The sequence below is a fragment of the Pantoea sp. 9140 genome, from assembly GCF_000745295.1.
Lineage (GTDB): Bacteria > Pseudomonadota > Gammaproteobacteria > Enterobacterales > Enterobacteriaceae > Pantoea > Pantoea vagans.
Map to the genome: position 1 here is coordinate 57,672 of NZ_JQNO01000001.1, position 56,768 is coordinate 114,439.

At 53.9% G+C, this 56,768-nt stretch carries 55 protein-coding genes and 1 tRNA gene (2 of these 56 cut by a window edge); 23 read left to right on the forward strand and 33 right to left on the reverse strand.

The annotated features are described in order from the left end of the window. Window positions 1-293, forward strand: the 3' portion of a protein-coding gene (locus FA92_RS00245) for a hypothetical protein (protein WP_013359847.1). 22 nt of this gene lie to the left of the window's left edge; 293 of the gene's 315 nt are visible here — the last part of the coding sequence; the start codon falls outside the window, past its left edge; its stop codon occupies window positions 291-293. Window positions 294-678: 385 nt separating this feature from the next. Here FA92_RS00245 and FA92_RS00250 read toward each other — a convergent pair whose 3' ends face one another. The 4 genes from FA92_RS00250 to FA92_RS00265 all read right to left on the reverse strand — a co-directional run bounded on the left by FA92_RS00250 (window position 679) and on the right by FA92_RS00265 (window position 4,009). Beyond that, window positions 679-972 (reverse strand): DUF1330 domain-containing protein, encoded by a 294-nt coding sequence (locus FA92_RS00250; protein WP_013359848.1) that lies wholly within the window; start codon window positions 970-972, stop codon window positions 679-681. An 11-nt stretch (window positions 973-983) separates the two neighbouring features. Then, the gene (gene yghU, locus FA92_RS00255; protein ID WP_033781603.1) at window positions 984-1,850 is read right to left on the reverse strand and encodes a glutathione-dependent disulfide-bond oxidoreductase; all 867 of its coding nucleotides are present in this window, start codon (window positions 1,848-1,850) and stop codon (window positions 984-986) included. Between the two features lie 218 nt (window positions 1,851-2,068). Continuing rightward, window positions 2,069-2,947, reverse strand: coding sequence for a sugar phosphate isomerase/epimerase (locus tag FA92_RS00260; protein ID WP_003855643.1), 879 nt, complete (start codon window positions 2,945-2,947; stop codon window positions 2,069-2,071). 18 nt (window positions 2,948-2,965) lie between these two features. Beyond that, window positions 2,966-4,009, reverse strand: coding sequence for a Gfo/Idh/MocA family oxidoreductase (locus FA92_RS00265; RefSeq protein ID WP_033781604.1), 1,044 nt, complete (start codon window positions 4,007-4,009; stop codon window positions 2,966-2,968). Window positions 4,010-4,350: 341 nt separating this feature from the next. On the opposite strand from FA92_RS00265, the gene FA92_RS00270 reads away from it, so the two are divergent. The 3 genes from FA92_RS00270 to FA92_RS00280 all read left to right on the forward strand — a co-directional run bounded on the left by FA92_RS00270 (window position 4,351) and on the right by FA92_RS00280 (window position 7,624). Further along, complete coding sequence (locus tag FA92_RS00270) at window positions 4,351-5,376, forward strand: LacI family DNA-binding transcriptional regulator (protein ID WP_013359852.1); 1,026 nt, start codon at window positions 4,351-4,353, stop codon at window positions 5,374-5,376. A 150-nt stretch (window positions 5,377-5,526) separates the two neighbouring features. After that, window positions 5,527-6,444: a TIM barrel protein gene (locus FA92_RS00275; RefSeq protein WP_033781606.1), complete on the forward strand. Its 918-nt coding sequence runs from the start codon at window positions 5,527-5,529 to the stop codon at window positions 6,442-6,444. 10 nt (window positions 6,445-6,454) lie between these two features. Continuing rightward, window positions 6,455-7,624, forward strand: coding sequence for a Gfo/Idh/MocA family oxidoreductase (locus FA92_RS00280; RefSeq protein WP_033781608.1), 1,170 nt, complete (start codon window positions 6,455-6,457; stop codon window positions 7,622-7,624). Window positions 7,625-7,880: 256 nt separating this feature from the next. Here the strand turns inward: FA92_RS00280 and FA92_RS00285 are convergent, their stop codons facing one another. Genes FA92_RS00285 through FA92_RS00305 form a run of 5 tightly spaced genes read right to left on the reverse strand, consistent with a single transcriptional unit; the run spans window position 7,881 to window position 13,132 of the window. Beyond that, on the reverse strand, window positions 7,881-9,077 hold the full coding sequence (locus tag FA92_RS00285) for an ATP-grasp domain-containing protein (protein WP_033781610.1): 1,197 nt from the start codon (window positions 9,075-9,077) through the stop codon (window positions 7,881-7,883). After that, entirely contained in the window at window positions 9,074-10,339 is a 1,266-nt protein-coding gene (locus FA92_RS00290) for an ATP-grasp domain-containing protein (protein WP_051926428.1), read from the reverse strand. The genes FA92_RS00285 and FA92_RS00290 overlap by 4 nt, the downstream gene beginning before the upstream one ends. Continuing rightward, complete coding sequence (locus FA92_RS00295; RefSeq protein ID WP_072008939.1) at window positions 10,323-11,555, reverse strand: MFS transporter; 1,233 nt, start codon at window positions 11,553-11,555, stop codon at window positions 10,323-10,325. The genes FA92_RS00290 and FA92_RS00295 overlap by 17 nt, the downstream gene beginning before the upstream one ends. A 16-nt stretch (window positions 11,556-11,571) precedes the next feature. Further along, a complete protein-coding gene (locus tag FA92_RS22300; protein ID WP_051926430.1) occupies window positions 11,572-12,654 on the reverse strand; it encodes a thymidylate synthase in 1,083 nt (360 codons plus the stop codon). Then, window positions 12,644-13,132 (reverse strand): nucleoside 2-deoxyribosyltransferase, encoded by a 489-nt coding sequence (locus FA92_RS00305; protein ID WP_159053821.1) that lies wholly within the window; start codon window positions 13,130-13,132, stop codon window positions 12,644-12,646. Before FA92_RS00305 ends, FA92_RS22300 begins: the two co-directional genes overlap by 11 nt. Before the next feature lie 272 nt (window positions 13,133-13,404). Here FA92_RS00305 and FA92_RS00310 point away from each other — a divergent pair, with 272 nt between their 5' ends. Continuing rightward, window positions 13,405-14,343, forward strand: coding sequence for a LysR family transcriptional regulator (locus FA92_RS00310; protein WP_072008940.1), 939 nt, complete (start codon window positions 13,405-13,407; stop codon window positions 14,341-14,343). 73 nt (window positions 14,344-14,416) lie between these two features. Here the strand turns inward: FA92_RS00310 and FA92_RS00315 are convergent. The 6 genes from FA92_RS00315 to aspA form a co-directional block, all read right to left on the reverse strand. Next, a tRNA-Phe gene (locus FA92_RS00315) sits at window positions 14,417-14,492 on the reverse strand. Window positions 14,493-14,599: 107 nt separating this feature from the next. Then, window positions 14,600-15,178, reverse strand: coding sequence for a transcriptional regulator (locus tag FA92_RS00320; RefSeq protein ID WP_033731223.1), 579 nt, complete (start codon window positions 15,176-15,178; stop codon window positions 14,600-14,602). A 63-nt stretch (window positions 15,179-15,241) separates the two neighbouring features. Beyond that, the gene (locus FA92_RS00325; protein ID WP_033781614.1) at window positions 15,242-16,942 is read right to left on the reverse strand and encodes a protein-disulfide reductase DsbD; all 1,701 of its coding nucleotides are present in this window, start codon (window positions 16,940-16,942) and stop codon (window positions 15,242-15,244) included. After that, window positions 16,918-17,232: a divalent cation tolerance protein CutA gene (cutA, locus tag FA92_RS00330; RefSeq protein WP_013359862.1), complete on the reverse strand. Its 315-nt coding sequence runs from the start codon at window positions 17,230-17,232 to the stop codon at window positions 16,918-16,920. Before cutA ends, FA92_RS00325 begins: the two co-directional genes overlap by 25 nt. Window positions 17,233-17,296: 64 nt before the next feature. After that, window positions 17,297-18,598 (reverse strand): anaerobic C4-dicarboxylate transporter, encoded by a 1,302-nt coding sequence (locus FA92_RS00335; RefSeq protein WP_013359863.1) that lies wholly within the window; start codon window positions 18,596-18,598, stop codon window positions 17,297-17,299. 111 nt (window positions 18,599-18,709) lie between these two features. Beyond that, on the reverse strand, window positions 18,710-20,146 hold the full coding sequence (gene aspA, locus FA92_RS00340) for an aspartate ammonia-lyase (RefSeq protein ID WP_033784483.1): 1,437 nt from the start codon (window positions 20,144-20,146) through the stop codon (window positions 18,710-18,712). Window positions 20,147-20,473: 327 nt separating this feature from the next. Here aspA and FA92_RS00345 point away from each other — a divergent pair, with 327 nt between their 5' ends. From FA92_RS00345 to FA92_RS00360, 4 genes are all read left to right on the forward strand, one after another. Beyond that, the gene (locus FA92_RS00345) at window positions 20,474-20,935 is read left to right on the forward strand and encodes an FxsA family protein (RefSeq protein ID WP_013359865.1); all 462 of its coding nucleotides are present in this window, start codon (window positions 20,474-20,476) and stop codon (window positions 20,933-20,935) included. 228 nt (window positions 20,936-21,163) lie between these two features. Then, window positions 21,164-21,457: a co-chaperone GroES gene (locus tag FA92_RS00350; RefSeq protein WP_009092502.1), complete on the forward strand. Its 294-nt coding sequence runs from the start codon at window positions 21,164-21,166 to the stop codon at window positions 21,455-21,457. A 48-nt stretch (window positions 21,458-21,505) separates the two neighbouring features. Then, window positions 21,506-23,155 carry a chaperonin GroEL gene (gene groL / locus FA92_RS00355; RefSeq protein ID WP_003848314.1) on the forward strand — a complete coding sequence of 550 codons (1,650 nt, stop codon included), beginning with the start codon at window positions 21,506-21,508 and terminating at the stop codon, window positions 23,153-23,155. A gap of 324 nt (window positions 23,156-23,479) precedes the next feature. Continuing rightward, window positions 23,480-23,827 carry a DUF4156 domain-containing protein gene (locus FA92_RS00360; RefSeq protein ID WP_008925394.1) on the forward strand — a complete coding sequence of 116 codons (348 nt, stop codon included), beginning with the start codon at window positions 23,480-23,482 and terminating at the stop codon, window positions 23,825-23,827. 52 nt (window positions 23,828-23,879) lie between these two features. Here the strand turns inward: FA92_RS00360 and epmB are convergent, their stop codons facing one another. Next, window positions 23,880-24,908 (reverse strand): EF-P beta-lysylation protein EpmB, encoded by a 1,029-nt coding sequence (gene epmB, locus FA92_RS00365; protein WP_013359866.1) that lies wholly within the window; start codon window positions 24,906-24,908, stop codon window positions 23,880-23,882. Window positions 24,909-24,951: 43 nt separating this feature from the next. Between epmB and efp the strand changes: the two genes are divergently transcribed. The 3 genes from efp to FA92_RS00380 all read left to right on the forward strand — a co-directional run bounded on the left by efp (window position 24,952) and on the right by FA92_RS00380 (window position 25,938). Next, complete coding sequence (gene efp / locus FA92_RS00370; RefSeq protein ID WP_010251979.1) at window positions 24,952-25,518, forward strand: elongation factor P; 567 nt, start codon at window positions 24,952-24,954, stop codon at window positions 25,516-25,518. 51 nt (window positions 25,519-25,569) lie between these two features. Next, window positions 25,570-25,701, forward strand: a complete 132-nt coding sequence (locus FA92_RS00375; protein ID WP_003848306.1) for an entericidin A/B family lipoprotein — start codon at window positions 25,570-25,572, stop codon at window positions 25,699-25,701. Window positions 25,702-25,803: 102 nt separating this feature from the next. After that, on the forward strand, window positions 25,804-25,938 hold the full coding sequence (locus FA92_RS00380; protein WP_003848302.1) for an entericidin A/B family lipoprotein: 135 nt from the start codon (window positions 25,804-25,806) through the stop codon (window positions 25,936-25,938). 55 nt (window positions 25,939-25,993) lie between these two features. Here FA92_RS00380 and FA92_RS00385 read toward each other — a convergent pair whose 3' ends face one another. Next, window positions 25,994-26,518: a lipocalin family protein gene (locus FA92_RS00385; protein ID WP_033781615.1), complete on the reverse strand. Its 525-nt coding sequence runs from the start codon at window positions 26,516-26,518 to the stop codon at window positions 25,994-25,996. A 135-nt stretch (window positions 26,519-26,653) separates the two neighbouring features. Here FA92_RS00385 and epmA point away from each other — a divergent pair, with 135 nt between their 5' ends. After that, complete coding sequence (epmA, locus tag FA92_RS00390) at window positions 26,654-27,631, forward strand: elongation factor P--(R)-beta-lysine ligase (RefSeq protein ID WP_013359868.1); 978 nt, start codon at window positions 26,654-26,656, stop codon at window positions 27,629-27,631. A gap of 160 nt (window positions 27,632-27,791) precedes the next feature. On the opposite strand, the gene degS is transcribed toward epmA, so the two are convergent. From degS to zapG, 3 genes are all read right to left on the reverse strand, one after another. Next, entirely contained in the window at window positions 27,792-28,853 is a 1,062-nt protein-coding gene (degS, locus tag FA92_RS00395; RefSeq protein ID WP_033781618.1) for an outer membrane-stress sensor serine endopeptidase DegS, read from the reverse strand. Between the two features lie 89 nt (window positions 28,854-28,942). After that, window positions 28,943-30,316, reverse strand: a complete 1,374-nt coding sequence (gene degQ, locus FA92_RS00400) for a serine endoprotease DegQ (protein WP_010251960.1) — start codon at window positions 30,314-30,316, stop codon at window positions 28,943-28,945. Window positions 30,317-30,426: 110 nt separating this feature from the next. After that, window positions 30,427-30,828 carry a Z-ring associated protein ZapG gene (gene zapG / locus FA92_RS00405; protein ID WP_003848291.1) on the reverse strand — a complete coding sequence of 134 codons (402 nt, stop codon included), beginning with the start codon at window positions 30,826-30,828 and terminating at the stop codon, window positions 30,427-30,429. A 179-nt stretch (window positions 30,829-31,007) separates the two neighbouring features. Between zapG and zapE the strand changes: the two genes are divergently transcribed. From zapE to sspB, 5 genes are all read left to right on the forward strand, one after another. Further along, on the forward strand, window positions 31,008-32,135 hold the full coding sequence (gene zapE, locus FA92_RS00410; protein WP_013359870.1) for a cell division protein ZapE: 1,128 nt from the start codon (window positions 31,008-31,010) through the stop codon (window positions 32,133-32,135). Window positions 32,136-32,362: 227 nt separating this feature from the next. Next, window positions 32,363-32,791, forward strand: coding sequence for a 50S ribosomal protein L13 (rplM, locus tag FA92_RS00415; RefSeq protein WP_008925400.1), 429 nt, complete (start codon window positions 32,363-32,365; stop codon window positions 32,789-32,791). Window positions 32,792-32,806: 15 nt separating this feature from the next. Further along, window positions 32,807-33,199, forward strand: a complete 393-nt coding sequence (rpsI, locus tag FA92_RS00420; RefSeq protein ID WP_008925401.1) for a 30S ribosomal protein S9 — start codon at window positions 32,807-32,809, stop codon at window positions 33,197-33,199. Between the two features lie 330 nt (window positions 33,200-33,529). Next, window positions 33,530-34,171: a stringent starvation protein SspA gene (gene sspA / locus FA92_RS00425; RefSeq protein WP_003851135.1), complete on the forward strand. Its 642-nt coding sequence runs from the start codon at window positions 33,530-33,532 to the stop codon at window positions 34,169-34,171. Between the two features lie 3 nt (window positions 34,172-34,174). Beyond that, a complete protein-coding gene (gene sspB, locus FA92_RS00430; protein WP_013359871.1) occupies window positions 34,175-34,660 on the forward strand; it encodes a ClpXP protease specificity-enhancing factor in 486 nt (161 codons plus the stop codon). 111 nt (window positions 34,661-34,771) lie between these two features. On the opposite strand, the gene FA92_RS00435 is transcribed toward sspB, so the two are convergent. Both FA92_RS00435 and FA92_RS00440 read right to left on the reverse strand, forming a co-directional pair. Further along, window positions 34,772-36,529 carry a sulfite reductase subunit alpha gene (locus FA92_RS00435; RefSeq protein WP_013359872.1) on the reverse strand — a complete coding sequence of 586 codons (1,758 nt, stop codon included), beginning with the start codon at window positions 36,527-36,529 and terminating at the stop codon, window positions 34,772-34,774. A gap of 185 nt (window positions 36,530-36,714) precedes the next feature. After that, window positions 36,715-42,246, reverse strand: a complete 5,532-nt coding sequence (locus FA92_RS00440; RefSeq protein ID WP_033781620.1) for a glutamate synthase-related protein — start codon at window positions 42,244-42,246, stop codon at window positions 36,715-36,717. An 890-nt stretch (window positions 42,247-43,136) separates the two neighbouring features. On the opposite strand from FA92_RS00440, the gene arcB reads away from it, so the two are divergent. Both arcB and mtgA read left to right on the forward strand, forming a co-directional pair. Beyond that, entirely contained in the window at window positions 43,137-45,488 is a 2,352-nt protein-coding gene (arcB, locus tag FA92_RS00445; RefSeq protein ID WP_033781622.1) for an aerobic respiration two-component sensor histidine kinase ArcB, read from the forward strand. 869 nt (window positions 45,489-46,357) lie between these two features. After that, a complete protein-coding gene (mtgA, locus tag FA92_RS00450) occupies window positions 46,358-47,077 on the forward strand; it encodes a monofunctional biosynthetic peptidoglycan transglycosylase (protein ID WP_013359875.1) in 720 nt (239 codons plus the stop codon). A 3-nt stretch (window positions 47,078-47,080) separates the two neighbouring features. Here mtgA and npr read toward each other — a convergent pair whose 3' ends face one another. The 11 genes from npr to FA92_RS00505 form a co-directional block, all read right to left on the reverse strand. After that, complete coding sequence (gene npr / locus FA92_RS00455; protein ID WP_010251923.1) at window positions 47,081-47,353, reverse strand: PTS phosphocarrier protein NPr; 273 nt, start codon at window positions 47,351-47,353, stop codon at window positions 47,081-47,083. Next, on the reverse strand, window positions 47,350-48,204 hold the full coding sequence (gene rapZ / locus FA92_RS00460; protein ID WP_010251920.1) for an RNase adapter RapZ: 855 nt from the start codon (window positions 48,202-48,204) through the stop codon (window positions 47,350-47,352). The genes npr and rapZ overlap by 4 nt, the downstream gene beginning before the upstream one ends. A gap of 47 nt (window positions 48,205-48,251) precedes the next feature. After that, window positions 48,252-48,731, reverse strand: coding sequence for a PTS IIA-like nitrogen regulatory protein PtsN (ptsN, locus tag FA92_RS00465; protein WP_013359876.1), 480 nt, complete (start codon window positions 48,729-48,731; stop codon window positions 48,252-48,254). Between the two features lie 150 nt (window positions 48,732-48,881). Further along, entirely contained in the window at window positions 48,882-49,169 is a 288-nt protein-coding gene (hpf, locus tag FA92_RS00470) for a ribosome hibernation promoting factor (protein WP_013359877.1), read from the reverse strand. 21 nt (window positions 49,170-49,190) lie between these two features. Then, the gene (rpoN, locus tag FA92_RS00475) at window positions 49,191-50,624 is read right to left on the reverse strand and encodes an RNA polymerase factor sigma-54 (protein WP_033781624.1); all 1,434 of its coding nucleotides are present in this window, start codon (window positions 50,622-50,624) and stop codon (window positions 49,191-49,193) included. A 48-nt stretch (window positions 50,625-50,672) separates the two neighbouring features. Then, window positions 50,673-51,398: an LPS export ABC transporter ATP-binding protein gene (gene lptB / locus FA92_RS00480; RefSeq protein ID WP_009092467.1), complete on the reverse strand. Its 726-nt coding sequence runs from the start codon at window positions 51,396-51,398 to the stop codon at window positions 50,673-50,675. Between the two features lie 5 nt (window positions 51,399-51,403). Continuing rightward, the gene (gene lptA / locus FA92_RS00485; protein WP_013359879.1) at window positions 51,404-51,955 is read right to left on the reverse strand and encodes a lipopolysaccharide ABC transporter substrate-binding protein LptA; all 552 of its coding nucleotides are present in this window, start codon (window positions 51,953-51,955) and stop codon (window positions 51,404-51,406) included. After that, window positions 51,930-52,502, reverse strand: coding sequence for an LPS export ABC transporter periplasmic protein LptC (gene lptC, locus FA92_RS00490; protein ID WP_013359880.1), 573 nt, complete (start codon window positions 52,500-52,502; stop codon window positions 51,930-51,932). Before lptC ends, lptA begins: the two co-directional genes overlap by 26 nt. Continuing rightward, window positions 52,499-53,065, reverse strand: a complete 567-nt coding sequence (gene kdsC / locus FA92_RS00495; protein ID WP_013359881.1) for a 3-deoxy-manno-octulosonate-8-phosphatase KdsC — start codon at window positions 53,063-53,065, stop codon at window positions 52,499-52,501. Before kdsC ends, lptC begins: the two co-directional genes overlap by 4 nt. 13 nt (window positions 53,066-53,078) lie before the next feature. Continuing rightward, window positions 53,079-54,062 (reverse strand): arabinose-5-phosphate isomerase KdsD, encoded by a 984-nt coding sequence (gene kdsD, locus FA92_RS00500; protein WP_033781625.1) that lies wholly within the window; start codon window positions 54,060-54,062, stop codon window positions 53,079-53,081. A gap of 16 nt (window positions 54,063-54,078) precedes the next feature. Continuing rightward, complete coding sequence (locus FA92_RS00505) at window positions 54,079-55,059, reverse strand: calcium/sodium antiporter (RefSeq protein ID WP_033731280.1); 981 nt, start codon at window positions 55,057-55,059, stop codon at window positions 54,079-54,081. Between FA92_RS00505 and FA92_RS23170 the strand changes: the two genes are divergently transcribed. The 3 genes in view from FA92_RS23170 to mlaE are tightly spaced (at most 4 nt apart) and all read left to right on the forward strand, a layout consistent with a single transcriptional unit that may run on beyond the window. Next, window positions 55,058-55,315 (forward strand): hypothetical protein, encoded by a 258-nt coding sequence (locus FA92_RS23170; protein ID WP_148707093.1) that lies wholly within the window; start codon window positions 55,058-55,060, stop codon window positions 55,313-55,315. The two genes, FA92_RS00505 and FA92_RS23170, sit on opposite strands and share 2 nt — an antisense overlap. Continuing rightward, the gene (gene mlaF / locus FA92_RS00510; protein WP_033781626.1) at window positions 55,287-56,102 is read left to right on the forward strand and encodes a phospholipid ABC transporter ATP-binding protein MlaF; all 816 of its coding nucleotides are present in this window, start codon (window positions 55,287-55,289) and stop codon (window positions 56,100-56,102) included. Before FA92_RS23170 ends, mlaF begins: the two co-directional genes overlap by 29 nt. Before the next feature lie 4 nt (window positions 56,103-56,106). Beyond that, on the forward strand, window positions 56,107-56,768 hold the 5' portion of the coding sequence (gene mlaE, locus FA92_RS00515; protein WP_013359885.1) for a lipid asymmetry maintenance ABC transporter permease subunit MlaE. Its footprint extends 121 nt past the window's final position; only the first 662 of its 783 coding nucleotides appear in the window; the start codon lies at window positions 56,107-56,109; its stop codon lies off the right edge, out of view.

Consider the following 56,768-nt stretch of genomic DNA (forward strand, 5'->3'; position numbering starts at 1 on the left):
AAATGGAAACCGTAAGCGGTGGTACATTAGTGGCTTCTCTGGGTGACGCTGCTGAAGGTGCTATGTGGGGTCTGCTCGAAGGTCTGGCGACGGGCGTTACCGTAGGCGGCAGTGCCAGTCGTAGCGCCGTGTTCGGTCCTATTGCTCAGGGTGTCGGCGCTATCCTGGGCGGCATTATCGGTCCGGTTGTAGGTGCCGTGATGGGCGCGCTATGGGGCAAAGACACCGTTTCCGCGTATGCTGCTGACTTCCGTCAGAATTATGGCACCAACGGCAGCGCTGCCATCGTCTAAATTGATAAGTTGCTGTTAAGCCCCCGCCCATCCAATGGTGTTATTTTTTAAATCCGCCTTTGCTTACATTGTAATGGTGTTAATTAAAAGTCTTTAACGTTGTTATGATTAAGGGGGTTAATCAAAACTCTGTGGCAAAGCAGGCTACAGAGTTTTTTTTATGAATGGCAGTGTTTTGCCAGCAGAAAATTTAATGGTCTGTTAATTTTTATTTTTATGCAGATTTAAAATTTAGCGTAAGGTTTCAGATGAGTCATCAATGTTAACATAAGGAAAGGAGGAAAGATGTCGGTAGTATTAATCGGAAATGATTCTCCTGACGGCCGGGTTAAAAAGCCGTACCTTGCGGGCTACGGCTTACTTTTTTCACATTAACATTACGCTATTATTGCTCTACACCCTGAACCAGCACCACGCGGTATTCCGCACCTTTCAGGCGGTGCTGTTTCGCTTCCTGATATTCCGGGCTGTCATACCAGCCGTGCGCTGCTTCAGCCGTCGGAAACTCCAGCACGACAACGCCGTCCGCTTCCGGTCCTTCCAGCGTCTCAAGCTGTCCATAAAACGCCAGCGGCGTAATTGGATGGTCGCCGCGCGCTTTGCCCGCTTTCTCGCCATAAATAGCGAATTCCTCAGGGTTAGTAATTTTGTCGCGAATAAAGATTACATATGCGCTCATTGTGGGCTCCTTTACGCCTGGCGTTTATCTTCAGTGTTAATGTCAAAATCGGCTGCATCATGACGCTCATGCAGCTGATCGGCCGGGTCACCCATAACGCGGTTAACCTTGCGGCCACGGATGACGGCAGGACGCTGTGCGATCTCTTTCGCCCAGCGCTCCACGTTTTTATAGGACTGCACATCCAGGAATTCGGCTGCGCCATACTGATCGTTGAGCACCATGTTGCCGTACCACGGCCAGGTGGCGATGTCGGCGATAGTGTAGTCATCACCGGCCAGATAGCGGTTATCGGCCAGCTGGCGATCCAGCACGTCAAACTGACGCTTCGCTTCCAGCGTGAAGCGGTTGATGGCGTACTCAATTTTTTCTGGCGCGTAGTGATAGAAATGGCCGAAACCACCACCAAGGTAAGGCGCTGAGCCCTGCAGCCAGAACAGCCAGTTCAGCGTTTCAGTGCGGCCAGCGATATCTTTCGGCAGGAAGTAACCATATTTTTCCGCCAGATAGAGCAGGATATTGCCTGATTCAAATACCCGAATCGGCGGTGTTGCCGAGTGGTCGCTCAGCGCCGGGATTTTTGAGTTCGGGTTCACGTCGACAAAACCACTCGAGAACTGGTCGCCGTCGCCGATACGGATCAGCCAGGCATCATACTCGGCATCTTTGACGTTAAGCGCCAGCAGCTCTTCCAGCAGGATGGTGACTTTCTGGCCGTTAGGCGTGCCGAGCGAATAGAGCTGCAGAGGGTGTTTGCCGACCGGCAACGCTTTCTCATGGGTGGGACCAGCGAACGGACGATTAGTTTTAGCGCCGTTACCTTTGGCTTCAGGGTCCCAGGTCCAGACTTTTGCGGGCTGATATGCATTTTCCGACATAATGAAAGTTCGCCTTATGGTGTGGTATTGGTCTGGAGTGTAGCAGGTGCTGCGAAGGCGGTTTAACTCTGCTGGCTGCGCGAGGCCATACTGCGACGGGCCGAGGTCAGGCGGGGAGCGGCTTAGCGGAAAAGTGCTTACAAGTGTGTCAGACGGGGCGATGTTTGTCCTGCGCGGACATAACCGTGCAGCCAGCAACGGCTGCACGGCAGGCAGGTTTACAGCAGTTCGCGTTCAATCAGTTCGCGGGTTTCAATCGCCTGCACCTTCATCTTTTCCGGGTAGCCAAACAGTGACGCTGCGATAATCGGTTCACCGCCCACTTTATGCGTGCGGGTAGCAAAGCCGGTGTCGCGAAGGGTTTTAAACAGGGTATCGAAGTCCACTTCGCCTTCGCCTACGCCGACATGCTGGTGAATGGTGGCATCCACCCCTGGCGGGTTGACGATGTAGCGACAGTGCTTCGTATGGTTCATGGTGTCGGCGATCAGCATGTGCGACAGATCGTCACCGGCATACTCCAGCATCGGTTTCACATCGCCTTTGCCTTTGTCATAGAAGAAGGTGTGCGGCGCGCTGTAGATATACTTCACGTTATCGCTACGGAACGACTTCACGATATCCACCGTTTCATTGTTTTCTTCGCAGAAATCCCACGGATGCGCCTGAATTTCGACGCGGATACCTTCACGTTCGATAATCGGCAACAGCTCTTCCATGGAGCGATAGAACATCTCTTCACAGATTTCCGGCTCGTTAGGCGTGCCGGAGAGTTCGGTGTTAATGACCTGCACACCCATCTCAACCGCAATCTCAATCATCCGCTTCCAGTTCTTTACCGCCGCCTGACGACGCAACTCATCCGGGCCGGACCAGCGATAGACCACGATAAAAGAAGAGATTTCCAGCCCGGTGGCGCTCAATGCATTCTTATACTCGGTGATGATCTCACGGCTGGCTTTGGGATGTTTATAAAACGGGTTGATCTGCGGATGCGGCGACTGTTCGATATATTTGTAGCCCCAGTCGGCCACCTGATGAACCATTCGGGTGATGCCTAAGTCTTTAATCACATCCACATCAAAAGCGATTTTCATCTTTCTGCTCCGGGCACATTAAGGTTGCTGTTCTTCGTTGAAGGTCACGCCGATCTGCTGCCTGACGTTGTCCATTGCGGCCAGGGTGATGATCGCCTGGTCAAGCGAATGGACAGGTGAATCGATCAGGTTCTGGCCGACGCACCAGGCGAAGTGGTTAATTTCATGACAGAGTTGTTCATAGCGGTTAGTGGGTTCCTGCCACTGCAGGCGATGACGCCGATCGCTGGAAGTAAGCGTGAAATTACCGGGTGCATAGAACTGGCCTGCCAGCTCCAGCGTAGCGTCGCGACCGGCAATCACCGCGCAGCCGGGCGTGTTGCTGAACAGGGTAGTATTCAGCACCGACTGCATGCCGTGCTGATGGGTAAACAGCATCGACGTCTGACCGTTGACGCGGCCATCCGGGACGAGCTGACCACGGGCGACGATCGTGTCAGGCGCACCGCCGCCAGCAAACACGCTAAGCGCCACCAGATAACTGCCGAGATCGAGCATCGGACCGCCCGCCAGATCGGCATTGAAGATGCGGTGATCCGGAGTGAAAAACTCACCGTGATCGGCAATCAGGGTGTGGACGTCACCGAGTACGCCATCCGCCAGCAGCTGACGAATGACGTCATACTTCGGCGCAAAGTTGCACCACATCGCCTCCATACAGAGCCGATTGGCGGCAGCCGCAGCCTGTTTAAGCTGAGCCGCCTGCTGCGCATTCAGCGCCAGCGGTTTTTCGATCAGCAGATGCTTTCCGGCGGCAATCGCGCGCAGGCCATCGGGAAAATGGTGATTGTGGGGTGTCGCGATATAGACCGCATCCACATCATCCCGCGCCAGCATCGCATTGAGGTCGCCTGTGGCATGGCCGATTGACCATTTGTCAGCAAAGGCCCATGCTTTTGCCGGGTCGCGCGCAGCCACCGCGGTGATCTGCTGGTGAGTATGCTGGCGCAGCGCATGAGCAAAATGGTCGGCGATCCAGCCTGGCCCGATAATGCCCCAGCGCAGTTGCGGAACCTGACGGGAATCGGTTATGCGTGGAGCCGGAAGCGTTGATGGGAACATTACTTTTTTCCTTTTTTACGTGCAGGCTGGGGGGGCTCAGGTCTCCACTATAAAAAGCTCACCGTCGCCGCTCTAACCTTTTGATGATGTGATCCCATCAACCGGATCGACGCGGGATTTTTACCCGTTTTAGCAAATAGACGTTTTAAAGAGAACACAGAAAGAAATGGATGTTTCATTTTGAGAGGAAGATCAAAATTAGCTCTGATTTTCTATCAAATAAATGAGAGGAAATGACCCTGTCGCGATACCCTGTCGCAATAAAGTAGTGCTGTTTTAAACAACAGAACATAAAGACGTAGCCGTCAGTTAACGGGAACAGGAAAAGCAGGAGAAGGGTGATGTCAAAAGTGACGATGACGGCCATTGCGCAGGCGGCGGGCGTGGGTGTGGCGACGGTAGACAGGGTGCTGAACCGCCGTGCGCCGGTACGCAGTGTGACCGAGCAGAAGGTGCTGGCTGCGGCCCGTGAACTGGGCTATCGCCTGACCCAGGCACACAGCCAGACCACCGCGCCACTGGCTGCAGCCGCACTCCGCGTGAGCTTTATCCTGCTGCCTGCCCGCTACTCGTTTTATCAGCAGCTGGGCGAGGCGCTGAAACAGCAGCTCAGGGCGCAGCAGCCACAGGGCAGCGAACCTGAATTCTGCTGGCATGATATCCACGAGGTTGAAGCCGTCGCGCATTCCTTGCGTCAGCTGGCACAGCGCAGCGATGTGATTGCTCTGGTGGCGCTGGATCACCCGCTGATCCGTCACGCAATCCAGGATGTTTCACGGCTGGGTGTGCGGGTTTACGCACTGTTCTCCGATTTTTCGCCCTGCGACCATGCCGGATTTATTGGCATCGATAATCAGAAAGCAGGACGCACTGCGGCCTGGATGGCACAGCATCTCCTGCGTCAGCCGGGATGTGTCGGTGTGCTGCTGGGCGACCACCGTTTCACCTGCCAGGAGAGCAGCGAAATCAGTTTCCGCTCCTATCTGCGCGAGTCGGGCATCAGTCAACGGGTACTGGAACCGTTAAAAACGCATGAGTCGGGTGAAGGAGGCTATCAGGCGACCCGGCAACTGCTGGAAGCCCACGATGATCTGGTCATGATTTATGCGCCTTGTGGCGGCATAGAGGGCGTGATACAGGCGCTGCGTGAGAGCGGTCGCACGCAGATTGATTTGCTGTGCCACGGCCCGCTGCCTGGCGATGAACTGGCGCTGATTGATGGCACCATCACGCTGATGGTGCGGCACCGTATTGATGCGATGGCGGAGGCGGTGATCGCTACCTGTCTCAGCAGCCGGATGGATCAGCCTGACCATTTTGCACAGGTGACCGTACCGTTTGAGATCGTAACGCGTGAAAACCTGTAGAAAGAACAGGTTAGTCAGTATTTGATAGTAATCTATCATTTAATGGGATTTTTAAACGCGATCTCTATCAAAAAATGAAACTTTCATAGTTGTCTGAGATGAAATTTTTATTTGATACTGCCAGCAGTTTTCACTGCACAGGCAGATATCATGACCTTTCATATTGCAAATGCCCCCTGTAGCTGGGGCGTGGATGATCCCGCTAATCCCTTTCTGCCGCCGTGGCAGAAAGTCCTGACCGAAGCCGCGCAGGCCGGCTATCCCAGTATTGAACTCGGCCCCTGGGGCTATCTGCCAACCGATGCCGCTGAACTGACCCGGCAGCTTAATGCGCATCAGCTTTCGCTGGTGGCAGGCACGATCTTCGATGATTTGGTCAGTGAGGCGCATTTTCCGGCGCTGGTGACGCTGACCCACAATCTGTGTCGCACGCTGTCCAGCGTACCTGTTGCGACTAAAACGCCCGGTGCCAGCGCGCCTTATCTGGTGATCATTGATTTCAGTAATCCGGAGCGGGCGAAATATGCCGGTCAGTCTGAAAAAGCGCCACGGCTTTCCGCTGACGACTGGCAGCGCATGATGCAGCACATCACCATTCTGAGTGAGATCGCCTGGCAGGAGTATGGCGTGCGGCCGGTAATCCATCCGCATGCGGGCGGCTGCATTGAGTTTGCCGATGAGCTGGCACAGCTGGTCAGTGATATTCCGCATCAGGTCGCCGGTTTGTGCCTGGACACTGGTCATCTCTATTACGCCAGCATGGACCCGGTCGCTTCGCTGGAGCAGTACTGGGACCGTATCGACTATCTCCATTTTAAAGACGTTAATCAGCCGGTCTGGCGTGATGCCCTCTCGCAGGGACTCGACTTTTTCACTGCCTGTGCGCAGGGGGTGATGTGTCCGCTGGGGCAGGGCGCAATCGACTATCCGGCGGTGCGCAGCCTGCTGACTGAACGTCATTATCAGGGCTGGATCACCATCGAACAGGAGCGCGATCCGCGTCATGCCGACACCAGCCTGCAGGATGTGAAAGCCAGCCTGGACTATCTCCGATCAACAGGATTCTGAGGACAACAGCATGATTAACGGTAAAAAAGCAGTTAACCGCTCGCTACGCTGGGGCATGATCGGCGGCGGCGGCACCAGCCAGATTGGCTATATCCATCGTTCGGCGGCGCAACGTGACGGCAATTTTGCATTGCTGGCGGGGGCGTTTGATATCGACGCGGCGCGCGGCCGCGAGTTTGGTCAGGCGCTGGGTGTGGCACCTGAACGCTGCTATCCCGACTACGCCAGCCTGTTCGCCGGAGAAGCGGCGCGCGAAGATGGCATTGAAGCGGTGTCGATCGCCACGCCAAACAATACCCATTTCGCCATTTGTCGCGCAGCGCTGAATGCCGGGCTGCATGTGGTGTGCGAGAAGCCGCTCTGTTTTACGGTCGAAGAGGCCGATGAGCTGGAGCAGCTTAGCCGGGAGAAGCAGAAGATTGTGGGCGTAACCTACGGCTATGCCGGGCATCAGCTGATTCATCAGGCCAGAGAGATGATCGCTGAAGGCATATTGGGTGAGATCCGCATTGTAAATATGCAGTTTGCTCACGGCTTTCATAATGAGGCGGTGGAGTTGCAGAGTGAAAGCACTCGCTGGCGGGTGGATCCGCGCTTTGTCGGCCCGAGTTACGTGTTAGGCGATCTGGCGACGCATCCGCTGTTTATCGCCGAAACGATGTTGCCCCAGCTGAAGGTGACGCGTCTGCTCTGTTCGCGCCAGAGTTTTGTCGCCTCGCGTGCGCCGCTGGAGGATAACGCCTTTGTGATGATGGAGTATGACAACGGCGCGGTGGGTACGCTCTGGGCCTCGGCGGTGAATGCAGGTTCCATGCATGGGCAGAAAATTCGCGTGGTCGGATCGAAAGCCAGTCTGGAGTGGTGGGATGAGCAGCCAAACCAGTTGCGTTACGAGGTGCAGGGTGAGCCGGTTCGCATTCTGGAGCGCGGCATGGGCTACCTTAACCCGCGCGCGCTGGAAGAGGATCGTATTGGCGGCGGGCACCCGGAAGGGTTATTCGAAGCCTGGTCGAATCTCTATCGCCGCTTTGCGCTGGCGATGGATGCCACCGATCGCCGTGACACCGCTTTCCTGGAGGATTTCTGGTATCCCGATGTGCATGCCGGATTAGCGGGCGTGCGCTGGGTGGCGCAGTGCGTAAAATCAGCGGATGCGGGTGCAGAGTGGGTGGAAGGGTAGCGGGCGTGATAGACAAAACCTCAGCCCGCCAGAGACGGGTTGAGGAAAGCGGAGTCACATTGTGCGAACGCCGCACTGCCGCTGACGTTTTAATTATCACCTGTTGAAAAGGGCCGTAACAGGCAGGACAAAAACATCCTGACCGGATGATTGCCTCCACACGACATTATCAACTTATTATCCCGGATGTATCAGCCTGTAAAACGAGACGCCAGGGAGACCTGCTCCTGATTATGTCAGGCAATACTGTGCGGGACTAAGCCATGCGTAACATTGAAGCAATAAAGCTTAGCGAGCTATGCTGAACAGACTGCAACACGTTCTCAATGCTGCTGATCGTTCCGCCGGCAATCATATTTCGCGACTGTTTTTCGTCAACCGTGATGACGTTATCACGGTAAACCGTGACGTTATTGCCTTCGTCGCGAATAACAGGACTGATTTCATCTGCATATTTCCCACCCAGTTGCAGAGCGGCTCCCTGACGACTTTGATAAGGAAGCGGCGCCTGCCATCGACCCGCAGAAATAAGGTAAGTTGACTCAAATGAATTGACGCCACTTGCTGCTGAGCCCAGACAACTGATTCCGCTAATCCGTGGGTTAATTTCCAGCAGATAAAGGCTGTCTTCCGTCACAATAAAATCGACACAGCAGACACCGCTGAAACCCAGGTGATTTAATAAAAGGATCAGTTTTGTCTGGACTTCGCCGGTTAACTGTTTGCTGAAAAGACCAGGATGACAGACTCGTATCGTATCAAAATCAGAGCGAACTCCCTGTGAACTCTGGCCGGTATAGCAGGGAGGCTGGAAAAAGTAATTCCCCGGCGTACCAACAATTTCTATACAACCGAGCGCACCATCAATAAAGGACTCAATTAAAATGTTCTTGCGCTGATTCTGACTCAGCGTCTTGATCAGCTGGTCTTTGTTACTGATGATCTCAATACCATGTCCCATACAATCCCATAGGGGTTTCAGAATGACGGGAAAAGCGATATGGCTGACCAGTTCATGCTCAAGTTTGTCTCTGCAGCCCGGTTTTAAAAGCTCCCCATGCGTAAATTCGCGGTCCAGAAGTTCCCAGCGCGGTGTAGGAAGGGCGAATTGCTCAAAAAGCATTTTGGTTGCTCTTTTATCGGAGAGCTTATACACAGCATTAATCGGGCCAGGGACCGCGCTGACGCCTTCTAACAAAGTGATGTCTTCAATGGTCCTTTCATTTGGAATGGACCAGGAAATAACGTGGCTGACGGAAGCCGACTGAAGCTCACTTTGAGCATCGTCAATTGCGGCATCAGGCCTCATCGGAGACGAAGAGTGGGGCTGATCTTTGAGCAGCAGTCTTGAATCACTATGCTTACTTTTAATCGTTTCCCAGGCCATTTCGAGAAAGGGTGATGCCTGGCTTATATCCAGCGAGCGGATGCAGAGTACAGGAAAATCACTCATACGATAGAGACCCTGGTACTTTGTGAAAATTCATCCATAGCCGAAAGTATCGACTGCTCAGAATCAGCGGTAAAAATGGCCCATCCCAGACGTTCAATATTTGTAGAGCCCGGTTTTACCGGCGAATTTTCACTAACTGTAGAGCGGGTTTCAATGACGGATGCATTTTCCAGCCTGGAGGGAATTTCAAGCTGCTTTAAAACGCCTTCGGCTTCAGGCCGGATAAACTGAATGGCACAATAACGTTTAGGCGCGGCAGGTTTGAAATCACTATCCAGCCTGCCGACTGCCTGGCGGGCATAGATTTCAAGAGGGTCCTGATCGGTGGAAAGGGCGACAAGACGAGGAATATAGTCACCTGCTGGCCGTGAACAGCTCTCAATAACGCGTGGCTTTCCTTCTTTGTCTAATTTGATTTCGGTATGGCTTATGCCATTCGTGATGCCCAGGGCAATAACCGCCTGAGCGGCAACGTTCAGAATCTCATCGCGTAAAGCGTCAGGAACAGGCGCCGGGAAAATGTGTCCGGTTTCTGCACGCGCTTTGCCGGGCGTGGTGAACTTCATTGTCACACCCCAGGGCGCATATCGACCTGACACGGAAAGGCCTTCAACACTAAACTCCTGGCCGGGAATATATTCCTGAACCAGAATTTCTTTGCTGAAAGGAATACCGTGTGGGTATTCATGTGTCCATTGTGATGCGTCTTTACATGCCTGAGGAAACTCTTCGCTCTCCATCAGCACTGAAACGCCAAAGGAGGCTGCATTTTCAGCAGGTTTGACCACCAGAGGAAACGCCAGCTCTTCCAGAGGAAGCTGATGCACATCATGCTTGTCAGTTAATACCGCCAGCAGTGCCGGTAACGGACACTCTGCCTTAGACAGTGTGCGGTACATGTCATATTTATTTCTTCTGGCTCTGGAAAGCGAGGCATCCGGACCGCAAAGATTGAGCCTTTGTGCGACTTCTGCTGCGATATCTGTCAGGAACTCCCAGGCGACCACCACCCCGGAAACGCCTTTCTTATTCGCTTCGCTGACCAGCGTCTCAATGGCCTGCTGGCGCACTGAAAAGTCCAGAAAAATGAGGTCATCAATCATGCCGGAGACCTCTTGCAGCATGGAGGTATAGACTTCTTTTGTGGTGGCGACGACTGAATGGTAACCCAGTGCGCGTATTGCCTTAAGAAGCAGCTCTCCTCCCATACCGATCGGCTCAATAACCAGTATGCTTTTATTTCCATTAATAGTTGTATTCATTAACTCCTCCTTTTAAATTTCTGAATCCCAGACCAAAAGTGACTGCGGTCAGTAAGAGCAGTACTATCCACGTTGAATGCGTATTCATATCCAGTAGCCAGCCAAAAATTGCCGGAGACAGCGTCATTCCTGCCGACCAGGTCATCTGAAAGGCAGCCATGTAATTTCCATTATTGACTTCCGGGGCGAGTTTTATACTTAGCATGTTAACCGACGGCGTGGATAACATTTCCGCAAGGCTGTAAATCAGCATCGCAACAATTAACAGTCCGCCGGTTAATATCTGATTGCTTACAGTTATGCTGGCACACCAGAAAATAATGAATGAAAGAATATTCAGGTAATAAGCATGCTTTATGTTCTGAACAGAGTCTTTCTCTTTTGTCCATGATGCTATATGGGTGCTGATTAGCGCCACAATCGCCGTATTTAAAATCACCAGGCCGCCTGAGAAAAAAGCAGGAAGGCCAAGTTGTTGAGTGGCATAAATAACAATTACGAGCGGAATAACCATTGCAGCAATGACTAAGCCAAAATTGACTATCAGAAGCTGGCGATAGCTGGGGTCGCTCAACACTTTTCTTATATTATGACTTTCTGCTTTTTTATGGGTGTTGTTTACCGTCTGCACGGCTACAGGATGCCACATCAAAAGTGCCAGGCAGGATAGAAAGTAAAGTGATGCCGACGCGATGATGATAAAATGCAGACTGCTATCAGAATCAACAGAAAAAGCCAGTGAAGTAAATATTGTGCCCAATCCCAGGCCAATATTCCTGATCGACGCAATGAGTCCGAACCAGGTTTGTGTTCCTTTCCCACCCGAAGCCAGTGAAACCAGCCCTCGGTTGCTCGTCCAGAAAATATGCGATCCCGCCTGGGTAAAAAACTGCGTCAGCATTATGGTTAAAGAGTCTCTGGCGAAAAGACACATGATAAAACCCACGCCGCTAATAAAATCGCCCCATATCGACAGTTTTTTAGGACCGAGCCTGTCCAGTAACCTTCCAATCAGGACAGGTACTAAAGAGGAAAGGGCGCGACCTGTAGCAATAGCTACGCCTATTATTGAGAGCGTAAGCGTTGTCGTTCTGTCGAAGTAGATCATCATAAACGCCATGATCAATCCACCACCCGTTGCATTTAATATTGTCGATGCAACAAATAGTCTGGAACGTTTTATATTGGGCACTGAAATTTTTAATGTGGTTTTCACGCAGAGACCTTTAAAACTAAGTGATTAAGCTGCTATTTACCGGGTTCTTCATCGAGGTAAATGCCTGATAAAATTCATTTGAAATAGTGCTGATTGCCGCAAGTGTTTCCGGTGATTTCCATTTCCTGCTCAGATATTCAAGTGCGGCAACGTGGAAGTCACTGTTACCCAGCTCCTTGAGGTAATTACTGATAATGTCCCGATCGACATTTAGCTGCAGCGCATTATAAATTTTCAACAAGGTCGCGGCCTTTCTGAAAAAAGGATCGGCTATGTTCTTCTCGATCTCAGACGATTTTTTAAAGTTGCCATTTCGTGAAGCGTCTTCAGCCTGAAAAACCATGGCTAACACTTCATCAATGTTTTCTGCGCGAGTGGTTATTTTGGTCGGGTTAATCTGACATTCGTACATGCTTACCGGGTTCTTCATGCTGCTGATTTTTTCTGCAGTAGAGTAATGACGGTTATAGATATGGAATGTGCCTACATACCAGGATAACTTTCCGACCTTCCACCCTAGCGTATTAGCAATAATTTCGTGTAAAACGCTCCACTCAAAGAAATTGATGCCGCTGAATCCCCAGATGGCATCATTCGCGCGGACGGTAACATGTAAATCAAGATAACCGCCTCGCTGGATGAAGTGCAGCCAGTTATTGCAGGGAACATCTTTTGTCTCCTGATAATCCGTTTCAGGATCGAAGATATTCATTACTGCACGTTTTGTCAGAGGATCTTCTCTGAGGCGATTCACCACTCCCTGCAACTGGTCTACTTTCCCTTTCCATTTGCGTAACCGGGGGCCGTAGGCTGCTCGCCAGGTCAGGGAGTCATCCGAATATTCCTCTGCGCGAGGAAGATAATGTTTAAGGAAGTGCAGATCATCTCGTCCAGCGAGTACCCACATCGTTTCTGCAACCTGCGCAAAAACGTTGTTATTTCTGTGGGGTAATACCAGAAATCGCTCTGTGGGATGGCTGATTTTGGTTAATGTGGAGAGAACTTCTCGTTGCTCTTGATCGCGTGAACCAACATCGTTACCATTTATCATGATGTTATTTACGGTATTAACCAGCGCATGCGTAATATTACGATTCATGGATGACCTCGTAGCCTAATTTCGCCATTTCACTTTCGATAATCTGAAACGCATCTTCAACCTGCTGGTAGTCATAATGGCGACATCCATCGCTGCCAGATATCATGGCTGAAACACTTTTTTCATTTTTTCTGTAGAGCGTGATAACAGGAATGCGCCAACTGATTGCAGTTGCAATTTCATAACCCACGCCCAGGCTTGGTGTGGTGACTTCAGCGACAACCACCTGAGAATGGCGCAGCCAGTGCAAATCACGGTCATGAATAAATGTGTCACTCAGGAAAGACTGACCGCCATCAGATAAACTGTAATCACCCACGTGTTCGGTAATAACTTTACCGTATTCCTTGAGCTTATTAATCAGTTTCGCGTAAACAGGAACATCATCCCGTCCGGCTCTGATTGAACCAGCAAAATAGATAACTAATCCATTATCAATTACATTTTCAGGCGAAAGGGTATGTACTAATTCACTCACGATAATTCTCCATATAAGGGTTTCCCTTGACTGAAAAATATCAGTCATGCTTTCATTTTTTTAAATCTGATAAAAAGAGCTTTATCAGGTTTATTAACGGAATTAATAAAGCCGATGAGGCACTCTTTCTATTTTAAAAAAGTTGAAAAGCTGCAGTGCCTTTCAGGCGATTTAACAATTCATTTTCATTAAGACTAAAATGCAGTGACATTATTGTAAATATAAGTAAAGGTACTTACACTAAGGAAAAAAATTCCACAATTGGAGGGGGAATGGAGAGTCTTCGAGGCCTCAGAGCGTTTGTTTATACGGCTGAACTGGGCAGCTATGTTGCCGCGGCGAGAGTGTCAGGCATCTCTTCTTCAGCGATTGCAAAAAGCGTTGCGAAACTTGAAGACGAACTCGGGGTAAGGCTTTTTCATCGGACAACGCGCAGCATCGGTCTGACTGAAGAAGGGCATGTCTTCTATGAACGGTGTAAGTTCATCCTGAATGAGATTCGCGATGCCAGAGCCCTGATTGCCGAAACGCGTATCACGCCCTGTGGCAGATTGCATATCAGCGTGCCGCAAATTTTTGGGCACTCCCTTCTGATGCCGATACTTCCACGTTTTATTGAAAAGTACCCGGACATACAGCTTGATATCGATTTTGAAGATCGCGTGGTGGATCTGATTGCGGAAGGAATAGATGTCGCGGTGAGAAGTGGTGAGCTGGCAGATAACCGCCTGGTGAGCAGAAAGCTGGGAGAGCAGTATTTTGTCGTCTGTGCCAGCAGAGACTATTTAGAGACGCATGGCGTCCCTTTGAACCCTGCCGATCTGGTCCATCATCGCTGCATACATTTCAAATATCCCTCAAGTGGCCGTATTGCTAGCTGGGCTTTCACTGCCGATTTTGAAAACCTGGACCTTCCCAAGGATCTTATATTCAACAATACTCACGCTGGTTTGCGGGCAGCCATTGATGGGGCAGGAATAGCTCATCTGCCGGTCTATGTTGCTGAAGAAGCCTTTGAAAAGGGTTTACTCGTCCCTTTGCTGACTGAATACATGCTGCCATTAGGGGTGATGTCGCTAATCTGGCCTTCTAATCGCCATTTATCCCCGAAGGTCAGGGCATTTGTGGATTTTGTCAGCAGCGAACTGGTTCAGGGGAACTATTTTACGAATATCGGCAGTCAGATGCGGAGTAGGCCTGACGAGGCATAAAGGGAAGGGGACGGGTGGTCCGGTCGCCATCCCAAAAGCAAAAAACCCGCCAGAGGCGGGTTTCTTTAAATTTTGGTGCCCGAACCCGGAATCGAACCAGGGACACGGGGATTTTCAATCCCCTGCTCTACCGACTGAGCTATTCGGGCAACGGGGCGCATTAAACCGTAAAGGCCGCGGGTCGTCAACGGCTTTCACTAAAAAACCCCTGGAAACGTGACTGATTGCCTGATTTTCAGTCAAAGCGGGCAAAACCTCAGGCCAGCGCGCCATTTTTACGGCACAGCGCGATGCTGTACACATCCTCCGCCAGTCGCTGGGCGGTGGCGACATCCTGCACATTACGCTTCACCAGCAGCTTGCTCAGGCAGCCTTCAAGGATCAGCTCCATCTGATCGGCGACCATGCTGGGATTATCCAGCGCCTGCTCTACCAGAATCTCATGGGTGAACTGCCAGGAGCCGCGTTTCTGCTGCTCGGCCAGCTGATGAATGGGCTGATCGGGCTGTGGATAGAAGCTGCAGGCGGCGATAAACAGGCAGCCCGGAAAACGGCCTTTGCTGACCTGCTCACTCAGTACTTCATAGCGCGCCATCAGCTTCTGATCCGGTGACAGCGATTCATCCAGCAGGATCTGGCGGCGCCAGGTTTCGATCTGCTGGCCGTGATAGCGCAGCGCATCATAGAGCAGAGCGTCACGATCGGGCCAGAACAGCTGAAGCTGCTCAAGGGTTAATTCAGTCTGTCCCGCCAGGGTTTCCAATGAGAGGGTGGCGGCGAGGCCGTTTTGTTCAAGCACATTCAATGCATGCTCGAGTATCTGTTCACGCTGCAAGTGACTCTCCTCTGGTATGCAGGCCCGGTCATTCACCGGGCAATGACCTGACTCCAGTGTTGTTTACGGGGTAAGTTTCTGCAAATGCGCTCTGAAGTCGGCGGCATTGAGAAACCCGGTGATGCGCGAATCGGGGACTTCATGGCCCTGCGCATCGAAGAACAAAATCGTCGGTAAGCCCAGCACCTGAAGATGCTGCAACAGCGCGTTGTCGCTGGCGCTGTTGGCGGTGACGTTGGCCTGAAGCAGCTGTACCTGACTCAGGCTATCGCGCACGGCGCTATCACTAAAGGTATATTTTTCAAACTCTTTGCAGGCGACGCACCAGTCAGCGTAGAGATCGACCATGGTGATGCGGCCGCGGGCCTGCTGCAGCGCGCTATTGAGCTGCTGCGGTGTCTGAAGCGTCTGGAACGGCAGCGGTGCTACAGCATGCTGCGCGGCCTGACCGCCAAAGGCCCAGTCCTGCAACGGACGCGCGCTGATCAGCGCAGCGGCCAGCATGATAATCTGCACCACGCGCCACTTACCGCTGCTGGCGTGCAGGCTGACGGTGAACGCCCAGCCGAAGAAGGCCACGCCGAGCAGGCTCCAGAGCCGCACGCCCCACGCGTCACCCAGCACCCGCTCCAGCAGGAAGACCGGCAACGCCAGGATGACAAAGCCAAAGCCTTCTTTAACGGTTTGCATCCACGGGCCGCTTTTCGGCAGCAGCCGGTTACCAAACAGGGTCACGGCAATCAATGGTAAGCCCATGCCGACCGCATAGAGCCACAGCGTTCCGGCACCGGCCCACAGATTTCCGCTCTGCGCGATGTAAAGCAGAATGGCACTGAGCGGGGCCGTGGTGCAGGGCGAACAGATCAAACCTGCCAGCGCACCCATCAGGAAGACGCCGGGCAGCGATCCTCCCTGCTGGCGATTGCTCCACAGGGTCAGACGGGTTTGCAGGCTGGCGGGCAGTTGCAGCGTAAACAGGCCGAACATCGACAGCGCCAGCACGATGAACAGCAGGGAGAGCGTGAACAGCACGTAGGGGTGCTGCAACGCAGCCTGGAAGCGCAGCCCCGCGGCCGCGACCACCATCCCCAATAACGTATAGGTCAGCGCCATTCCCTGGACATAGACCATTGCCAGCGCAAATAGTCGGCCCAGCGAATAGTGGCGCTTGCCGCCAAGGATGATGCCGGAGATCAGTGGATACATCGGCAGTACGCAGGGGGTAAACGCCACGCCGATGCCGATCAATAACGCCCAGAGCGGAGAAAAGGGCAGCGGACTGGCAGGCGCGGGCTGAGCACTGACCGGCGCTGGCACGCTGCTGGCTGCAATCTCACTTACCGGCACGCTGCGTGTCTCCGGCGGATAACAGAATCCGGCGGCAGCACAGCCCTGATACGTAACGCTGAGCGTGGCATCAGGGCCTGCCTGTTTCAGCGTCACCGGCAGCGTCAGGTCCTGCGGATAAATCTCACTTTTGCCGAAGAATTCATCATCATGCGGCTGACCGGCGGGCAGCGTCAGCGGCGCAATGGTCGCGTTCTGCGGCGTGATGTGGATTTGCTGGCGATAAAGGTAGTAACCCGGTTTCACTTTCCAGTGCAGGTTGAGCTGCGCGCCCTGCTGGTCAAAGTCAAACGTAAACGCCTGATCGACCGGCACAAAGCGGCTGGTCGCCGGATTTGAAAAGAGTGATGCGTGCGCCTGCAGACAGATAAACAGCGTCAGCAGAAGCGTAATTAAGCGAGAGATGCGTGCAGCCATGACAAGTATTCACTGTCTCCATATTGAACCGGTAGCGCCAGCAGTTCAGGCACGTCGTAGGGATGCGCCTGTTTGAGCAGGTCACACAGCGCCTGCTGATGATCGCTGTCGCACTTCAGCAGCATCTGGACTTCGCTGCTCTGCTCCATTTTGCCCTGCCAGAGATACCAGGAGGTCGCGCCCGGCAGCATTGTGACGCAGGCCGCCAGTCGGGCTTCCAGCGCCAGGGCAGCAAGTTTTTCTGCCGTGGCCTGATCGGGCACGGTGCAGAGGATCACGACAGCGTTCATCCTGTGACTCCTGTTGAAAAGAGCGCCGATGATAGCACGCTCCATCCGTAACACGATGACGGCGCTATAACAGCACGCCGCCAAAGACGAAGCCGGAGAGTACCGACAGCGCAATAGCGATCACGCCGGGAATAATAAAGGCATGGTTAAAGACAAACTTGCCAATCCGGGTTGAGCCGGTGTCATCCATCTCCACGGCGGCCAGCAGGGTCGGGTAGGTCGGCAGCACAAACAGCGCCGAAACCGCTGCGAATGACGCGATGGCCGTCAGCGGCGTCACGCCCAGCAGCAGCGCGGCGGGCATCAGTGCTTTAGTGGTAGCGGCCTGTGAGTAGAGCAGCATCGAGGCGAAAAACAGCACCAGCGCCAGCATCCATGGATAGGTTTTCAGCGCGTCGCCCGCCAGCATCTGGATCTCCGCCAGATGCGCTTTGACAAAGGTATCGCCCAGCCAGGCAACGCCCATCACGCAGATACAGGCGCTCATGCCGGATTTAAAGGTGCTGGCACTAAGGATTTCGCTGGTGTCGAGTTTGCAGGTCAGGCTGATCAGCGTGGCGATGGTCAGCATAAATACCACAATCGCTTCGTTACGTGGCAGCGGCGGATTGGCGATCAGGCCGACGCTGGCGCTGGTCGCGGTGGCATAGAGCACCACGGCCACAATCCCTGTCAGAAACAGCAGCACCGACTTTTTCGCGCCCGGTTTTGCCTGGAAGATGCTGGCACCGCGCAGTGTGACTTCGCCTTTGGCGAGACGTGCCTGATAGACCTCATCATCTTTCAGCTCACGGCCCAGGAAGTTGGTCACCAGTGCCGCCAGGAAGAGACCCACCATAGTTGAGGGGATGGCTATCGCCAGCAGCGTGATATAGCTGACGCCGCGCGGTTCAAGCAGGGTGGCGAAGAAGACCACCGCGGCTGAAATGGGTGACGCGGTAATCGCGATCTGCGAAGCCACCACCGCAATCGACAGTGGCCGGGAAGGGCGAACGCCTTGCTCCTTCGCGACTTCGGCAATCACCGGCAGCGTCGAGAACGCGGTGTGCCCGGTTCCGGCCAGCAGCGTCATCAGATAGGTCACCAGCGGAGCCAGTAGAGTGACATGGCGCGGATGACGGCGCAGCAGGCGTTCCGCCAGGCTCACCAGATAATCCATGCCGCCCGCCACCTGCATGGCGGCGATCGCGGCGATCACCGCCATGATGATTTCGATCACATCGAACGGGATAGCACCGGGTGCCATGCCAAATCCCAGCGTCAGCACCAGCACGCCCATGCCGCCGGCGAACCCGATACCAATGCCGCCAAGACGGGCGCCCAACCAGATCGCCATTAAGACGATAAGCAGCTCAACCACAAACATGAATCACTCCTGTAAAGTAAACCGGTAAAACCTGGGTGTGCTGTGTAACAAAAAAAAAGGCACACCGTGTTGATCGCGGTGTGCCTTTGGTTAACCAGCGTCGGTTAAGCCTTACTGTTCGTTTTCATCGGTATAACGTTTCGCTTTATAAACCGGGTACATCAGGTTCTGCACTGAGAAGATATCGTCCAGCTCACTTTCGGTCAGCAGTCCGCGCTCCAGCACCACCTCACGCACGTTTTTACCGGTTTCCGCACAGATTTTTCCAACGATATCGCCGTTGTGGTGGCCGATATACGGGTTGAGGTAAGTGACGATACCAATCGAGTTGAAGACGTAGGCTTCGCACACCGCGCGGTTAGCAGTAATGCCGTTGACGCACTTCTCCAGCAGGTTGTAGCAGGCATTCGTCAGGATGCTGATTGACTCAAACAGCGCCTGGCCAATCACCGGCTCCATCACGTTAAGCTGCAACTGGCCCGCTTCAGAAGCCATCGTTACGGTGATGTCGTTGCCGATCACTTTGAAGCAGACCTGGTTAACGACCTCTGGCACGACCGGATTGACCTTGGCCGGCATGATAGAGGAACCCGCCTGCAGCTCTGGCAGGTTGATTTCGTTCAGCCCGGCGCGTGGACCGGAGGAGAGCAGGCGCAGGTCATTACAGATTTTAGAGAGCTTCACCGCCAGACGTTTCAGTGATGAATGGACCATCACATAGGCACCGCAGTCAGAGGTCGCTTCAATCAGATCTTCCGCTGGCACCACCGGCAGATTGCTGACTTCCGCCAGACGCTGAACCGCCAGATGCTGATAGCCTTCCGGGGTATTGAGGCGGGTGCCGATGGCGGTCGCGCCCAGGTTCACTTCCAGCAGCAGTTCAGCAGTGCGCAGAATGCTTTTGGTCTCTTCATTCAGCAGCACGCTGAAGGCGTGAAACTCCTGACCGAGGGTCATTGGCACGGCATCCTGCAGCTGGGTGCGGCCCATTTTCAGGATGGTCTGGAATTCATCGGCTTTGTGCTGGAAGCCTTCGGCCAGCTGGCTGATGCCATCAAGCAGCTTCAGCAGCGAGCTGTAAACGGCAATGCGAAAACCGGTCGGGTAGGCGTCGTTAGTGGACTGGCATTTGTTCACATGATCGTTGGGGTTAAGGTACTGATATTCCCCTTTCTGGTGGCCCATCAGCTCCAGGCCGATGTTTGCCAGTACCTCATTGGTGTTCATATTGACCGAGGTTCCGGCCCCGCCCTGATAGACATCCACGGGGAACTGGTCCATACAGCGACCGTTGTTCAGCACTTCGTCGCAGGCCTTAATGATGGTATCGGCAATGTTACGCGGGATGGTCTGCAGCTCTTTATTGGCCATCGCTGCCGCTTTTTTTACCATCACCATACCGCGGACAAATTCAGGTATGTCGCTGATTTTACTGTTGCTGATATAAAAATTTTCAATCGCACGCAGAGTATGAACGCCATAATAGGCATCCGCCGGAACTTCGCGCATACCTAACAGGTCTTCTTCGATACGAATGTTGTTCGCCATGATAACCTTCTTGTTGTTGCCGCTAACCATCACAAAGGATGTGTTTATTTTGTTGTGGTGTGCCCGTGCCGACATATTATCCGTCTTCACCGTGGCATGTGCGATCATATTCTGATGCATAAGAAAAGCACGCATGCAGATCACTTAATGCTGCCGTCTGGTTAACGATATGTGAAGTTGGTTACAAAATTAACCCCGCAGGATAAATTTGACAGTATCGGTTGAAAATGGCGGCGTGGGTGCCCATCTCTTTTCTTATCATCCTCAGGATGAACGCTTTCTGCTGACCGGCACGCTGCCGTTCAGCCCTACTTACAGGAGAGTACGGTGCGCTGGATACCGTTATTAGTCTTTTTTGTTCTGGCCTGGATCGAGATTTCGCTCTTCATTCAGGTTGCGCACGTCATGGGCGTGCTGCTGACCATGCTGCTGGTGGTCTTCACCTCGTGCATCGGGGTGTCGCTGGTCAAAAATCAGGGCATGAAGAACTTCATGCTGATGCAGGAGAAGCTGGCGCGTAACGAAAGTCCTGCCAGTGAGATGATCAAAAGCGTATCGCTGATCATCGCCGGTTTCCTGCTGCTGTTGCCGGGCTTCTTTACTGACCTGCTCGGTCTGTTGCTGCTGCTGCCACCGGTGCAGAAGCATCTGACGCTGAAGCTGATGCCCCATCTGCGCGTCTGGCGCGGACCGGGTGCCGGACCGGACAGCGGTTACACCATGGATGGCGAATTCGAACGTAAAAACAGCGATCGCCTTGAGCACCATGACGATCACAAGGATCGTTAATCACAGCGGTTACCTTTGAAAGCGCAGCCTCCGGGCTGCGTTTTTTATTTGTCGCGCCTTCTGTTCAAAAAGCCGCCACTTATCACGTTCGCGTAAAAAATTTGTTGTCCGCCCCCTTGAAAGCAGGTGGGTATGGCCCTATCTCTCTGGTCACGAGGCCGGAAGCCATGCAGCCCGGTGTTCAACCCCAAAACTGAATGATTGGACTTCTCAAAGGAGAGCTATCAAATGAAAATTCGTCCATTGCACGATCGCGTCATCGTCAAGCGTAAAGAAGTTGAAGCTAAATCAGCTGGCGGCATCGTGCTGACCGGTTCCGCAGCAGGTAAATCCACCCGTGGTGAAGTTCTGGCTGTCGGCAATGGCCGCATCCTTGAGAGTGGCGACGTTAAGCCGCTGGACGTGAAGGTTGGTGATGTCGTGATCTTCAATGAAGGTTACGGTGCTAAAACCGAAAAGATCGACAACGAAGAAGTGCTGATCATCTCTGAAAGCGACATTCTGGCGATTGTTGAAGCGTAATTTTTTCGCGTAACTCACTGAACGAAACGAATTTAAGGGACAATTGAAATGGCAGCTAAAGACGTAAAATTCGGTAATGACGCTCGCGTAAAAATGCTGCGTGGCGTGAACGTACTGGCAGATGCAGTAAAAGTTACCCTGGGCCCGAAAGGCCGTAACGTGGTTCTGGATAAATCTTTTGGTGCACCGACCATCACTAAAGATGGTGTTTCTGTGGCACGTGAAATCGAGCTGGAAGACAAGTTCGAGAACATGGGCGCGCAGATGGTGAAAGAAGTGGCCTCTAAAGCGAACGACGCTGCGGGCGACGGTACCACCACGGCAACCGTACTGGCACAGTCAATCATCACCGAAGGCCTGAAAGCGGTCGCAGCGGGTATGAACCCGATGGACCTGAAGCGCGGTATCGACCAGGCCGTTATCGCTGCAGTTGAGAAACTGAAAGCGCTGTCTGTGCCTTGCTCAGACTCTAAAGCGATTGCACAGGTTGGTACTATCTCTGCTAACTCCGATGAAACCGTAGGCCAGCTGATTGCTCAGGCGATGGAAAAAGTCGGTAAAGAAGGCGTGATCACCGTTGAAGAAGGCACCGGCCTGCAGGACGAGCTGGATGTGGTTGAAGGTATGCAGTTCGATCGTGGCTACCTCTCTCCTTACTTCATCAACAAGCCAGAAACTGGCGCGATTGAACTGGAATCTCCGTTCATCCTGCTGGCTGACAAGAAAATTTCTAACATCCGTGAAATGCTGCCAGTGCTGGAAGCTGTTGCGAAAGCAGGCAAACCATTGCTGATCATCGCGGAAGATGTTGAAGGCGAAGCGCTGGCAACACTGGTGGTTAACACCATGCGCGGCATCGTGAAAGTGGCTGCGGTTAAAGCACCAGGCTTCGGCGACCGTCGTAAAGCTATGCTGCAGGATATCGCTATCCTGACCGGTGGTACTGTGATCTCTGAAGAGATCGGTATGGAGCTGGAAAAAGCGGCGCTGGAAGATCTGGGCCAGGCTAAACGCGTTGTGATCAACAAAGACACCACCACCATCATCGACGGTGTGGGTGAAGAGGCGACAATCCAGGGCCGTGTGACCCAGATTCGTCAGCAGATCGAAGAAGCAACCTCTGATTACGACAAAGAAAAACTGCAGGAGCGCGTAGCGAAACTGGCAGGCGGCGTAGCCGTTCTGAAAGTAGGCGCAGCAACTGAAGTTGAAATGAAAGAGAAGAAAGCCCGCGTTGAAGATGCGCTGCACGCAACCCGTGCTGCTGTCGAAGAAGGCGTGGTTGCAGGTGGTGGTGTGGCGCTGGTTCGCGTTGCCGCACAGCTGGCCGATCTGCGTGGTCAGAACGAAGACCAGAACGTCGGTATCAAAGTTGCGCTGCGCGCAATGGAATCTCCACTGCGTCAGATCGTCTCTAACGCCGGTGAAGAGCCATCCGTTGTTGCTAACAACGTGAAAGCGGGCGACGGTAACTACGGTTACAACGCGCAGACTGAAGAGTACGGCAACATGATCGACTTCGGTATCCTGGACCCAACCAAAGTGACCCGTTCTGCTCTGCAGTACGCGGCCTCTGTTGCGGGTCTGATGATCACCACCGAATGTATGGTCACTGACCTGCCAAAAGGCGATGCACCTGATTTAGGCGGCGGCGCTGGCGGTATGGGTGGCATGGGCGGTATGGGCGGCATGATGTAATTGCCGTTGACTGCTTAAGTCATCACAGAACCCCCGATCGGAAACGGTCGGGGGTTTTTCTTTTGGGCAGGAAAATAGTATAAGTAGTGGCGCAATCGTTCGTCTTTCCTCTTGATATCTCCCGCTGTCTGCGCGCTGACTGTTGCCGCCCTGCCGGATTGACTTACTGCTGTAAGTTTATCGGGATGCGCCAATCTGCCAGCCTGAACTCAGTATGAAATATTGAGGTGATATAACGGGATTAAGGCAATGAATGTTCAGAAAAAAGTGATCTTTTTCTGCTACGCTGCCACCCGACTCTGATGATAATAAATGGGGATTACAATGCGGATTAACCTCTTGCTCGGACTGACGGCTGGCGCGTTATTGCTGGCGGGCTGCAGCAGCTCTACGCAACTCTCTTCAGCAGGACAGCGTGTAACGTTTACCGATCAGCAGCCTGGCAATAACTGCCAGCTTCTGGGCAATATCACCGGCTCACAGAGCAACTGGCTGAGCGGTGCAGGCGGCGAAACCAGCGCACTGCGCGGTGCAGCGAATGATCTGCGCAATCGCGCAGCGGAGATGGGCGGCAACGTCATTTACGGTGCAACCAGCCCGACGCAGAATCTGTTGTCCGCGTTCGCGCCACTCGACAGCAAAATGACCGGACAGGTTTATAAGTGCCCATAATGTGAATCGGGCGTCTGCTTTATTTAATCGGCCAGCTTTTTGCTGGCCGTTTTTATTCCTGACGCAGCTGTAAATCCAGTGGTGTTTTACTTGGCTCTCCACCAATTTCACGCGCCAGTTTTGGCACCAGATAACCCGAGACCTGTGACAGCAGAGCACGCACCAGTTGACGGGCTTCCTCATCTGACACAAAGAAGTGCGCGGCACCCTGTACCTTATCCAGCACGTGCAGATAGTAGGGCAGAATACCGGCATCAAACAGCGCATTGCTCAGCGTGGCCAGCGTCTGCGAATTATCGTTGATACCACGCAACAGCACGCTCTGATTCAGCAGGGTGACGCCGGCACGCTTCAGGCTGCTCATCGCCTCACGTAATTCATCATCGATCTCCTGCGCATGGTTGATGTGCGTCACCATCAGTACCTGCAGGCGGGTTTCGCTGAGCATCTGACAGAGCTGATCGGTGATGCGCGCCGGGATCACTACCGGTAATCGGCTGTGGATGCGCAGACGCTTCAGGTGCGGGATCTTTTCCAGCGCCGCGATCAGCCAGGCGAGCTCATGATCTTTCGCCATCAACGGATCGCCGCCGGAAAAAATGATCTCATCCAGCTCGGGATGATCGGCGATATAGTCCAGTGCAGCCTGCCAGCTACGCTTGTTGCCGGGATTGTCCTGATAAGGGAAATGACGACGGAAGCAGTAGCGACAGTTGACGGCGCAGCCGCCTTTTACCAGCAATAACGCCCGGTTTCGGTATTTATGCAGCAATCCAGGTACAACGTTGCTTTGTTCATCGAGTGGATCGGTGCTATAACCTGGCGCATCGATGAATTCCTGGCGGCGGGTCAGTACCTGAAGCAGCAGTGGATCGTGCGCATCGCCTTTTTTCATCCGGCGGATGAACGCATGCGGGACACGCAGGGCGAAAAGACGCCGCGCATCCGCACCTTCAGCCAGCTCAGTGTGCTGATCAAGGGCTAAAATCCGCAGTAATTCATCAGGTTCAGTGACAACATCCGCAAGTTGCTGCAACCAATCTTCTCTGGAAGGTGTTTTTAGGGTTACAATGTGTGCCATTTTTTTGGCTTAGTACCAGTGTCAATTTTCGTAGAGGGCCTTCATGGCGACTTATTCTAGCAACGATTTCCGTCCCGGTCTTAAAATCATGTTCGAAGGCGAGCCGTATGCCATCGAATCCAGTGAGTTCGTTAAACCGGGTAAAGGTCAGGCATTCGCACGCGTTAAAATGCGTCGCCTGCTGACGGGTTCTCGCGTTGAGAAAACTTTTAAATCTACCGACTCCGCTGAAGGCGCAGACGTTGTAGATACCAACCTGAACTACCTGTACAACGACGGCGAGTTCTACCACTTCATGCACCCGGAAAGCTTTGAGCAGTTCCAGGTTGAAGAGAAGACGGTAAGCGATGCAGCGAAATGGCTGCAGGATAACGCTGAATGTATCGTTACGCTGTGGAATGGTCGTCCAATCGCCGTTCAGCCGCCGAACTTTATCGAAGCTGAAGTTATCGAAACCGATCCAGGCCTGAAAGGTGATACTGCGGGTACTGGCGGCAAGCCAGCCAAGCTGTCTACCGGCGCCGTGGTGAAAGTGCCATTGTTCGTGCAAGAGGGCGAAGTGGTCAAAGTTGACACCCGCTCTGGTGAATACGTGTCACGCGTGAAATAAGATTCGCAGGCGCATCTTCTGGTGCGCCTTTTTCTTGTCTGAGAGAAAAAAATGATCAAGCTGGCAAAATTAATCGCATTCGCGTTGCTGGTCTCTTCTGCGCTTAGCGCCTGCAACACATTCCACGGTTTTGGCGAAGATGTCTCCCACTTAGGCGGTGCCATTTCGCGTGCGGCAAAATGACCTTAACTGATTGTCCTTTTTAGAGTCCCGCCCGCAGCAACTGCCTGAAATCCGGCTATGCTTAAAGCGCTGTACTTTACATCCATCAAAAAGGACATTGTTATGTTAAAGAAAAGTATTGCCGCAATCTTCTCTGTACTGGTGCTCTCTTCTCTGCTGACGGCGTGTAATACCACGCGCGGTGTTGGTGAAGATGTCGAGGCGGGTGGCCAGGCGATTCAGAACAGCACGAAGTAACCTGTTATTCCAACCGGTACGAAAGGCTTTTCGTACCGGCTTGTCATAATCTGCACTATTTCTGTTTTACCCAGATTAGCTCTTCGACCGGGAAACCATCCCGACGCGCCTGCTCAACCAGTTTCTCTTTTACGCCCGGCTCCAGTTGGGGTGTCCGTGACAGTATCCAGAGATAGTGGCGATTCGGGCCGCACACCAGCGCATAGCGATAGTCGGGATCCAGTGCGATAACGTTATAGCCGCCGTAGAAGGGGCCAAAGAAAGAGACTTTCAGCGACGCACGCTGGGGTTCACCAGTAAAGTAGGCTTTACCAACGCTCTCCTGCCAGCGCTGCTTTTTGACGTTATAGCCACGATTAATCACCTTCAGGCCGCCATCTTCACGCGGGCTGTAGTTTGCCGTCACCTGCTCAAGGCCACGCTCAAAGGGATGGTTGAGGCGGGCAATCTCATACCACTGACCGAGATAGCGCTGACTGTCAAAGTTATCAATGACCGTGACGTTCTTTGGCGGCGTGGTGCTACAGGCAACTGAGAGAAAAGCACTCAGGCTGGCAACAACTGTTTTCCATGGAGACATAGTGGGATTCCTTTGTGATTTAACCGCTTAAGTATAGAAGCCGAAACGCTGTTTTTGGCAGCGCGGGCACGAGATTGTTTGCCGCAGGCATTGCAGGTAGACTTCCCCCCCTAATTTGTATCAGGAGTCATCACCATGAGCGAAACGGCAAGCTGGCAACCAAGCGCATCCATCGCCAATTTGTTAAAACGCGCCGCTATTTTAGCCGAAGTGCGTCGTTTCTTTGCCGATCGCGGCGTGCTGGAAGTCGATACGCCGGCGATGAGCCAGGCAACGATTACCGATATCCATCTGGTGCCCTTCCAGACGCGTTTTGTCGGGCCTGGTGCGGCGCAGGGGCGCGATCTCTGGCTGATGACCAGCCCGGAATATCATATGAAACGCCTGCTGGCGGCGGGCAGTGGCCCGATCTACCAGATGGCGCGCAGCTTCCGCAATGAAGAGGCGGGACGGCACCATAACCCCGAATTTACCATGCTGGAGTGGTATCGTCCGCATTACGACATGTACCGTCTGATGAACGAAGTCGACGATCTGATGCAGCAGGTGCTGGAGTGTGACAGCGCCGAGTCGCTCTCGTATCAGCAGGCATTTATCCGCCATCTGGATCTGGATCCGCTGTCAGCGGACAAAGCGCAGTTGCGTGAAGCAGCAGAGAAGCTGGGTGAAGGTGAGCTGGCGCGCGCAGAAGAGGATCGCGATACCTTGCTGATGCTGCTGTTTATGCTGGGTGTGGAACCAAAGATTGGTCAGGATAAACCCTGCTTCGTTTATCATTTCCCGGCCAGCCAGGCGGCACTGGCGGAGATCAGTACGGAAGATCATCGTGTGGCCGAGCGTTTCGAGGTCTATTACAAGGGCATTGAGCTGGCGAACGGTTTCCGTGAGCTGACCGACAGCCGTGAGCAGCGTCAGCGCTTTGAGCAGGATAACCGTCGCCGTGCAGCGCGCGGCCTGCCTGTGCATCCGATTGATACCTATCTTTTGGATGCGCTGGCGCATGGCATGCCAGCCTGTTCCGGGGTCGCGCTGGGTATCGATCGCCTGATCATGCTGGCGTTGAAAGCGGAGTCATTGAGTGAAGTGATCGCGTTTCCGGTGGATCGTTGCTAAAAGTCCGGGTGAAAAGGGCAGGGATGGCCCATCTGATCGCAAAGAAAACCTGCATCCCTGCAGGTCGGCCTCGCCATCCTGGCTCGGACGCTTTGCTCTTCAGATGGGCCACCCCTGCCCGTCAGGCTAAGGCATTGCTGTTAGTCTAAAACCCCGCCAATCAGCTGCTGCTATCCGGAAACTCCTGAATGGTTACCGGCAGCGTCAGCTTCTGGTCGTTTCGCAGCACCTGTACATCAATTACTGAACCCGGACGAATTTCGGCCACCTGATCCATGGTCTCCTGCGCGGAGATGGCTGGCTTGCCGTTGACGCTGAGCAATACATCGTTGGCCTGAATCCCGGCTTTATCTGCCGGTCCATCTGGCGTGACCACACTGACAATAATCCCCTGAACCCGATCCAGATTGCTGCCCTGTCCGTGCAGCGGCGGCAACTCACGCCCGGTAATGCCGATATAGCCGCGGATGACCCGGCCATCACGAATCAGCTTATCCATGATTTTTGAGGCTAAGACGGTTGGAATGGCGAAGCCGATGCCTTCCGGGGTTTCACCATCATTACTCTTATCAAACGTCAGGGTGTTAATGCCCATCAGTTCGCCAAGCGAGTTAATCAGCGCACCGCCGGAGTTACCCTGGTTGATTGAGGCATCGGTCTGCAGGAAGTTCTGTCGGCCTGACGAACTCAGACCTACGCGGCCTGTGGCGCTGATAATGCCCTGCGTTACCGTCTGACCGAGGTTATAGGGGTTACCGATTGCCATTACCACATCGCCGATATGCGGCTGCCGGTTGGGATTAATCGGGATAACGGGCAGGCCTGAAGCGGTAATCTTCAGCACGGCCAGATCGGTCATGCCATCGGAACCCACCAGCGTCGCTTCAAAGAAGCGGCCATCCTGCAATGCCACGATAATCTGATCGGCATTGTTGATCACATGCTTGTTGGTAAGGATGTAGCCTTTCGTATTCATGATCACCCCTGAACCCAGGGTAGTGATGCCACGATTGTTGTTGCCATGAGCGCTGCGGTTGTAAACGTTCACAACGGCAGGCACGGCGCGGCGCACCCCCTGATTGAAGCTAAAGGGCGTTTCGTCGGTAATATTTTCGTGGTTATAGAGGGCGTCGCTGCCCATACGCAGTGCAGGCAGTGCTGCGAGCAAAATACCCGCTACAATCAGGCCCAGCACCACGGCACGCAAAAGTTTAAGAAACATGGTGTTAAATCACGCCAGGGGAGATCGCAGGGGAGAATAACATGAGAGCGGCGGACACACACGCGCTTGTGTCCGCCGTAATGCGAGGTTTATCTCAACAACAGATAGATACTTTCATCGCCGCGCACCACATTCAGTGCCAGTACCGGCGGTTTTCCTTCCAGAATTTTACGCATTTCTGCAATGGTCTGAACGCGATTGCGGTTAACGCCGATAATCACATCATCTTTCTGCAGGCCAACCTGTTCAGCCGGCGTGCCTTTTTCGATGGTATCGACCTTCACGCCTTTATCACCGGTTTTGGTCTGTCCATCACTCAGGGTTGCGCCCTGAAGTGCAGGTGACATCAGCTGAGCGCTGGCGGTACTCTGGGCGCTCTGTTCCAGCGTGACGGTAACGGTTAGCGGCTTACCTTCGCGCAGCAGGCCAAGTTTAACCTGTTCGCCTGGCGGCGTGGTGCCCACTTTGACGCGCAGCTCTGCGAAGCTGGTAATCGGCTTATCGTTAATCGACGTAATGATATCGCCTGACTTCACGCCCGCTTTCTGTGCGGCAGACTGCGGTAAGACTTCTGAGACAAAGGCGCCGCGCTGCGCATCGACATTGAACGCTTTAGCCATATCGGCCGTCATTTCAGTGCCTTTGATGCCGAGCTGACCGCGCTTCACTTCACCAAATTTGATCAGCTGTTGCGCGAGGTTCATCGCCATATCGCTCGGAATCGCAAATCCGATGCCAATGTTGCCGCCGCTGGAGGCCAGAATCGCGGTGTTGATACCGATCAGCTCACCGTTAAGGTTGACCAGCGCACCGCCTGAGTTGCCGCGGTTAATGGCAGCATCGGTCTGAATAAAGTTTTCCAGCCCTTCCAGGTTCAGGCCGCTGCGGCCCAGCGCAGAAATAATCCCGGAGGTGGCGGTCTGCCCCAGGCCAAACGGGTTACCGATCGCCACTGCGAAATCACCCACTTTCAGCTGATCGGAGTCTGCGACTTTCACCTGCGTGAGGTTTTTTGCACCCTGAATCTGAATCAGCGCGATATCGGTCTGCTCATCATGGCCGATCAGTTTGGCTTCATATTCGCTGCCGTCGCCAAGCTGTACGTTGATCTTATCCGCACCGTTAACCACGTGATTGTTAGTCAGCACATAGCCTTTAGCGGCGTCAATGATGACGCCAGAACCTAAGCCTTCAAATGGCTGCGGCTGACTGTTTCCGCCAGGCATCTGGCCGAAAAAACGCTTCAGGGGTTCAGGAATATCCTGAGCCTGCGCACCGGAATCAGTGCCTTCCACGTGAACACTGACCACGGCGGGCAACACTTTCTCCAGCATCGGCGCCAGACTTGGCAGCGGCTGGCCCGCAATTTGTGCTGGCAGCGTTGCCATCGCGTCTGGCGCGGCGGCAAGGCTCATCCCAATACTCAGGGCTAATGCGCTAAACAGGCGTGCTTGTTTTTTCATTGCTACAACGCTCTCGCTGCAAAAGGTGGGAGAAATTAATGAGTGTGACAGTCGTTTGCGGTCAGGGTTCGCAAAAACAGCGGGCGCAGACAGGCTGCGCCCCAAAAAGATTAGTCGCGGGCAGGGCGCTCGCCACGCAGTAAACCGGATGCGCCTTCAGAGTAGTCGCGCGGCATCTGCACCGGCACCTGATCGTTGTCCGCTTCAGCTTCAGTCAGCTGATAGGCAAACGGATTTTTCTGGCCAGGCAGATTTGGCAGCAGGTCATTCGAGCCTTTTGCCATATGCTGATAGAGCTGACGATAGTCACGCGCCATGTTGTCCAGCAGCTCCGCGCTCTGCGCGAAGTGGTTGGTCAGCTCTTCACGATAATCAGCCAGCTCCGCTTTCGATTTTTCCAGCTCATACTGCATGCTGCGCTGCTCACGCAGCTTTTTGTTGCCAAAACGCATGGCGACTGCGCCGACAATAATACCTACCACTAAACCAATTAGCCCGTATTCCCAGGTCATAATGACTCCCGTGTTATTTCCATTGTTCCGTAGGGCGTTACACCATATTCAATAATAGTCACTATACCCGTTAATCTTATGGATGTGGAACTCCGGAGCAGCATGGCTTAGTGTAGAACGGCCTTTTTTTCAGCAACCGTGGTATCAATCAGACACCATTCAGGGACTTTGAAACAATAATGCAAACCTCAACTCCGCTTGCACGCTATGAGCAGGCGCTGTCGCAGGGCGAATTCAGGCCCGATGACGTACAACGTGAAGCGATTACCCGTTTAGACGCGCTGCAGCAGGCGCTGGTTGCCCGGCAACAAGCCGCCGCGCCTTCCTCATCCGGCCTGCTGGGACGCCTCTCTAAATTGATGGGCAAAGAGAAAAACGAGACGCCACAACCGGTACGCGGGCTCTATATGTGGGGCGGTGTCGGTCGCGGTAAGACCTGGGTCATGGATCTCTTTTTTCAGTCTATTCCTGGCGATCGCAAACTGCGTCTGCACTTCCACCGTTTTATGCTGCGGGTACACGAAGAACTTACGCAGCTTCAGGGCCAGAGCGATCCGTTACTGATCGTGGCGGACAAATTCAAAGCCGAAACCGACATCCTCTGTTTTGATGAGTTTTTTGTTTCCGATATCACCGATGCCATGCTGCTGGGCACGCTGATGGAAGCGCTGTTTGAACGTGGCATCGCGCTGGTCGCCACCTCGAACATTCCGCCGGACGATCTCTATCGCAATGGTCTGCAGCGTGCGCGCTTCCTGCCTGCGATTGAGCAGATAAAACGGCACTGTGATGTGATGAACGTGGATGCCGGTATCGACTACCGGTTACGCACGCTGACCTCCGCGCATCTGTGGAATTTCCCGCTCAACGCAGAGACGCATGCCGAGATGGGCCGGATGTTCAAAGCATTGTCAGGCAGCCAGCCTGAAGCGGCACCGGTTCTGGAAATTAATCATCGCCAGATGCCGACGCTGGGTGTGAGCGAAGGCGTGCTGGCCATTAATTTCACGACCCTCTGCGGTGAGGGACGCAGTCAGCATGACTACATTGCGCTTTCGCGCCGTTTTCACAGCGTGCTGCTCTATGACGTGCCGGTGATGATCTACAAAACCGAAGATCAGGCGCGCCGTTTCCTGGCACTGGTCGATGAGTTCTATGAACGTCATGTGAAGCTGGTGGTCGCGGCGGAGACGTCACTGACCGAGATTTATCAGGGCACGCGACTGAAATTTGAATACCAGCGCTGTTTATCGCGGCTTCAGGAGATGCAGAGCGAAGAGTATCTGCGTTTGCCGCACCTGCCGTGAGAATAAACAGAATAAATACCGAAATAGGGTTCGATTTTTGTAATCGACTTCTCTATAATCTTGCGACCCCACGTTACAGCAAAGGATTTTTTTCCCAAATCCTCTGTGTTCCAGTAACTCTATCCGAAGGGGTGGCTTGCTGGTCAAAATGGTCGTGTGAGCCTCATTCGTTTACTTAAGCGTTTGGGATTTCACCAACGTGTAACTTAATTTGGGTAAGCTTTTCGATGAAAACTTTTACAGCTAAACCAGAAACCGTCCAACGTGACTGGTTTGTAGTTGACGCAACGGGCAAAACTTTGGGTCGCCTGGCGACTGAACTGGCGCGCCGTCTGCGTGGTAAGCATAAAGCGGAATACACTCCGCACGTTGATACGGGTGATTACATCATCGTTCTGAACGCAGAAAAAGTTGCTGTAACCGGCAACAAGCGTACTGACAAGATCTACTATCACCACACCGGCCACATCGGTGGTATCAAACAGGCGACCTTTGAAGAGATGATTGCTCGCCGTCCTGAGCGTGTGATTGAGATCGCGGTTAAAGGCATGCTGCCGAAGGGCCCGCTGGGTCGTGCTATGTACCGTAAACTGAAAGTTTACGCAGGCAACGAGCACACCCATGCGGCACAGCAACCGCAAGTTCTTGACATTTAATCGGGATTAAAGGCAATGGCTGAAACTCAAAACTACGGCACTGGTCGCCGCAAAAGCTCTACCGCTCGCGTATTCATTAAGCCGGGTAGCGGTAACATCGTAATTAACCAACGTTCTCTGGAACAGTACTTCGGTCGCGAAACTGCCCGCATGGTAGTTCGTCAGCCGCTTGAGCTGCTGGACCTGGTTGGTAAATTCGATCTCTATGTCACTGTTAAAGGTGGCGGTATTTCTGGTCAGGCTGGTGCGATCCGTCACGGTATCACCCGCGCTCTGATGGAATACGACGAATCACTGCGTGGCGAACTGCGTAAAGCAGGCTTCGTTACTCGTGATGCGCGTCAGGTTGAACGTAAGAAAGTCGGCCTGCGTAAAGCACGTCGTCGTCCTCAGTTCTCCAAGCGTTAATTGTTTGCAGCTCCGGCTGCGGCAATTGGCTCAAAAAACCCGCTTCGGCGGGTTTTTTATTTTCTGCCTTCCCACGACTTCCCGCGAAAACCGTAACATCGCGCTCAATTTACCTGCAAAGATTCATTACACGCCCACAAGCAGCCTAAAATCTGGTAAACTCTGTGTCACTTTGCGCCCGCAGGCCGGTGCGTTATGCGCCTTCCCTCTGTCGGGGCGTCAGTATCTGTGACGCGGCTAACCAGGTTGCGTGCGAGTTCGATAAGCTGGTGAATCGCCGTGTGGTTGGCTATTCGCAGTATCTTTTTGTGAACAAACTTGGAGGTTTTCATGGCTGTCGCTGCCAACAAACGTTCGGTAATGACGCTGTTTTCTGGTCCTACTGACATTTTCAGCCATCAGGTTCGTATCGTCCTGGCGGAGAAGGGTGTCAGCGTAGAGATCGAGCAGGTCGAAATGGATAACCTGCCGCAGGATCTGATTGACCTCAATCCGTATCGCACGGTACCAACGCTGGTAGATCGTGAGCTGACGCTGTATGAATCACGCATCATCATGGAATATCTGGATGAACGCTTCCCGCATCCGCCACTGATGCCGGTTTATCCGGTTGCCCGTGGTGACAGCCGCCTGATGATGCATCGCATCGAGCAGGACTGGTACAGCCTGATGCGGAAAGTCGAGAACAGCACGGGTCAGGAAGCCGAAGCCGCACGCAAGCAACTGCGTGAAGAGCTGCTGGCTATCGCGCCACTGTTTGGTCGTACGCCTTACTTCATGAGCGAAGAGTTCAGTCTGGTCGATTGCTACCTGGCGCCGCTGTTATGGCGTCTGCCTTCCATGGGCATCGATCTGATCGGCTCGGGTTCAAAAGAGCTGAAAGGTTACATGAACCGCGTATTTGAGCGTGATTCTTTCCTTGCTTCATTAACTGAAGCTGAACGTGAAATGCGCCTGCAAGCCCGGGCTTAACGTATGGAAATGTCGCAACTTACTGCACGTCGTCCCTATCTGCTGCGCGCCTTCTATGACTGGTTGCTCGACAACCAGCTGACGCCGCATCTGGTGGTCGACATTAATCTGCCGGGTGTGCAGGTGCCGCTGGAGTATGCGCGTGATGGTCAGATTGTCCTGAACATTGCGCCACGCGCTGTGGGTAACCTCGACCTGGCCAATGATCAGGTGTCGTTCAACGCCCGCTTTGGTGGCGTTCCTCGCCAGGTTAACGTGCCGATGGCGGCGATTCTGGCGATCTATGCACGTGAAAACGGTGCCGGCACGATGTTTGAACCGGAACCGGCTTACGAGCTGGGTATGCAGGAGGCGTCAGAAGGTCAGGAAGAGACCATGATGTCAGTGATTGATGGTGATCGTCCTGACGATGCCAGCGATGACGAGACACCGCCTGATGACGATCCACCGCCACGTGGCGGTCGGCCTTCACTGCGCGTCGTGAAATAGCCGTGACATAACAGCGAATACCCGCCCATCCGGCGGGTATTTTTTTGCCTGTCAGCCATAAAAAAAATCCGGCTGCCTGCGCAAGCCGGATTTTTCAGCAGACCTTCGCGATTAGTAGACGTCGCGCAGGTAGCGTTTCTCTTTCTTCAGCTGATCGACATAGTCGGCAGCGCGCTCGGTGGAGAGACCACCAAACTGACGAACCACTTCATACAGCGCATTATCCACATCTTTCGCCATACGCGAAGCATCGCCACAGACGTAGAAGTACGCCCCTTCCTGCAGCCAGGCGTAAAGCTCAGCGCCCTGTTCCAGCATCCGGCTCTGCACGTAGATCTTCTTCTCCTGATCGCGTGAGAAGGCCAGATCCAGACGGGTCAGCAGGCCGTTATCCCGCCAGGCCAGCAGCTCATCCTGATAGATAAAGTCATGTTCCTGATGCTGATCGCCGAAGAACAGCCAGTTTTTGCCCTGCGCGCCGGTTGCCTGGCGTTCCTGCAGGAAGGCGCGGAACGGTGCGATACCGGTGCCCGGTCCCACCATGATCAGTGGTGCGCTGTTATTGGCAGGGACGCGGAACGCTTTATTGGGTGAGATAAAGATGGCGGGCTTCTCACCACGACGCACGCGTTCGGCCAGATAGGTCGAGCAGACGCCACCGCGATTACGGCCGCCACTGTGATAACGCACAGAGGCAACGGTCAGGTGCACCTGATTCGGATGGGCTTTAGAGCTGGATGAAATTGAGTAAGCACGATGCTGCAGCGGGCGCAACAGGGCAACAAACTCCGGCACTGTCAGCGTGCGCGTCAGTTCGAGCTGCAGCAGGTCGAGGGTATCTTTGCCCCACAGCCAGACGCCCAGCGCATCTTTATCATCATGCTGTAGGACATGACGCAGTTCCTGATTGGTGGTGTTCTGTCCAACCCACTCGATTAACTTGCGTGAAGGCTCAGAGATCTCAAACTGATAGGTCAGCAGGTCGCCGAGGCTGCGGTCGAAGCCAGGCACTGGCGTCTGGTAGTCAGCATTAAGCTGGGTCAGCAGCAGGCTGACCAGTGAAGGTTCGTTGACCGGAATCACGCCCAGCGCATCGCCCGCTTCATACTTCAGGCCGCTGTCAGACAGGTCGAATTCGAAGTGACGAATATCTTTGGCTGACTGCTCGCCTGACAAGCGCTTATTCGTGATCAGCGCGGCGGCATACGGATTCGATTTGTTGCTGCCTGGAATGACCGGCGCTTCAGGCGCGCTCTCCAGCACGGTGCCGCTGCTGCCTGCGCTGGCGGCAAACTGTGGCATTGAGCTGTTCAGCCACTCGCTGGACGGCTCTTCATAGTCGATATCGCAGTCAATGCGATCTACCACGCGTTTTGCACCCAACTGCTCAAGGCGCATATCGATGAATTTGCCCGCCTGACAGAAGCCATCGTAACCCGTATCGCCAATCGCCAGCACGGCGAAATGCATCTGCTCCAGACGCGGTGCGGTACTGGCAGAGATCGCATCCCAGAACAGCTGGGCATTGTCCGGCATCTCACCTTCACCATAGGTCGAGGTGACAATCAGTACATGGCGCATGGTGGCAAACACGTCGAGATCGACATCGCCCAGCGCCTGGACCACTGGCACCAGCCCTTTCGCTCGGGCAGATTTCGCAGCGGTCTGCGCCAGCGCTTCGGCATTGCCGGTCTGTGAGCCGTACAGAATATGCAGTTGCGTGGTCGCGGCTGCGCCCGTACCTGCAGCAGGTTGCTGCTTGTCTTCTAAAACCAGCAAACGGGAGTGAAGGCCCGCGAGAAAGCCAGCCAGCCAGTACTTCTGATCGCCATTAAAAGGTGCATCTTCTGGAATATAAGGAATTTTCATGGGTACTTTTACTCAATCCCGTTCTCGCCCGATATCAGTGGCGTTCCCCGGTCTGAAAGCGGTTCCGCTTCCCCGCGCCGCAGTGTGTGCAGCAGGGGAAAGCGGTTCTGCCTCTGTCCGGTACAACGATTAATCCGGGCAATGATCAATTAATAATATTCAGTTCAGCCTGATCAGTATCACTGTCAGGAGAGTTTACCCACCGCAGCGGCAATTTCCGGCAATGCCGCACGTGCAAACAGCTCTTCAAAGTCAGGCAGGTGGCCCAGCACTTCCCGGTTACAGGCATCCTGATACATGATCCAGCCGTAGGTCGCCAGACTGTCCATGGAGCGGATGTTACGTTGCGTCAGTGCCGCTTTGTAATCTGACATGCGTTTAGTACCAATCAGACTGGCCAGTTCATCATCGCTGTAACTCTCGATGGCAGAACGGGCATGACGTTGCAGCTTGCTGACCAGTGAAAAGTCTTCCGTCATCAGCAGATTGCGGACCGCTTTTTCCACCGCCGCATCTTCAACCGGCGTGCCTTTCGGCAACTTCGCCAGTGCCAGCTGCTGGGCAAAGCTCAGCACGGTGTAGTTGTTCAGCAGGACAAACATCTCCTGCGTATCGGTCGCGCCATAGGCCGGAACGGCACCGTTGGCGATGGTTTTACCCTGACGCCACGCGGCTTTGAATTTCGCTACCTGATGGCCTGCCAGCGCCGTGGACAGCTCTTCGAGCAGATCTTTGCGGCTCTTGGCTTTCAGGATCTCGCCGCCATCCTGATAGAGCAGCAGTGAGCGCGGCATCACGTAAACAAAGTGGTGGCACTCTGTTTCCCAGTTCTCCAGCAGCCACGCGGCACGTGGTGACTGGGTCGCCTCCAGGTGCCAGTTCAGCATGGTCAGCACGGCCTGCTTGTGCACCTGCGCCATCTCATCCTGATCCGCAATCGATCCGAAGCGTACTGAATCACCTGCAGCGTGGCTGGCCAGCGATCCATACGGGTCGTACTGGTAAGCAAAGCCGCCGCTCATGCCGTTGCCAAATCCTTTACCAAAGGTGCCGAGGTTGAGAATGGCACCGTTAGTCATATATTCGCAGCAGAAGTCACCCACGCCTTCAACCACAGCCGTTGCGCCGGAGTTACGTACTGCGAAGCGGTCGCCAGCCTGGCCCTGCACGAACAGTCGTCCGCCAGTCGCGCCAAACAGGGCAAAGTTACCGATCAGCACGTTGCCATCGCCATCCTGCGCGCCGCCCCCAGGCGACATCACAATCAGCTCACCACCACACTGTCCTTTGCCGACACCGTCATTACAGGTGCCGTAATGGGACAGCTGCATGCCATCGTTGCAGAAGGCGCCAAATGACTGACCGGCAGATCCGGTGGTAGAAATTTTTACGCTTTCAGGGGCCAGATAGCGGCGACCGCGATCGTCGGTCATTACCGCAGGCATCGCCTGCAACTGGTGTGCGCTGAGCTGATGGTTCAGCATGCGCTCAATGTCGATGGCCAGCTGGCCGCCAACGCTTTTGTTGCGGTTGTTCAGGACGATGCTGTTGCCCAGTGAGACGTCAGGATTTCCCTGCTCCACCAGTGACTGCTTAACCTGCTCAATCCAGCCATCATCCAGCTCAAAATCTTTTTCCAGGTAAACCGGCTTGTCGATTTTCAGCTCTGGCACCACGGTGAGCATGGCGCGTAAGTCGAGTTTGCCGACTTCCAGCGGATGATCCATCAGGTGCAGCAGGTCAGAGCGACCACGCGCCTCACGCAGGGAACGCAGGCCCATACGTGCCAGAATTTCACGTACTTCATGCGCGACGTTGAGGAAATACTGCGCCAGCTGACGCGGATCGCCATCAAAGGCTTCTGCGTTAGTGGTTAAGCCAGCCGGGCACTTCACGTTGCAGTTCTTCGCCATCACGCATTTCAGCATCATCAGCGCGGTGGTACCGAACTCAAAGCTGTCACCGCCCAGCAAGGCAGATTTCACCACGTCGCTGCCGGTCTGCTGTGCGCCAGAGCAGCGCAGCAGCACTTTCTCACGCAGGCCGTTGGCACACAGCGCCTGGTGGACTTCAGCGATGCCGATTTCGGCCACGCGTCCGGTATATTTCAGGCTGGTCACCGACGCCGCGCCGGTACCGCCGGTGTTACCTGCAACGTTAATCACGTCGGCACCGGCTTTAGCCACGCCAACTGCGATGGTGCCGATCCCTTCTGACGACACCAGTTTGACAATGACGCGCACGCGCGCGGCTTTACAGTCGTGGATAAGCTGCGCCAGATCTTCGATGGAATAGGTGTCATGATGCGGCGGCGGCGAGACCAGCTCGACGCCAGGCGTACCGCCACGGGCCGCAGCAATCTCTACGGTCACTTTGGCCGCCGGTAACTGACCGCCTTCGCCAGGCTTCGCACCCTGACCAATTTTAATCTCCAGCTCTTCCAGCATCGGATCCGCCAGATAGGCAGCCCAGACGCCGAAACGACCCGAGGCCAGCTGTTTGATACGCGAGGCACGGATGGTGCCGTGACGGGAGTAATGCTCGCCACCTTCACCGCAGTTACTCATGCCGCCGACCATGTTGGTGCCGTGTGCGACCGCTTCATGAGCCGGCGCGACCAGTGCACCGTGGCTCATTGCCCCGGAAGCAAAGGTACGGGTAATTTCACAGGCTGGCTGTACTTCGCTCAGCGGCAGTGAGGGCAGGGTGGTGAAGATACGTGACAGATAATCTGCCGCTTTACCGTATGCGGTCACTTTCAAAGCGCCAGTGACCACGTCGCTGCTCTCAATATCATCGCCGAAACGGGATTTCAGGGCGCGGGAGAGGTTCTGCAGGCGTTCGGTCTCAGGCTTCAGCCCCTCGATCGCATCGGTCAGACGCAGCATAAAGTGATTCAGGCTGCCATCCACCGCTTCACACTCCATGCCACGAATAGCAAAGCCGTTGTTGGTCAGCGAGTAGCGTCCCAGCTTGCGACGGAATTCCGCTTCGCTGTCAATGTGGGTCAGATCAGCCGGGAATGTCAGAATGTCACGCAGCGCCGCCGGGCGACGTTTACGCTCTTCATACATCAGACTTGAGAACTGACGGTAATCGGCCGTAATCGCAAAGTTGTTGATCACGTCATCCGGGATGCGCTCAAAGCTGCTGTCTTTGAAGGTCTCTGGCTTGATACCAAACGCGTTATCCAGTTTTGCCAGCGTCATCAGACGAATGAAGTTGTCCTCTTCGCGCGCCTTGTCGGCAAAGCGAATCGGCTCTTCGGTCATGTCGATGAAGGTGCGCACGGCGATAGTGCCGTAGGAGTGACCTGCACCTTCTGCACGCTCTTTAAACAGGCCCAGCAACGGCACTTCAGATTCGCCCTGAATCCTGAGCGCGCTCTGGTGCCAGTCAACGGCCATCGCTGCGATGGCTGCGAAGCCCGCGCCACCCACCGGGGTTTTGATATTCGGGAAATACTTTTTCAGCACCGGATCGTCAGTGTTGAGGAAGTTAGGCTCAAAGAATTCGCCGCTGCTGTAACTTTCAACGGTACAAAGGCCCACTTTGCCCATGGTTTTCATCAGCGCTTTTTCAGCGGCTTTGGCATAGCGCTTAAAGGCTTTGTTGCCTTCTTCACCTTCACCAAATTTTTCCTCTGCACGCATCTGTACGCCCAGCGGATAGATAGCGGAAGCCCCGAAGCCGAGGGTGGCAGCAATGTGGTGCGAAGATATGCTCTGGCCGCTTTCTACGACCAGAGAAACATCCAGACGCAGGCCTTCCTGCACCAGGCGCTGGTTAATGGCAGAAACCACCAGCAGCATCGGGATTGCGGCGTGCGTTGACGAGATGTGACGGTCAGTAAGCACGGCGATGCCACCCTGCGAACGGGCAAAATCCACGACCTGTTGCGCCAGGTCATCAATCGCTTTTTCCAGCGCGTTTGCGTTCGCGGTGGTGCTCAGCAGATCTTTGCCGATTACCGGCTCATAGAGCATCTCAAAGCGGGCATAAGGTGCGATGGTCTGCTCGCGCAAACGCAGCATATCAAGGTGGCTGAGGATTGGGGTCGGCACCACAATCTGACGACCTTTGCTGCGGCCCAGATGCGGTTTCGCACCCAGCGCGACACGCAGCGTCATACCATCCACTTCGCGGATTGAGTCCAGCGGCGGGTTGGTGACCTGAGCAAAGCGCTGAGAGAAGTAGTGCGCCATGCCGCCTTCATGATCGGATAAGCCGTTAATGGCGTTGCCGTAACCCATCGCGGAGATTTTCTCTGCGCCGGTGTTCAGCATCGGGTCCATCATGAACTTGAAGCTTTCCTGGTTGTAGTAGTAAGCCACAAAGCGCTGATAGGTTTTCAGATCGCCGCGATAACGCAGCGGTGAACCCTGCTGCTCTGCCGGGATTTCAGGCAGATCGTCAAGACCGACGCGCGCTTCACGCAGCAGCGCTGAATAATCTTTCTCCGCCGCCAGTTTTTCCAGTGCCTGCAGCGTGGTGTAGCTGCGTTTTTCACGGTGATCGAAATAGAGCATGCCGCCCGCTTCGATACGGCCGCGACGCAAGACGCTTTCGGGTGGGAAGGCGATCTGACCGGCTTCTGACATCGCACCGATATACTCAGCCGTTTCGACTGAGCGCAGTGGACGCAGGCCAAGACGGTCAAGACGGGCGCCAATGACTTCACCATTGCCAAAGATTAATGCTGCCGGGCCATCGTTCTTCTCTTCATACAGTGAGAAGTACTCCAGCATGTCACGCACTTCTGGCGGCAGCGAACTGTCGTTTTCCCAGGCGGGTGGCATCATTGAAACCACGGCGGTGATGAGATCGAGGTTATCTTCCATCAGGCGGCTGTGGATACTCTGGTCCAGACGCGAGCTGTCAGACTGACCTTTGGGCCGCACGATTTTCTTGCCACGGGCCAGTGCCAGCGCGGACTCAGCGATGCGGTTTTTACGGTCCGTATTCAGCTCACCGTTGTGCGCCATCAGGCGGAACGGCTGGGCCATCGTGGTATGCGGATCGGTGTTAGTGGAGAAGCGGGTATGGAAAAACAGCCCGCGCACCTGATGATCGGGATCGGTCAGATCTTTGAAGTAGGGGATCACTTCATTGGAATTCAGGCGGGCTTTAAACACCTGGGTGCGCGACGACAGCGACAGCGGATAGAGACCGCCAAATTCGCTTTCGGTAAAGGCACGGGCTTCAATCGTCAGCAGGGCGCGGTAGATGCGTTGTTCGAAGTCGTTCTGGTCGACCACGTCCTGTGGCGCAGTGAAAATCCACTGCAGAATCGGTAACTGAAATTGTACGGCTGCCGGACGCGTCACGCTGCTGTCGAGCGGCATGTCACGCTTCATGATTACCGGCAGGCCAAAGCTGTTGAGTGTCTCATCTACCAGACGTTCGGCATTCGCGCGCAGCGCAGCATCTTTCGGCACAAAGAAGTTGCCGACGCCAAAGCGGCCCGCTTCCAGCGGCTGGCCGGTAATCTTGCGGAAGAAATGCAGGGAAAGGTCAACGTTGACCCCCGCGCCGTCGCCGACGCCTTCCGCTGACATACCGCCGCGGTGAGGCACCGTGCAGAGGGCGCTGTGCGCCATCTGCAGAATTTCGTGGGTCTGCTCGCCGTCCTTGCGCGTAATGAAACCTACACCACAGCTGTCACTGCCTGCTGTCGGATCATACAAGCCATAGGATTGAGGTTTTTTAGTGGACATTGAGGGTCTCCTTAACTGCTTTGACATTACCTGCACTGTTTCAGGGTCTGAGCGCAACGGGGCGCAACATCATTTTCATCGCCATGCTCTGTCGAGCGCGCGTCATAGCCCTGAGCATTTCTCTCCAGACATCGATAAAACGTCCTTAATTGAGCTGCTCTCTGATTTCCGGTCTCTTAAAGGAGATGACTTAAACCGCGCGGGAGTCTTCTTGTTGCATAGATATGCCGAGACAATGGCCCGTCTGGAAAGCTTTCAGCGGATTTCCAACTTATCGGGAAAGCGTAATCAGGTCAAATAGGGCGGTCAGACAGGGTTAACAGGGGTTTTATCTGCGTAAGATATTGAATTTATTGCTTTTTAAGGTTTAAAATGTATCACTCTGCTGCCTGCCGATCGGCCCATAAATGTGAACTGACTCACTGTAGTGCAGGCGTCAGATCTCTGCACCATGCTGGTGACGGGGTGTTAGACAGCATTAAATGCTGTTCAGAACCGTTGATGCATAGCATGTATCTGTTTTTCTTATGTCCGTCTATTTGAATGAAACAGCGGTTGGTTATAAGAAAAATTAATCAACACTGTCTTGCTTAAAATATCATTTAAGTTGAATGGGTATGCATTTAAACAGGGTGTGCCTGCGCAACAGGACGTTGCCAGGATATTGAAAACAGGCCATACGAAGAAATCACGGATTCGCTGGCGGCATTACAGATTATTCATTTGGCACAATCAGTCAAGGGTTTTAACCGCTTTGTCCTTAACGTCGCCGATCGGCTATGCGAATGCACCATAAAAGCGCATTTGATCCCGTATCTCCACGCGACGTGCCGGGACGTCAGCAGGCTAACTGCGCTATTATGAGGCTGTTTCTCTTCCAGGGAGTTGTTATGAAACAAATTCGTCTGTTGGCGCAGTACTACGTTGATTTAATGGTCAAGCTTGGACTGGTGAGGTTCTCGCTGCTGCTGGCATCTGCGCTGGTGGTGCTGGCGATGATCGTCCAGATGGCGGTTACGATGGTACTGCGAGGTCATGTCGAGAGCATTGACGTGGTGCGTTCGGTTTTCTTCGGGCTGCTGATTACGCCCTGGGCGGTCTATTTTCTGTCGGTGGTGGTCGATCAGCTGGAGGAATCGCGGCAACGGCTGGCACGGCTGGTGGATAAGCTGGAAGAGATGCGCACCCGCGACCTGGAACTGAACCAGCAGATGAAAGAGACCATCACGCAGCTGAATCAGGAGATCAGTGACCGTAAAAAGGCGGAGCTGGCTCGCGAGCAGGTGATGGACAAGCTGCGTGAAGAGGTGACCCGTCGCGAGCAGGCACAGATTGAGCTGGAGCAGCAATCCTCCTTCCTGCGCTCATTCCTGGATGCTTCGCCTGACCTGGTTTTCTATCGCAACATTGATAAGCAGTTCTCCGGCTGTAATCGGGCGATGGAACTGCTGACCGGCAAAAGCGAGAAACAGCTGATTGGCCTGACGCCACGCGATATCTATGATGATGAAGCGGCAACGAAGGTGCTGGAAACGGACGAGAAGGTGTTCCGTCATAACGTCTCGCTGACTTATGAACAGTGGCTGCAATATCCCGACGGGCGCAAAGCCTGTTTCGAGATCCGTAAAGTGCCTTATTACGACCGCGTCGGTAAGCGCAGCGGACTGATGGGCTTTGGCCGCGATATAACGGAGCGTAAGCGCTATCAGGACGCGTTAGAGAACGCCAGCCGGGAGAAGACCACCTTTATCTCTACGATCAGCCACGAGCTTCGTACGCCGCTTAATGGCATTGTCGGCCTGAGTCGTATTCTGCTGGATACCGACCTTAATCAGGAACAGCTGAAATACCTGAAAACCATTCACGTCTCTGCCATCACGTTGGGCAACATCTTCAATGATGTGATTGAGGTGGACAAAATCGAGCGCCGCAAAGTGCAGCTGGACAATCAGCCGCTCGACTTCACCGGTTTCCTCGCCGATTTAGAAAATCTTTCCGGCCTGCTGGCTCAGCCAAAAGGGCTGAAGTTTGTGCTTGCGCCACAACTGCCGCTGCCGCATATGATTTCGACGGACGGAACGCGTCTGCGTCAGATTCTGTGGAACCTGATTGGTAACGCCGTGAAGTTCACTCAGCAGGGCGAAATCGTGGTGCGGGTAGCCTATGAGCAGGACGAAACGCTGCGCTTTGAGGTGCAGGACTCCGGTATGGGTATTCGGCAGGAGGAGCAGGATAAGATCTTTGCGATGTACTATCAGGTCAAAGATCAGCATGGCGGTAAACCGGCGACTGGCACCGGTATCGGGCTGGCGGTTTCACGTCGTCTGGCGCAGGCGATGGGCGGTGACATCCATGTACATAGCGCACCAGGACAGGGCTCATGCTTCACCGTAGAGATTAAGGCGCCGCGCATTGCTGAAGAGGTGGAGGATGAAGGCCTGGACGACAGCCTGCCACTGCCTGCGCTGCATGTCCTGCTGGTTGAAGATATTGAGCTGAATGTGATTGTGGCGCGCTCGGTGCTTGAGAAGCTGGGCTGCAGCGTCGAGGTCGCCATGACCGGCAGCGAAGCGCTGGCGCTGTTCGACCCGCTGGAGTTTGATCTGGTGCTGCTGGATATTCAGCTGCCCGATATGACCGGGCTGGATGTCTCGCGTGCGATTCGCCAGCAGTATCTGGGAACGCATCTGCCACCGCTGGTGGCACTGACCGCCAACGTCCTTAAAGACAAAAAAGAGTATTTCGACGCGGGCATGGATGATGTTCTGAGCAAACCGCTGGCAGTGCCGGCGCTGACCGCGATGATCAAAAAGTACTGGGATTATCAGGCAGATTCGGAAGAGGAAACCGCAGAGGTCAGCGATGACAAAACCCGGATGCTGCTGGATGTCGCGATGCTCGAACAGTATATCGAGCTGGTTGGCCCGGGCCTGATTACCCAAAGCCTGACGATGTTTGAAAAGATGATGCCGGACTATCTTGCGGTGCTGGAATCGAATCTGATGGCGCGCGATCAAAAAGGCATTGCTGAAGAGGGGCACAAGATCAAAGGGGCGGCAGGTTCGGTCGGGCTGCAGCGCTTGCAGATGCTGGCGAAACAGATCCAGAGTCCTGAATTACCGGCGTGGTGGGACAACGTTGTTGAATGGATTGACGAGCTGAAGCATGAGTGGCGATATGATGTACAGGTATTGCGCGACTGGGTGGCAGAGCAGGATAAGTCATATCCCGGAAAAAAATGACCCCAGCCGAGGCCGGGGTGCGCGAATACTGCGCCAACACCAGGGAAAACATTGCGGCCGCTATGATTTGAATAATTAATGCAGCCGCAGGGTATTGGTTAACACTGACATCACCTTAGCAAATTCATCTTCTCATGCGACAAGATTCATTAAAATTTGTGATATTGAGCAGCGTTTAAATACAGAAAACATTAATTTGGCAACACAGTCAAGTAAGGAATCATTTTCTCTGCTGCATTGCTGTTATTTTAATCAAATTTGTGGTTTTTGGTATAGTTTTGACGCTGCTCAGCTGCAAAGCAAAGGCTGAGCAGCTGTAAATTAAGCTGGTATTAACCTTTCCCTCTTCAGAGAGGCTAACGCGCTGATATTGCAAGTGACCACCCTGAAATGACACGAATTATCCAAAACGATTTGGAATGATAAAAAAGAATCTAAAACTTTGTTCTGCACTTGCACTGACATCATTGCGCTTAATGAGAGTAAAAAGGGCCACAACAACTCTGAGTAACGCTGTTAAGCGCTGTTTATTTATACGTTATCAGCGTGATTCTGTTTAAGCTTTGGGCGTCTCATCATTCATAAAAAAATAACAGTTAAGAATATCGAATGATTTAAACCGGCGCTTATCACCCATTATTAAGTGTTTATCTGGAAAGATGCTAAGCCGTGGCAATGAATGGAACCGATTCCTTTTTACCGGAAGTCCTTGAACTATTTCGAACTGTTGCAGCATTTTGATGCAAAATGATTGAATAAAGTCTGGAAACCGCCGCAAGGTTTTCAGCGATTTTTGTGAAAAAGCTGCTTTTCTGGCAGTGATTACATGAGTGATTAATTAACGTCTGAAACAGGTATGGGAAGATTGCATGAACAAGCATAAAGGAAGCGTCGGACAGCGTATCAGACGTATTATTGGTCGTGTCATGCTGGTATGGCTGGGCGTATGGCTGGCGGGAATTTTGCTCTTTTCGTTCCTGCCGGTACCGTTTTCAGCGGTGATGGCTGAACGACAGATCGGTGCCTGGTTACGCGGTGACTTTAGCTATGTCGCCCATTCTGACTGGGTCGGACATGATGAGATTTCGCCGTGGATGGGGCTGGCCGTTATCGCCTCAGAAGATCAAAAGTTTCCGGACCACTGGGGTTTCGATGTCGCGGCGATTGAATCTGTACTGGATAACAGCGATAGCCGGATGCGTGGTGCCTCCACGCTGTCACAACAGACAGCAAAGAATCTGTTTCTGTGGGATGGCCGCAGCTGGGTGCGCAAAGGTCTGGAAGCGGGGCTGACAGTAGGTATTGAGACAGTCTGGACGAAACGACGTATTCTGACCGTCTATCTTAATATTGCAGAGTTTGGACCGGGTATCTTTGGCGTTGAAGCAGCTTCACAGCGCTACTTCCACAAGCCAGCCAGCCGGCTTACCGCTGCCGATGCCGCCTTACTGGCGGCCGTTCTGCCTAATCCTATCCGTTATCGTGCGGCTGCGCCTTCAGGCTACGTCAGAGAGCGACAGCAGTGGATAATGCGTCAGATGCGCCAGCTTGGCGGGGAAGGCTTCCTGCAGCGTAATAAGCTCGACTAAGACTTAGTCTTCATCAAAGCCTGCTTCAAACAGCTCAATGACCGCTGCCAGCGCCGGGATCTCCTCCGGACCGCTGGCTTCAATCTCTATGTGTCCGCCTTTAGCCGAGTCGAGCATCAGCAGCGCAATTACGCTGCTGGCTTCGGCTTCTGTGCCCGCTTCGTTGCGCAGCAACACTTCGGCATCGAAGCTCTGCACCAGCTCAAACAACTTCATTGCCGGACGGGCATGCATGCCCAGCTTATTTTTGATTTCTACAGTTTGTCTGACGGTCATGATTTGCGCTTTTCCAGCGTGCGATGGCGTGACTGTACATTCTTACCGCGCGAACGGAAGTAATCCGCCAGCTGTTCTGCAATATAAACTGAGCGGTGTTTGCCACCAGTACAGCCAATCGCCACGGTAAGATAGCTACGGTTGTTGGTCTCCAGCATCGGCAGCCAGAGTTCAAGATAGCTGCGTGTCTGGTAGATAAAGTTGTGCACTTCAGTGTGGCGGTCAAGGAAGGCCGCCACCGGACGATCAAGGCCGGTCATCGGGCGCAGCTTAGGATCCCAGTGGGGATTAGGCAGAAAGCGCACGTCAAAGACATAATCAGCGTCAATCGGGATGCCATGTTTGAAGCCAAAGGATTCAAACACCATGGTCAGTTCGCGTTCACGCTTGCCCAGCAGACGGGTACGCAGCATCTCGGCCAGCTCATGTACCGACATCTCTGAGGTGTCGATGATCAAATCGGCACGCGAACGCAGCGGCTCCAGCAGATCGCTCTCTTCATCGATAGCGCTCTCCAGCGACAGATTTTTGCTGGAGAGGGGATGCAGACGGCGCGTATCGCTGTAACGGCGAATCAGGGTATTGCGATCGGCGTCGAGAAACAGCAGCTGAGGTGAAAATGTGTCAGGCAGATTATTCAGCGCGGTTTCAAAAATTTCCGGGGATTCAGGCATGTTACGCACGTCGATGCTGACCGCCGCCGAAATATTGCGTTCCGCCAGCGAATTGGCCAATTCAGGCAGCAGCACGACCGGCAGGTTATCAACGCAGTAGAATCCCATATCTTCCAGCGCACGGAGCGCCACTGACTTCCCCGAGCCTGAACGACCGCTAACGATCATCAGCACCATGACCTTCTCTCCCGTTTTAAAACCGGCACCGGGCCGGTAAAGACGCGTTACTGCTCTGTCTGGACTTCCGTAATAATGGCATAGAGTTCTTCATCACTCTGCGCAGCACGCAGGCGACGGCAAACCGTTTTATCTGCCAGACGTTTTGCCACCAGTGAAAGGGTGTGCAGGTGTGTTTTGCACTGGTCAGCCGGAACCAGCAATGCAAACAGTAGGTCGACCGGCTGGTTGTCGACGGCATCAAACGCAATCGGCTGCTCGAGGCTGATAAATACCCCAACCGCACGCAGCGTATCCTCTTCCAGCTTGCCGTGAGGAATGGCTATTCCGTTACCAATACCGGTACTGCCCATGCGTTCGCGGGTCAGAATCGCTTCGAAAAGCGTCTGGTGCGGCAGGTTGAGCTGCTTAGCGGCCAGTTCGCTGATGATTTCCAGCGCACGTTTTTTGCTCTGGCAGTGTACGCCGCTGCGGGTGCAGTCTGGCGAAAGCACTGTGCTCAATTCCAGTGTAAGGTCGTTGTTCATTATCGTTTCACTTGCGTGTTCACCAGGCCATTCACCACCAGCGCGCTGATATGTGCGACAAACGGCGCTTGCTCAGATGACAAAACGGGGCGGATTATCCGCCCCATCCTGTCAGCTCTGCGCGGCAGGCGCGCGTAGCTAGCGTGAAGGTTAGTGTTTTTTCAGTTTATCTTTGTGTTTGGTCAGCTGACGGGCCAGTTTATCGATCAGCCCGTCAATTGCCGCATACATATCTTCCGCTTCCGACGTGGCGTGCAGCTCGCCACCGTTCACGTGGAGTGTTGCGTCAGCCACCTGCGTGACTTTCTCAACCTTCAGGACAATATAGACCTGATTGATATGTTCAAAATAGTGTTCCAGTTTGGCAAATTTACCGCTGACGAATTCACGTAAAGGTGGCGTGATTTCAACATGTTGCCCGGTCAGGTTCAGCTGCATAGGTCTTCCTTCTCATTTCTTTCAAACCAGCTGTTTACGCTGGTTCGATGGCGGGATGGATAAAGACTCACGATATTTGGCGACGGTACGCCGTGCCACCATGATCCCCTGATCAGATAACATGGAGGTCAGTTTACTGTCGCTCAAGGGTTTGGCTGGATTTTCCGCCGAAATTAATTTCTTCACCAGAGCACGGATCGCGGTAGAGGAGGCTTCACCGCCACCTTCCGTATTAACGTGGCTGGAGAAAAAGTACTTCAGTTCAAAAATGCCACGCGGGCTGTGCAAATACTTCTGCGTGGTCACACGGGAAATGGTCGATTCGTGCATCTCAACAGCCTGGGCGATATCGGCCAGCACCATCGGACGCATAAATTCTTCACCCTGCTCAAAGAACGCCTGCTGCTGCTCAACGATACAGCGCGTGACTTTAAGCAGCGTGTCATTGCGGCTTTCCAGACTCTTAATCAGCCAGCGCGCTTCCTGCAGATTACTGCGAATGAACTGGCTGTCGCTGTCATTGCGCGTTGCACCGCCCATTGCCGCATAGTGCTGGTTGATTTTCAGACGAGGCACGCTGTCGGCATTGAGCTCAACCGTCCAGCGGTTGCCGACCTTACGCACCAGCACATCGGGGATAACATATTCCGGCTCGCCGGTGTTGATGGACTGACCCGGCCGCGGGTCCAGCGACTGAATCAGCAGCATCGCCTCTTTCAGCACCTCTTCTTTGAGGCGCGTGACGCGCATCAGGCTACGGAAGTCGTGATTGGCCAGCAGGTCGAGATGTTCGCTGACAATCAGGCGTGCTTCAGTCAGCATCGGCGTTTCTGGCGCATACTGGGAGAGCTGAACCAGCAGACAGTCACGCAAATCACGTGCGCCCACACCGATCGGGTCAAAGCGCTGGATGCGTTTCAGCACCGCCTCAATCTCATCCGCTTCAAGCTCATCATTGCCGATGCTGTCGAGGATCTCCTCAAGCGAGACGGTGAGATATCCGGTGTCATCGATAGCATCGACGATAGAGGTCGCAATCGCGCGGTCGGTATCGCTGAAAGGCGTCAATTCGACCTGCCACATCAGGTAATCCTGCAGTGACTGCGTGGTTTCGCCCTGATAGACCGGCAACTCATCATCCTGATAATCGGTACCGGTGCCGGAAGGGGTGCCAGCGGTGTAGATTTCATCCCAGGTGGCATCCAGCGGCAGCTCATCAGGCATCTCTTTCTGCTCAAGCGCTTCACGGGTATCCAGCGCTTCGGCTTCTGACGATTCCCGGGAGTCAATCTCGTCATGCAGATCGGTCTGCTCAAGCAGGGGATTACTTTCCAGTGCAAGCTGTAACTCCTGCTGGAGTTCAAGCGTGGAGAGTTGCAGCAGACGAATCGCCTGCTGCAATTGTGGAGTCATTGCCAGCTGTTGGCTGAACCTGAGTTGTAAACCTTGCTTCATAGACAGGATGGTAGTTCCCAGGTAAATATCGGTATTAACGACACCTTATCAGAGTCTGAACTCTTCACCCAAATAAACCCGCTTAACCTGCTCATCCGCAAGAATTTCATTGGGTGTACCATGCGCAATCAGGTGGCCCTGGCTGACGATATAGGCCCGCTCACAGACCGCTAACGTTTCGCGCACGTTATGGTCGGTAATCAAAACGCCGAGGCCGCTGTCACGCAGATGCTCAATGATCTTCTTGATGTCGATAACGGAAATAGGGTCAACACCGGCAAAAGGTTCATCCAGCAGAATAAACTTAGGATTGGCAGCCAGCGCGCGGGCAATCTCAACACGACGTCGTTCACCACCCGACAGTGCCTGACCCATGCTGTCACGCAGGTGCTCGATGTGGAACTCTTCCATCAGCTCACGGGCGCGATCCTGGCGTTGCTCTTCGGTGAGGTCATCACGGATCTGCAGTACCGCCATCAGGTTATCGTAGACGCTGAGGCGACGGAAGATCGATGCCTCCTGCGGCAGATAACCGATGCCGCGACGCGCACGCGCATGCAGCGGTAGGATACTGATGTCTTCATCATCAATGACAATGCGGCCAGCGTCACGCGGCACAATGCCCACCACCATGTAAAAGGTGGTGGTTTTACCGGCTCCGTTCGGACCCAGCAGGCCGACAATCTCGCCGGATTTTACCTGCAGGCTGACATCTTCTACCACGCGACGGCCTTTATATGCCTTCGCCAGGTTTTCTGCGATTAATGTGGCCATAGCTATCAGTTACTCTTCTTTCCGCTGTTGGACGAACCTTTATCCTGAAGTTGCGACGGCACCAGTACGGTCGTGACGCGCTTGTTCTGGCCCTGGCTGTAAGCCTGCATTTTCTGCTCTTTCACCAGATAGGTAATACGATCGCCTTTGATGTTGCTGTCCTGCTGCTCAATGAACGCATTGCCGGTCAGTTCAACGAAATCGTTGGCCAGTTCGTAGTGCAGTTTAGCGGCATGGCCCTGAACCGGCTTGCCGCTGTCCTGCATCTGATAGAAAGTGGCGGGATTACCGTAGGCGTCAACGATGGTTTTCTTGCTGTCGCCGCCCGGACGGGTCACCACGACTTTATCGGCCGTGATTTTGATAGAGCCCTGCGTCACGATGACATTGCCGGTAAAGGTCGCGACATTGCCCTGCAAATCCAGCGCCTGATTCTGCGAGTCAATATTGACGGGTTTGTCCGAGTCACCGGTCAGGGCCAGCGCCGGAACGCTGGTTGCCAGTAACATGCTGGCCAGTAAAATCTTCAGGCTATTTTTGTTCATTTTGAATTTCATAAGAGGTTTTGACCTTCTCGATTAACTCGGCGTTTTTTGTCCGTAAATTGCCGCGCATTTTCATGCCGGTGGAGTTAAAGCTGCGGCCATACAATGTCACCTGGTCATCAGAGGTAACGTCCTGAGTGACAAGGTTAATCTGTGCATTATCGGTTTTGATCCGCTCAAGCTGGGAATCCTGCGTCAGCGTATTCAGCTCAACATGGCCATACAGATAAAGCATACGATCTTTGGTGAGCTTTGCTTTATCTGCGCGTAACGTCCAGGTAGGAATTTTATTCTCATCAAAGGTGGTCATTACCGGATTGTCGAACCAGCTCAGCTCGTCATCAGAGAAATAGGTCACTTTGTCAGAGACCAGTTTATAGGACAGCGCGCCCTGCGGGTTATACACCACAGTGTGAGAATCATCACTGGTATAGGTCGGCGACTGACTATCCGTCCCGACTGGCGTGCCATCGCCATCCTGGTTGGTAAGATTCCAGCCGATCAAAACCAGTGCAATCAAGGTCAGAATCAGCGTTATCCAACGCCTGCTTTTACTCATACTGATTGCCCTTTGGCATCCTCAAATTTGTTCTGCGCCATTAAGATCAGGTCACATACTTCGCGTACCGCGCCGCGTCCACCCGCAATCCGCGTAACATACTGCGCGCGCGGCAACAGGATCGGATGTGCATCCGCTACCGCCACGCTTAATCCCACTTTCGCCATCACCGGCCAGTCGATCAGGTCGTCACCGATATAGGCGACCTGATCATCAGAGAGAGACAGTTTATCCAGAAGTTCACGATAGGCCAAAAGCTTATCCGATTGTCCCTGATAAAGATGGCGGATGCCGAGCGTTTTGCAGCGATCTTCCATCAGACGGGCATTGCGGCCAGTAATAATAGCCACTTCCACATCGGCGGTCAGCAAACAGCGTACACCGTAACCATCCCGCACGTTGAAGGCTTTCAGCTCTTCACCCTTGTTTCCCATGTAGATCACCCCGTCGGACATGACGCCATCGACGTCGCAGATCAGCAGACGAATGTTGCTGGCGCGCGCCATGACGTCAGCACTGACCGGTCCATAGCAGGTGTCAATCGTGGGCGTTACCTGTTGCATTTTTTTTTCCTGTTCAGACTACGCCAGCGCGCAGCATGTCATGCATATGTACCACACCGAGCAGATGGTCGTCATCGGCCACCAGAATCGAGGTAATGTTTTTGGTCTGCATCAGGTTCAGGGCTTCAACCGCCAGCATATTTGGCCGGACGCGGATGCCACCTGGCGTCATCACTTCCCCGATGGTGGCGCGCTGAAAATCGATGCCCATATCAAAGATGCGGCGCAGGTCACCATCGGTAAAGATACCTTCAATTTTCATCAGACCGTCGACGATAACCGTCAGGCCCAGATTTTTGCGGGTAATCTCCAGCAGCGCATCACGCAGTGAGGCGTCACGGGTGACGTGCGGCAGCTCATCGCCGCTGTGCATGATATCCGCTACATGCAGCAGCAGTTTGCGGCCCAGCGCACCGCCAGGGTGGGAGAGGGCGAAATCTTCCGCCGTGAATCCACGTGCTTCCAGCAGCGAAACCGCCAGCGCATCGCCCATCACCAGTGTGGCTGTGGTACTGGTGGTTGGCGCAAGGCCTAACGGGCAGGCTTCCTGCGGAACATGGACACACAGATGCACATCGGCAACCCGGCCCATCGCGCTGTCAGGCCGTCCTGTCATGCAGATCAGCGCAATGTGCTGACGTTTTAACACCGGAATCAGCGCGAGGATTTCATTCGACTCACCGCTGTTAGAGATGGCGATCACCACATCATTTTTGCTCACCATGCCCAGGTCGCCATGGCTGGCTTCGGCCGGATGAACAAAAAAGGCTGGCGTACCGGTACTGGCAAAGGTCGCCGCCATTTTTTTGCCGATATGACCAGACTTACCCATGCCCATCACGACCACTTTACCCTGACAGGCGTAGATCAGGGCACAGGCGCGGGCGAAATCGCCATTAATATATTGATCGAGCTGTTCCAGTCCTTCACGCTCGATGCGCAGGACGGTTTTCCCCGCCTGCTGAAAATCAAATGCTGTTGGTTGCTGATATGACATAGTGAGTCTGTCCTTGTTAGCCGTCCATGAATGCCGGCTGCATCCACAGCAGCGTCACCCAGACGAAGAAACCACAGAGTAAAATCAGGCCGGCGATGCGGCCAACGCGTCGGCGACGCAGCAGGCAGAGCAGGGCAAACAGCACGCTGACGCCCAGCATCACCCAGTAATCACGAGCAAAGGCGTGATAGTCGATACTGCCGGGGTGAATCAGCGCCGGCAGGCCCAGCACGATGGCAATATTATAAATGTTGGCACCGATCAGATTGCCGATCGCGATATCATCTTCACCTTTCAGCGCCCCGGCAATCACCGTCGCCAGTTCAGGCAGGCTGGTGCCTACGGCGATGAGCGTCAGGCCCATTACCAGTTCGCTGACGCCAAAGTAGTCGGCAAAGGCGGTGGCATTGTCGATTACCATCCGGGTCGACATCGGCAGAATTATCAGCGCGACGGCCAGCCAGAGAAAGGCCACCGTGTTTCCGCTCTCTTCGCGGGGAAGCTCGGCCAGCTGCTCGCGGGTCAGGGTGTCGTTGTTGTCCCGTTCTGCTTTACGCGCAATCCGAATCACCACCATCAGATAAATAGCGGCGATGGCGATCAGGCCAATTCCATCCAGTCGACTAAGCTGATTGTCAAACAGCATGAAGCCGCTGAGCAGGGTAACCAGCAACATCAACGGTAGTTCACGGCGTATCAGATTAGAATGGACGCTGAGTGGATGCATGAGCGCAGCGGCACCCAGAATGAGTAAAATGTTGGTAATATTCGAGCCGAGCGCGGTGCCAACTGCCAGATCCATCTGGCCATGCTGGGCCGCGGAAAAGGAGAGGATCATTTCTGGCAGCGAGGTGCCGATGCTGACAACGGTCATGCCAATGATCAGCGGCGGAATGCCAAAGGATCGACACAATATAGAGGCGCTAAACACCAGACGATCGGCACCATATGCCAGTAAAAGCAAACCGATAATCAGCAGTGCAGAAGCTACGAACATGAAAAATCCTTGCGTAAAAACCCGGGCCGGCAATGCCTTTACCGACCGGTTTAAGGTTCTGTTTGGCGAGACAGCCGCTGATTTTGACCGTCTGAACGGCAAAAGTAAATTTAATGACCATTTTCGCCAAATCTTAGCGGTAAGTTTCTGTAAAGCTATCGTGAATCAGGACCGAACAGGCTACCATCGTACCCCATGTTTACGCCCGATCCTTACAAGAGGTAATAATGATCCAGCAGCAAACGAATCTGGTTGAGGTTCGTGGCGTGAGTTTTTCGCGCGGAGATCGCACCATCTTCGACGACATTTCGCTGACCGTGCCGAAAGGCAAAGTGACGGCGATAATGGGACCGTCGGGGATAGGGAAAACCACTCTGCTACGCTTGATTGGGGGGCAACTTCAGCCGACCCGCGGTGACATCTTTTTCCGTGGCGAAAACATTCCGTCATTGTCGCGCGCTAAATTGTATGAAGTGCGCAAGAAGATGAGCATGCTGTTCCAGTCTGGCGCGCTATTTACTGACTTAACGGTCTATGAAAATGTCGCCTGGCCGCTGCGTGAACATACCCGTCTTCCCGCCCCTATTCTGCACAGCACGGTATTAATGAAGCTGGAAGCCGTGGGGCTGCGTGGCGCAGCTCAACTGAAACCGGCTGAGCTGTCGGGCGGAATGGCGCGTCGTGTGGCGCTGGCGCGCGCGATTGCGCTTGAGCCGGAACTGATCATGTTTGATGAGCCTTTTGTCGGTCAGGATCCCATCACCATGGGTGTGCTGGTCAAACTCATTGATGAACTGAACCATGCTCTGGGCCTGACCTGTATTGTGGTCTCGCACGACGTACCGGAAGTACTGAGTATTGCGGACTATGCCTATATCGTGGCCGGACAAAAAATTATCGCACACGGCACCACGCCGGAACTGCGAGAGAATAACGACCCGCGCGTGCGCCAGTTTATTGATGGCCATGCGGATGGTCCGGTTCCCTTCCGTTTTCCTGCCGGCGACTATCTCGCTGATTTAACCGGCTCAGGGAGTAACTAAACAGATGGTCTTGAAGGCGCTGGCGTCATTCGGTCGTCAGGGAATTGAAACGTGCGCCAGTTTTGGACGCGCAGGATTAATGCTGTTTCACGCGCTGGTAGGAAAACCCGCGTTCCGCAGACACTCGCCGCTACTGATTAAACAGCTCTATAGTGTTGGCGTGTTGTCGTTACTGATTATTGTGGTGTCGGGCCTGTTTATCGGCATGGTACTGGGACTGCAGGGTTATCTGGTACTGACCACTTACGGTGCTGAAACCAGTCTGGGTATGCTGGTGGCGCTGTCGTTGCTGCGTGAGCTGGGGCCGGTCGTGACCGCGCTGCTGTTTGCCGGACGGGCAGGCTCGGCCCTAACGGCTGAAATCGGTCTGATGAAAGCCACTGAACAGCTCTCCAGTATGGAGATGATGGCGGTGGATCCGTTACGCCGCGTTGTCTCACCGCGCTTCTGGGCCGGCTTTATCAGCATGCCGCTGCTGACAATGATCTTTACCGCTGTAGGTATCGCAGGCGGTGCGCTGGTTGGCGTGAGCTGGAAGGGGATCGATCCCGGCTTCTTCTGGTCAGCGATGCAGAACGCGGTCGATTTCCGAACCGACGTCGTGAACTGCATCATCAAAAGCGCCGTATTTGCTGTGACAGTCACCTGGATTGCCCTCTTTAATGG

Bases quoted from the DNA above. Each gene is read 5' to 3' on its own strand.
- lptB (WP_009092467.1), bottom strand. From the start codon at position 51,398: ATGGCCACATTAATCGCAGAAAACCTGGCGAAGGCATATAAAGGCCGT.
- FA92_RS00385 (WP_033781615.1), bottom strand. From the start codon at position 26,518: ATGTCTCCATGGAAAACAGTTGTTGCCAGCCTGAGTGCTTTTCTCTCA.
- efp (WP_010251979.1), top strand. From the start codon at position 24,952: ATGGCGACTTATTCTAGCAACGATTTCCGTCCCGGTCTTAAAATCATG.
- kdsC (WP_013359881.1), bottom strand. From the start codon at position 53,065: ATGCAACAGGTAACGCCCACGATTGACACCTGCTATGGACCGGTCAGT.
- sspB (WP_013359871.1), top strand. From the start codon at position 34,175: ATGGAAATGTCGCAACTTACTGCACGTCGTCCCTATCTGCTGCGCGCC.
- groL (WP_003848314.1), top strand. From the start codon at position 21,506: ATGGCAGCTAAAGACGTAAAATTCGGTAATGACGCTCGCGTAAAAATG.
- degQ (WP_010251960.1), bottom strand. From the start codon at position 30,316: ATGAAAAAACAAGCACGCCTGTTTAGCGCATTAGCCCTGAGTATTGGG.
- zapE (WP_013359870.1), top strand. From the start codon at position 31,008: ATGCAAACCTCAACTCCGCTTGCACGCTATGAGCAGGCGCTGTCGCAG.
- rpoN (WP_033781624.1), bottom strand. From the start codon at position 50,624: ATGAAGCAAGGTTTACAACTCAGGTTCAGCCAACAGCTGGCAATGACT.
- npr (WP_010251923.1), bottom strand. From the start codon at position 47,353: ATGACCGTCAGACAAACTGTAGAAATCAAAAATAAGCTGGGCATGCAT.
- ptsN (WP_013359876.1), bottom strand. From the start codon at position 48,731: ATGAACAACGACCTTACACTGGAATTGAGCACAGTGCTTTCGCCAGAC.
- FA92_RS00275 (WP_033781606.1), top strand. From the start codon at position 5,527: ATGACCTTTCATATTGCAAATGCCCCCTGTAGCTGGGGCGTGGATGAT.
- rapZ (WP_010251920.1), bottom strand. From the start codon at position 48,204: ATGGTGCTGATGATCGTTAGCGGTCGTTCAGGCTCGGGGAAGTCAGTG.
- FA92_RS00505 (WP_033731280.1), bottom strand. From the start codon at position 55,059: ATGTTCGTAGCTTCTGCACTGCTGATTATCGGTTTGCTTTTACTGGCA.
- FA92_RS00285 (WP_033781610.1), bottom strand. From the start codon at position 9,077: ATGAGTGATTTTCCTGTACTCTGCATCCGCTCGCTGGATATAAGCCAG.
- cutA (WP_013359862.1), bottom strand. From the start codon at position 17,232: ATGAACGCTGTCGTGATCCTCTGCACCGTGCCCGATCAGGCCACGGCA.
- FA92_RS00325 (WP_033781614.1), bottom strand. From the start codon at position 16,942: ATGGCTGCACGCATCTCTCGCTTAATTACGCTTCTGCTGACGCTGTTT.
- yghU (WP_033781603.1), bottom strand. From the start codon at position 1,850: ATGTCGGAAAATGCATATCAGCCCGCAAAAGTCTGGACCTGGGACCCT.
- arcB (WP_033781622.1), top strand. From the start codon at position 43,137: ATGAAACAAATTCGTCTGTTGGCGCAGTACTACGTTGATTTAATGGTC.
- epmA (WP_013359868.1), top strand. From the start codon at position 26,654: ATGAGCGAAACGGCAAGCTGGCAACCAAGCGCATCCATCGCCAATTTG.
- FA92_RS00270 (WP_013359852.1), top strand. From the start codon at position 4,351: ATGTCAAAAGTGACGATGACGGCCATTGCGCAGGCGGCGGGCGTGGGT.
- FA92_RS00350 (WP_009092502.1), top strand. From the start codon at position 21,164: ATGAAAATTCGTCCATTGCACGATCGCGTCATCGTCAAGCGTAAAGAA.
- FA92_RS00290 (WP_051926428.1), bottom strand. From the start codon at position 10,339: ATGAATACAACTATTAATGGAAATAAAAGCATACTGGTTATTGAGCCG.
- lptC (WP_013359880.1), bottom strand. From the start codon at position 52,502: ATGAGTAAAAGCAGGCGTTGGATAACGCTGATTCTGACCTTGATTGCA.
- FA92_RS00360 (WP_008925394.1), top strand. From the start codon at position 23,480: ATGCGGATTAACCTCTTGCTCGGACTGACGGCTGGCGCGTTATTGCTG.
- rplM (WP_008925400.1), top strand. From the start codon at position 32,363: ATGAAAACTTTTACAGCTAAACCAGAAACCGTCCAACGTGACTGGTTT.
- mtgA (WP_013359875.1), top strand. From the start codon at position 46,358: ATGAACAAGCATAAAGGAAGCGTCGGACAGCGTATCAGACGTATTATT.
- FA92_RS22300 (WP_051926430.1), bottom strand. From the start codon at position 12,654: ATGAATCGTAATATTACGCATGCGCTGGTTAATACCGTAAATAACATC.
- FA92_RS00375 (WP_003848306.1), top strand. From the start codon at position 25,570: ATGATCAAGCTGGCAAAATTAATCGCATTCGCGTTGCTGGTCTCTTCT.
- FA92_RS00440 (WP_033781620.1), bottom strand. From the start codon at position 42,246: ATGTCCACTAAAAAACCTCAATCCTATGGCTTGTATGATCCGACAGCA.
- FA92_RS23170 (WP_148707093.1), top strand. From the start codon at position 55,058: ATGAAAAATCCTTGCGTAAAAACCCGGGCCGGCAATGCCTTTACCGAC.
- zapG (WP_003848291.1), bottom strand. From the start codon at position 30,828: ATGACCTGGGAATACGGGCTAATTGGTTTAGTGGTAGGTATTATTGTC.
- FA92_RS00280 (WP_033781608.1), top strand. From the start codon at position 6,455: ATGATTAACGGTAAAAAAGCAGTTAACCGCTCGCTACGCTGGGGCATG.
- rpsI (WP_008925401.1), top strand. From the start codon at position 32,807: ATGGCTGAAACTCAAAACTACGGCACTGGTCGCCGCAAAAGCTCTACC.
- FA92_RS00250 (WP_013359848.1), bottom strand. From the start codon at position 972: ATGAGCGCATATGTAATCTTTATTCGCGACAAAATTACTAACCCTGAG.
- FA92_RS00335 (WP_013359863.1), bottom strand. From the start codon at position 18,598: ATGTTTGTGGTTGAGCTGCTTATCGTCTTAATGGCGATCTGGTTGGGC.
- lptA (WP_013359879.1), bottom strand. From the start codon at position 51,955: ATGAAATTCAAAATGAACAAAAATAGCCTGAAGATTTTACTGGCCAGC.
- FA92_RS00380 (WP_003848302.1), top strand. From the start codon at position 25,804: ATGTTAAAGAAAAGTATTGCCGCAATCTTCTCTGTACTGGTGCTCTCT.
- FA92_RS00435 (WP_013359872.1), bottom strand. From the start codon at position 36,529: ATGAAAATTCCTTATATTCCAGAAGATGCACCTTTTAATGGCGATCAG.
- kdsD (WP_033781625.1), bottom strand. From the start codon at position 54,062: ATGTCATATCAGCAACCAACAGCATTTGATTTTCAGCAGGCGGGGAAA.
- sspA (WP_003851135.1), top strand. From the start codon at position 33,530: ATGGCTGTCGCTGCCAACAAACGTTCGGTAATGACGCTGTTTTCTGGT.
- aspA (WP_033784483.1), bottom strand. From the start codon at position 20,146: ATGGCGAACAACATTCGTATCGAAGAAGACCTGTTAGGTATGCGCGAA.
- FA92_RS00260 (WP_003855643.1), bottom strand. From the start codon at position 2,947: ATGAAAATCGCTTTTGATGTGGATGTGATTAAAGACTTAGGCATCACC.
- mlaF (WP_033781626.1), top strand. From the start codon at position 55,287: ATGATCCAGCAGCAAACGAATCTGGTTGAGGTTCGTGGCGTGAGTTTT.
- FA92_RS00265 (WP_033781604.1), bottom strand. From the start codon at position 4,009: ATGTTCCCATCAACGCTTCCGGCTCCACGCATAACCGATTCCCGTCAG.
- degS (WP_033781618.1), bottom strand. From the start codon at position 28,853: ATGTTTCTTAAACTTTTGCGTGCCGTGGTGCTGGGCCTGATTGTAGCG.
- epmB (WP_013359866.1), bottom strand. From the start codon at position 24,908: ATGGCACACATTGTAACCCTAAAAACACCTTCCAGAGAAGATTGGTTG.
- hpf (WP_013359877.1), bottom strand. From the start codon at position 49,169: ATGCAGCTGAACCTGACCGGGCAACATGTTGAAATCACGCCACCTTTA.
- FA92_RS00310 (WP_072008940.1), top strand. From the start codon at position 13,405: ATGGAGAGTCTTCGAGGCCTCAGAGCGTTTGTTTATACGGCTGAACTG.